The sequence below is a fragment of the Burkholderia sp. WP9 genome (assembly GCF_900104795.1).
Taxonomy (GTDB): Bacteria; Pseudomonadota; Gammaproteobacteria; order Burkholderiales; family Burkholderiaceae; genus Paraburkholderia.
Map to the genome: position 1 here is coordinate 115,344 of NZ_FNTG01000005.1, position 55,230 is coordinate 170,573.

At 59.1% G+C, this 55,230-nt stretch carries 60 protein-coding genes and 5 pseudogenes (2 of these 65 running past the window's edge); 29 read left to right on the top strand and 36 right to left on the bottom strand.

The window, feature by feature from the left end; all coding sequences use genetic code 11:
* Both BLW71_RS40060 and BLW71_RS40065 read right to left on the bottom strand, forming a co-directional pair.
* Positions 1 to 284, bottom strand: partial view of an ATPase, T2SS/T4P/T4SS family gene (locus BLW71_RS40060; RefSeq protein WP_286162293.1) — the 5' portion only. 565 nt of this gene lie to the left of the window's left edge; the window shows 284 of its 849 coding nt (coding positions 1-284); its start codon is at positions 282 to 284; its stop codon lies off the left edge, out of view.
* 54 nt (positions 285 to 338) lie between these two features.
* Positions 339 to 542 (bottom strand): hypothetical protein, encoded by a 204-nt coding sequence (locus BLW71_RS40065; protein WP_091810309.1) that lies wholly within the window; start codon positions 540 to 542, stop codon positions 339 to 341.
* On the opposite strand from BLW71_RS40065, the pseudogene BLW71_RS40070 reads away from it, so the two are divergent.
* Together BLW71_RS40070 and BLW71_RS40075 are read left to right on the top strand one after the other, a co-directional pair.
* Positions 486 to 908: pseudogene (locus tag BLW71_RS40070) on the top strand (methyl-accepting chemotaxis protein); the annotation flags it as partial. The gene BLW71_RS40065 and the pseudogene BLW71_RS40070 sit on opposite strands and share 57 nt — an antisense overlap.
* 324 nt (positions 909 to 1,232) lie before the next feature.
* Positions 1,233 to 1,565 (top strand): response regulator, encoded by a 333-nt coding sequence (locus BLW71_RS40075; protein WP_286162294.1) that lies wholly within the window; start codon positions 1,233 to 1,235, stop codon positions 1,563 to 1,565.
* 138 nt (positions 1,566 to 1,703) lie between these two features.
* Here BLW71_RS40075 and BLW71_RS40080 read toward each other — a convergent pair whose 3' ends face one another.
* From BLW71_RS40080 to BLW71_RS40105, 6 genes are all read right to left on the bottom strand, one after another.
* Entirely contained in the window at positions 1,704 to 2,021 is a 318-nt protein-coding gene (locus BLW71_RS40080; protein WP_091810313.1) for an H-NS histone family protein, read from the bottom strand.
* A gap of 98 nt (positions 2,022 to 2,119) precedes the next feature.
* Positions 2,120 to 2,356, bottom strand: coding sequence for a hypothetical protein (locus BLW71_RS40085; RefSeq protein ID WP_091810315.1), 237 nt, complete (start codon positions 2,354 to 2,356; stop codon positions 2,120 to 2,122).
* A 41-nt stretch (positions 2,357 to 2,397) separates the two neighbouring features.
* Positions 2,398 to 2,973 (bottom strand): hypothetical protein, encoded by a 576-nt coding sequence (locus tag BLW71_RS40090; protein WP_091810317.1) that lies wholly within the window; start codon positions 2,971 to 2,973, stop codon positions 2,398 to 2,400.
* Positions 2,974 to 3,356: 383 nt separating this feature from the next.
* Complete coding sequence (locus tag BLW71_RS40095; protein WP_091810319.1) at positions 3,357 to 3,587, bottom strand: hypothetical protein; 231 nt, start codon at positions 3,585 to 3,587, stop codon at positions 3,357 to 3,359.
* A 198-nt stretch (positions 3,588 to 3,785) separates the two neighbouring features.
* On the bottom strand, positions 3,786 to 3,989 hold the full coding sequence (locus BLW71_RS40100; protein WP_025527573.1) for a cold-shock protein: 204 nt from the start codon (positions 3,987 to 3,989) through the stop codon (positions 3,786 to 3,788).
* A gap of 763 nt (positions 3,990 to 4,752) precedes the next feature.
* The gene (locus BLW71_RS40105) at positions 4,753 to 5,655 is read right to left on the bottom strand and encodes a LysR substrate-binding domain-containing protein (RefSeq protein WP_091810321.1); all 903 of its coding nucleotides are present in this window, start codon (positions 5,653 to 5,655) and stop codon (positions 4,753 to 4,755) included.
* 144 nt (positions 5,656 to 5,799) lie between these two features.
* Here BLW71_RS40105 and BLW71_RS40110 point away from each other — a divergent pair, with 144 nt between their 5' ends.
* From BLW71_RS40110 to BLW71_RS40155, 11 genes are all read left to right on the top strand, one after another.
* Positions 5,800 to 6,837: an ABC transporter substrate-binding protein gene (locus BLW71_RS40110; RefSeq protein ID WP_091810323.1), complete on the top strand. Its 1,038-nt coding sequence runs from the start codon at positions 5,800 to 5,802 to the stop codon at positions 6,835 to 6,837.
* Between the two features lie 8 nt (positions 6,838 to 6,845).
* Complete coding sequence (locus BLW71_RS40115; RefSeq protein ID WP_091810325.1) at positions 6,846 to 7,889, top strand: ABC transporter ATP-binding protein; 1,044 nt, start codon at positions 6,846 to 6,848, stop codon at positions 7,887 to 7,889.
* Positions 7,889 to 8,740, top strand: a complete 852-nt coding sequence (locus BLW71_RS40120) for an ABC transporter permease (protein ID WP_091810327.1) — start codon at positions 7,889 to 7,891, stop codon at positions 8,738 to 8,740. Before BLW71_RS40115 ends, BLW71_RS40120 begins: the two co-directional genes overlap by 1 nt.
* Positions 8,740 to 9,534, top strand: a complete 795-nt coding sequence (locus BLW71_RS40125) for an ABC transporter permease (protein WP_091810329.1) — start codon at positions 8,740 to 8,742, stop codon at positions 9,532 to 9,534. Before BLW71_RS40120 ends, BLW71_RS40125 begins: the two co-directional genes overlap by 1 nt.
* Entirely contained in the window at positions 9,531 to 9,680 is a 150-nt protein-coding gene (locus tag BLW71_RS41955; protein WP_177205250.1) for a hypothetical protein, read from the top strand. The genes BLW71_RS40125 and BLW71_RS41955 overlap by 4 nt, the downstream gene beginning before the upstream one ends.
* Complete coding sequence (locus BLW71_RS40130) at positions 9,677 to 10,825, top strand: NAD(P)/FAD-dependent oxidoreductase (RefSeq protein WP_091810331.1); 1,149 nt, start codon at positions 9,677 to 9,679, stop codon at positions 10,823 to 10,825. The genes BLW71_RS41955 and BLW71_RS40130 overlap by 4 nt, the downstream gene beginning before the upstream one ends.
* Before the next feature lie 7 nt (positions 10,826 to 10,832).
* Positions 10,833 to 11,195 carry a (2Fe-2S)-binding protein gene (locus tag BLW71_RS40135; RefSeq protein WP_091810333.1) on the top strand — a complete coding sequence of 121 codons (363 nt, stop codon included), beginning with the start codon at positions 10,833 to 10,835 and terminating at the stop codon, positions 11,193 to 11,195.
* The gene (locus BLW71_RS40140; RefSeq protein ID WP_091810335.1) at positions 11,185 to 12,591 is read left to right on the top strand and encodes an FAD/NAD(P)-dependent oxidoreductase; all 1,407 of its coding nucleotides are present in this window, start codon (positions 11,185 to 11,187) and stop codon (positions 12,589 to 12,591) included. Before BLW71_RS40135 ends, BLW71_RS40140 begins: the two co-directional genes overlap by 11 nt.
* Positions 12,584 to 13,756, top strand: a complete 1,173-nt coding sequence (locus BLW71_RS40145) for an NAD(P)/FAD-dependent oxidoreductase (RefSeq protein WP_091810337.1) — start codon at positions 12,584 to 12,586, stop codon at positions 13,754 to 13,756. The genes BLW71_RS40140 and BLW71_RS40145 overlap by 8 nt, the downstream gene beginning before the upstream one ends.
* A gap of 66 nt (positions 13,757 to 13,822) precedes the next feature.
* The gene (locus tag BLW71_RS40150) at positions 13,823 to 14,182 is read left to right on the top strand and encodes a RidA family protein (RefSeq protein WP_091810339.1); all 360 of its coding nucleotides are present in this window, start codon (positions 13,823 to 13,825) and stop codon (positions 14,180 to 14,182) included.
* Between the two features lie 222 nt (positions 14,183 to 14,404).
* Positions 14,405 to 14,809, top strand: coding sequence for a GlcG/HbpS family heme-binding protein (locus BLW71_RS40155; protein ID WP_091810341.1), 405 nt, complete (start codon positions 14,405 to 14,407; stop codon positions 14,807 to 14,809).
* 1,083 nt (positions 14,810 to 15,892) lie between these two features.
* Here BLW71_RS40155 and BLW71_RS40160 read toward each other — a convergent pair.
* The 11 genes from BLW71_RS40160 to BLW71_RS40210 form a co-directional block, all read right to left on the bottom strand.
* Positions 15,893 to 16,159: a hypothetical protein gene (locus BLW71_RS40160; RefSeq protein ID WP_091810344.1), complete on the bottom strand. Its 267-nt coding sequence runs from the start codon at positions 16,157 to 16,159 to the stop codon at positions 15,893 to 15,895.
* A gap of 232 nt (positions 16,160 to 16,391) precedes the next feature.
* Complete coding sequence (locus BLW71_RS40165; RefSeq protein WP_091810346.1) at positions 16,392 to 17,462, bottom strand: SDR family oxidoreductase; 1,071 nt, start codon at positions 17,460 to 17,462, stop codon at positions 16,392 to 16,394.
* Between the two features lie 73 nt (positions 17,463 to 17,535).
* Positions 17,536 to 18,615, bottom strand: coding sequence for a maleylacetate reductase (locus BLW71_RS40170; protein ID WP_091810348.1), 1,080 nt, complete (start codon positions 18,613 to 18,615; stop codon positions 17,536 to 17,538).
* Complete coding sequence (locus tag BLW71_RS40175) at positions 18,612 to 19,475, bottom strand: intradiol ring-cleavage dioxygenase (protein ID WP_091810350.1); 864 nt, start codon at positions 19,473 to 19,475, stop codon at positions 18,612 to 18,614. Before BLW71_RS40175 ends, BLW71_RS40170 begins: the two co-directional genes overlap by 4 nt.
* 21 nt (positions 19,476 to 19,496) lie before the next feature.
* On the bottom strand, positions 19,497 to 19,781 hold the full coding sequence (locus tag BLW71_RS40180) for a YciI family protein (RefSeq protein ID WP_091810352.1): 285 nt from the start codon (positions 19,779 to 19,781) through the stop codon (positions 19,497 to 19,499).
* A gap of 30 nt (positions 19,782 to 19,811) precedes the next feature.
* Positions 19,812 to 20,720 (bottom strand): NAD(P)-dependent oxidoreductase, encoded by a 909-nt coding sequence (locus tag BLW71_RS40185; RefSeq protein WP_091810354.1) that lies wholly within the window; start codon positions 20,718 to 20,720, stop codon positions 19,812 to 19,814.
* 4 nt (positions 20,721 to 20,724) lie between these two features.
* Positions 20,725 to 21,795 (bottom strand): 2,3-butanediol dehydrogenase, encoded by a 1,071-nt coding sequence (locus BLW71_RS40190; protein ID WP_091810356.1) that lies wholly within the window; start codon positions 21,793 to 21,795, stop codon positions 20,725 to 20,727.
* A gap of 57 nt (positions 21,796 to 21,852) precedes the next feature.
* Positions 21,853 to 22,824 carry an ABC transporter permease gene (locus tag BLW71_RS40195; RefSeq protein ID WP_091810358.1) on the bottom strand — a complete coding sequence of 324 codons (972 nt, stop codon included), beginning with the start codon at positions 22,822 to 22,824 and terminating at the stop codon, positions 21,853 to 21,855.
* On the bottom strand, positions 22,821 to 23,774 hold the full coding sequence (locus BLW71_RS40200; RefSeq protein WP_091810360.1) for an ABC transporter permease: 954 nt from the start codon (positions 23,772 to 23,774) through the stop codon (positions 22,821 to 22,823). The genes BLW71_RS40195 and BLW71_RS40200 overlap by 4 nt, the downstream gene beginning before the upstream one ends.
* Positions 23,758 to 25,332, bottom strand: coding sequence for a sugar ABC transporter ATP-binding protein (locus BLW71_RS40205; protein WP_091810362.1), 1,575 nt, complete (start codon positions 25,330 to 25,332; stop codon positions 23,758 to 23,760). Before BLW71_RS40205 ends, BLW71_RS40200 begins: the two co-directional genes overlap by 17 nt.
* Positions 25,329 to 26,483, bottom strand: coding sequence for an ABC transporter substrate-binding protein (locus BLW71_RS40210; protein WP_054922732.1), 1,155 nt, complete (start codon positions 26,481 to 26,483; stop codon positions 25,329 to 25,331). The genes BLW71_RS40205 and BLW71_RS40210 overlap by 4 nt, the downstream gene beginning before the upstream one ends.
* 157 nt (positions 26,484 to 26,640) lie before the next feature.
* Between BLW71_RS40210 and BLW71_RS40215 the strand changes: the two genes are divergently transcribed.
* Positions 26,641 to 27,636, top strand: a complete 996-nt coding sequence (locus BLW71_RS40215; protein ID WP_286162295.1) for a helix-turn-helix transcriptional regulator — start codon at positions 26,641 to 26,643, stop codon at positions 27,634 to 27,636.
* A gap of 163 nt (positions 27,637 to 27,799) precedes the next feature.
* Here the strand turns inward: BLW71_RS40215 and BLW71_RS40220 are convergent, their stop codons facing one another.
* Together BLW71_RS40220 and BLW71_RS40225 are read right to left on the bottom strand one after the other, a co-directional pair.
* Entirely contained in the window at positions 27,800 to 28,246 is a 447-nt protein-coding gene (locus BLW71_RS40220; protein ID WP_091810366.1) for a type II 3-dehydroquinate dehydratase, read from the bottom strand.
* Positions 28,247 to 28,250: 4 nt separating this feature from the next.
* Positions 28,251 to 29,594: an MFS transporter gene (locus tag BLW71_RS40225; protein WP_502686879.1), complete on the bottom strand. Its 1,344-nt coding sequence runs from the start codon at positions 29,592 to 29,594 to the stop codon at positions 28,251 to 28,253.
* A gap of 125 nt (positions 29,595 to 29,719) precedes the next feature.
* On the opposite strand from BLW71_RS40225, the pseudogene BLW71_RS42880 reads away from it, so the two are divergent.
* Positions 29,720 to 30,503: pseudogene (locus tag BLW71_RS42880) on the top strand (IclR family transcriptional regulator).
* Positions 30,504 to 31,073: 570 nt separating this feature from the next.
* Here the strand turns inward: BLW71_RS42880 and BLW71_RS40235 are convergent.
* Entirely contained in the window at positions 31,074 to 31,805 is a 732-nt protein-coding gene (locus tag BLW71_RS40235; RefSeq protein WP_091810368.1) for an IS6 family transposase, read from the bottom strand.
* Between the two features lie 107 nt (positions 31,806 to 31,912).
* On the opposite strand from BLW71_RS40235, the gene BLW71_RS40240 reads away from it, so the two are divergent.
* Positions 31,913 to 33,556, top strand: coding sequence for a hypothetical protein (locus BLW71_RS40240; RefSeq protein WP_143048474.1), 1,644 nt, complete (start codon positions 31,913 to 31,915; stop codon positions 33,554 to 33,556).
* A 19-nt stretch (positions 33,557 to 33,575) separates the two neighbouring features.
* Here the strand turns inward: BLW71_RS40240 and BLW71_RS40245 are convergent.
* A pseudogene (locus BLW71_RS40245) lies at positions 33,576 to 33,794 on the bottom strand (transposase domain-containing protein); the annotation flags it as partial.
* Positions 33,795 to 34,100: 306 nt separating this feature from the next.
* Here BLW71_RS40245 and BLW71_RS41960 point away from each other — a divergent pair.
* Both BLW71_RS41960 and BLW71_RS40260 read left to right on the top strand, forming a co-directional pair.
* Positions 34,101 to 34,289: a hypothetical protein gene (locus tag BLW71_RS41960; RefSeq protein WP_091809467.1), complete on the top strand. Its 189-nt coding sequence runs from the start codon at positions 34,101 to 34,103 to the stop codon at positions 34,287 to 34,289.
* Entirely contained in the window at positions 34,270 to 36,369 is a 2,100-nt protein-coding gene (locus BLW71_RS40260) for a recombinase family protein (RefSeq protein WP_286162249.1), read from the top strand. The genes BLW71_RS41960 and BLW71_RS40260 overlap by 20 nt, the downstream gene beginning before the upstream one ends.
* On the opposite strand, the pseudogene tnpC reads toward BLW71_RS40260, so the two are convergent.
* From tnpC to BLW71_RS40275, 3 genes and pseudogenes are all read right to left on the bottom strand, one after another.
* Positions 36,370 to 37,752 (bottom strand): annotated as a pseudogene (gene tnpC, locus BLW71_RS40265) (IS66 family transposase); the annotation flags it as partial.
* Between the two features lie 30 nt (positions 37,753 to 37,782).
* Complete coding sequence (tnpB, locus tag BLW71_RS40270; protein ID WP_007182524.1) at positions 37,783 to 38,139, bottom strand: IS66 family insertion sequence element accessory protein TnpB; 357 nt, start codon at positions 38,137 to 38,139, stop codon at positions 37,783 to 37,785.
* The gene (locus BLW71_RS40275; protein WP_091809472.1) at positions 38,115 to 38,678 is read right to left on the bottom strand and encodes a transposase; all 564 of its coding nucleotides are present in this window, start codon (positions 38,676 to 38,678) and stop codon (positions 38,115 to 38,117) included. Before BLW71_RS40275 ends, tnpB begins: the two co-directional genes overlap by 25 nt.
* Positions 38,679 to 38,699: 21 nt before the next feature.
* Here BLW71_RS40275 and BLW71_RS41445 point away from each other — a divergent pair, with 21 nt between their 5' ends.
* Complete coding sequence (locus BLW71_RS41445) at positions 38,700 to 39,113, top strand: hypothetical protein (protein ID WP_143048475.1); 414 nt, start codon at positions 38,700 to 38,702, stop codon at positions 39,111 to 39,113.
* Positions 39,114 to 39,657: 544 nt separating this feature from the next.
* On the opposite strand, the gene BLW71_RS40285 is transcribed toward BLW71_RS41445, so the two are convergent.
* Both BLW71_RS40285 and BLW71_RS40290 read right to left on the bottom strand, forming a co-directional pair.
* Entirely contained in the window at positions 39,658 to 39,981 is a 324-nt protein-coding gene (locus BLW71_RS40285) for a CcdB family protein (RefSeq protein ID WP_091810374.1), read from the bottom strand.
* A complete protein-coding gene (locus tag BLW71_RS40290; protein WP_091810376.1) occupies positions 39,981 to 40,268 on the bottom strand; it encodes a type II toxin-antitoxin system CcdA family antitoxin in 288 nt (95 codons plus the stop codon). The genes BLW71_RS40285 and BLW71_RS40290 overlap by 1 nt, the downstream gene beginning before the upstream one ends.
* 290 nt (positions 40,269 to 40,558) lie before the next feature.
* Here BLW71_RS40290 and BLW71_RS40295 point away from each other — a divergent pair, with 290 nt between their 5' ends.
* From BLW71_RS40295 to BLW71_RS40325, 7 genes are all read left to right on the top strand, one after another.
* The gene (locus BLW71_RS40295) at positions 40,559 to 40,828 is read left to right on the top strand and encodes a type II toxin-antitoxin system ParD family antitoxin (protein WP_091810378.1); all 270 of its coding nucleotides are present in this window, start codon (positions 40,559 to 40,561) and stop codon (positions 40,826 to 40,828) included.
* A gap of 8 nt (positions 40,829 to 40,836) precedes the next feature.
* Positions 40,837 to 41,163, top strand: a complete 327-nt coding sequence (locus BLW71_RS40300; protein ID WP_091810380.1) for a type II toxin-antitoxin system RelE/ParE family toxin — start codon at positions 40,837 to 40,839, stop codon at positions 41,161 to 41,163.
* A gap of 232 nt (positions 41,164 to 41,395) precedes the next feature.
* Positions 41,396 to 41,599 carry a type II toxin-antitoxin system VapB family antitoxin gene (locus tag BLW71_RS40305; RefSeq protein WP_091810479.1) on the top strand — a complete coding sequence of 68 codons (204 nt, stop codon included), beginning with the start codon at positions 41,396 to 41,398 and terminating at the stop codon, positions 41,597 to 41,599.
* A complete protein-coding gene (locus tag BLW71_RS40310) occupies positions 41,599 to 41,979 on the top strand; it encodes a type II toxin-antitoxin system VapC family toxin (RefSeq protein ID WP_091810382.1) in 381 nt (126 codons plus the stop codon). Before BLW71_RS40305 ends, BLW71_RS40310 begins: the two co-directional genes overlap by 1 nt.
* A 357-nt stretch (positions 41,980 to 42,336) precedes the next feature.
* Positions 42,337 to 42,600 carry a type II toxin-antitoxin system Phd/YefM family antitoxin gene (locus BLW71_RS40315; protein ID WP_143048476.1) on the top strand — a complete coding sequence of 88 codons (264 nt, stop codon included), beginning with the start codon at positions 42,337 to 42,339 and terminating at the stop codon, positions 42,598 to 42,600.
* A 21-nt stretch (positions 42,601 to 42,621) separates the two neighbouring features.
* Positions 42,622 to 42,963, top strand: a complete 342-nt coding sequence (locus BLW71_RS40320; protein ID WP_091810385.1) for a type II toxin-antitoxin system RelE/ParE family toxin — start codon at positions 42,622 to 42,624, stop codon at positions 42,961 to 42,963.
* Positions 42,964 to 43,314: 351 nt separating this feature from the next.
* Positions 43,315 to 43,584: a DUF1488 family protein gene (locus BLW71_RS40325; RefSeq protein WP_091810387.1), complete on the top strand. Its 270-nt coding sequence runs from the start codon at positions 43,315 to 43,317 to the stop codon at positions 43,582 to 43,584.
* A 51-nt stretch (positions 43,585 to 43,635) separates the two neighbouring features.
* Here BLW71_RS40325 and BLW71_RS40330 read toward each other — a convergent pair whose 3' ends face one another.
* From BLW71_RS40330 to BLW71_RS40355, 6 genes are all read right to left on the bottom strand, one after another.
* Positions 43,636 to 44,685, bottom strand: a complete 1,050-nt coding sequence (locus BLW71_RS40330) for a PDDEXK nuclease domain-containing protein (RefSeq protein ID WP_091810390.1) — start codon at positions 44,683 to 44,685, stop codon at positions 43,636 to 43,638.
* Positions 44,686 to 45,016: 331 nt separating this feature from the next.
* Entirely contained in the window at positions 45,017 to 45,538 is a 522-nt protein-coding gene (locus BLW71_RS40335) for a hypothetical protein (protein WP_091810392.1), read from the bottom strand.
* Between the two features lie 97 nt (positions 45,539 to 45,635).
* Positions 45,636 to 46,136 carry a hypothetical protein gene (locus BLW71_RS40340; protein ID WP_091810394.1) on the bottom strand — a complete coding sequence of 167 codons (501 nt, stop codon included), beginning with the start codon at positions 46,134 to 46,136 and terminating at the stop codon, positions 45,636 to 45,638.
* Positions 46,129 to 48,453, bottom strand: a complete 2,325-nt coding sequence (locus BLW71_RS40345) for a hypothetical protein (protein ID WP_091810397.1) — start codon at positions 48,451 to 48,453, stop codon at positions 46,129 to 46,131. The genes BLW71_RS40340 and BLW71_RS40345 overlap by 8 nt, the downstream gene beginning before the upstream one ends.
* Positions 48,450 to 49,982: a site-specific integrase gene (locus BLW71_RS40350; protein ID WP_091810399.1), complete on the bottom strand. Its 1,533-nt coding sequence runs from the start codon at positions 49,980 to 49,982 to the stop codon at positions 48,450 to 48,452. The genes BLW71_RS40345 and BLW71_RS40350 overlap by 4 nt, the downstream gene beginning before the upstream one ends.
* Positions 49,983 to 49,984: 2 nt before the next feature.
* Entirely contained in the window at positions 49,985 to 51,202 is a 1,218-nt protein-coding gene (locus BLW71_RS40355) for a tyrosine-type recombinase/integrase (RefSeq protein ID WP_091810401.1), read from the bottom strand.
* A gap of 529 nt (positions 51,203 to 51,731) precedes the next feature.
* Here BLW71_RS40355 and BLW71_RS40360 point away from each other — a divergent pair.
* Both BLW71_RS40360 and BLW71_RS40365 read left to right on the top strand, forming a co-directional pair.
* On the top strand, positions 51,732 to 52,013 hold the full coding sequence (locus BLW71_RS40360; protein WP_091810404.1) for a type II toxin-antitoxin system CcdA family antitoxin: 282 nt from the start codon (positions 51,732 to 51,734) through the stop codon (positions 52,011 to 52,013).
* Positions 52,013 to 52,336 carry a CcdB family protein gene (locus BLW71_RS40365; RefSeq protein WP_091810406.1) on the top strand — a complete coding sequence of 108 codons (324 nt, stop codon included), beginning with the start codon at positions 52,013 to 52,015 and terminating at the stop codon, positions 52,334 to 52,336. The genes BLW71_RS40360 and BLW71_RS40365 overlap by 1 nt, the downstream gene beginning before the upstream one ends.
* A gap of 425 nt (positions 52,337 to 52,761) precedes the next feature.
* Here BLW71_RS40365 and BLW71_RS40370 read toward each other — a convergent pair whose 3' ends face one another.
* Positions 52,762 to 53,856 carry a helix-turn-helix domain-containing protein gene (locus BLW71_RS40370; RefSeq protein ID WP_091810408.1) on the bottom strand — a complete coding sequence of 365 codons (1,095 nt, stop codon included), beginning with the start codon at positions 53,854 to 53,856 and terminating at the stop codon, positions 52,762 to 52,764.
* Positions 53,857 to 54,124: 268 nt separating this feature from the next.
* Positions 54,125 to 54,706: a hypothetical protein gene (locus tag BLW71_RS40375; protein ID WP_143048477.1), complete on the bottom strand. Its 582-nt coding sequence runs from the start codon at positions 54,704 to 54,706 to the stop codon at positions 54,125 to 54,127.
* 98 nt (positions 54,707 to 54,804) lie between these two features.
* On the opposite strand from BLW71_RS40375, the pseudogene BLW71_RS40380 reads away from it, so the two are divergent.
* A pseudogene (locus BLW71_RS40380) lies at positions 54,805 to 55,230 on the top strand (IS6 family transposase) (it continues 288 nt past the right edge of the window).

A 55,230-nucleotide genomic window follows, 5' to 3' on the forward strand; every position in this document is an offset into this window, starting at 1 on the left:
CGTTGGCCCTCGGGCAGGACCACCGGATGAATCGGCTCCTTTGTCGAGAACTTGCCGCCCTTCATCACCGTCAGCGCGTTGGCGAGCTTGAAGCACGCATCGAGCGAGCAGGCCGGTGCATCGTGCCGTCGCCATCCGGCACTGCCCTGTGTCCAGATCTCACCGGGACGGTTGATCGCAACTTCGGTGAGGCTCCCGTCGAAGAAGTTCGAGATGCCCATCTGTTTGAGAAAGCTGCGGGCGATCGTGCCCTTCTCGATCACATCGATTACGACTGCGCTCATTCGCACTCCTTTCTGGTTTAGGGTCACATCCGTTAATCAAAGTGCCGCGCAGGTTCAGCGAGGCGTGGTGCCCGAATCCTGCGGCTCGATCTGCACTGACACGCGATACGGGCGTCGATCGTCCGGCACGCTGCTGGCGAGTTCCCGAAGGGTTTGCGCCGGCGACGTGGAATCCACGGTCGCGCTCAAAGACGCGGCCGGTCGGCAACCGCACGGCGCGGCGGCGAAGTAGTCGGACGTGTGGTCGAGACGATGCAAGAGATCGCCGGCAGTTCGGCCAAACTCGCCCAACGCAGCGCCACCGCAGCCAAGGAAATCAAGGACCTGATTAGCGAGTCGGTAAATCGGGTGGACGCGGGCTCGAAGCTCGTCGAGGAAGCGGGCAGCACGATCAACGAAATCGTCGAGTCGGTGAAGCGCGTGACCGATATTGTGGGCGAAATGTCGTCGGCGTCAGAGGAGCAGAGCACCGGCATCGAGCAGGTCAATACGGCCGTCAGCCAGATGGATCAGGTGACCCAGCAGAACGCCGCGCTGGTCGAAGAAGCCGCGGCCGCTACCGAGTCGCTGGCCAAGCGGGCCCAGGAACTGCGTCAGGCTATGGCCGTCTTCAGCATTGCGGATGACTGATGGTACCCAGTAAGCTGCCGTTGATGTGACGGGTGTTGAACGGCCGTAGCCGGTCGGGTCATGCCATTTGCATGAGAGCTGTGCCCGAGGAGATCACCGCACTCGGTCGTCGGGCGCTGGTCGGCCATCTACGGTCCTACCACGGCCCGCCCAAGCGAACGCTCAGACGTCGGTTAGCAAGTGCTGCCATGCAAAACATTCCATTTTCTGAACCGCCTGTACTTTTCAGAAAGCGACAGTTTCCGCTGAAGGGAAATTCTGCGCGCGTCCTTGTGGTTGACGATAGCCGGGCGAACGCCGAGGCATTGGCGGCAATCCTTGGAGATTGATGGACTGGAGACGCGGTTTGCGTTGTGCGGAGTTGATGCACTTAAGATGCTGGATTTCTGGCAACCGCACGTGTTCGTTCTCGACATCAGCATACCGGAACATAATGTCTTCGCGGTAGCAAGAGTGCTGCGGAACATGCCCGCCAGCCGCGATGCAGGCATCATTGCGTTTACCGCGCTGGGGAAAGCTGAGTTTGTCGCGACCGGTCCCGTCGTTGACTTCGACGGCTACTGCCGGAAGGGAGGATCGCACGCGCGGCTTTTGAAGATGATCAATGATGCTCATATAGCCGCCTCGCCGAAGCTGAGGCCGCAGGATTAAGCGGTCGCATTCGGAATGCGTAACCGACAGTGCGGTAAGCAAACCAGAGCGTACCGAGTTAGTCTGCGAAGCGGGAGCGATAGCAAGAGCTCCAAGAAAATGCACGGCTCAGGTAACCGACAGGCAGGCAGGGTCTAACTAACGGGGGCTCGGCCGCGTTAGTGGACTGCCTGCGAATGGGTCGTTCGTCCAGTCTGCGCCTGCCTGCGAGGGCGGCCTGATCACCGACCCCGACGATAGCTCGAAGTGCCCGATGGATTGCCCGGCACTAATCGCCTGCTTCAGCCATTGAGGCATAGCCCCTTCGCCGCTCCAGCTATCGCCATTCGCGCTGCGGTAGCGGTCAGCTTCCGGTACGGCCGCGAGTGCGGTGGCGAGATCGTCCGGGCTGATTCCGAAGTCCTCCATGCGGTGCCGGAGATAGGCAATCATGCTGTCTCGCTTGCGTTCGTCCATGAACCTTTTTCCTTTTCAATCGTGTCCGATGCCTGTCTTGACGACAAACGGCAAAGCTCGCCAGGTAAGTACGCTCTTCGCAATTTTTGCGGCGCCAACTAGTCGTCGGGACCGAGGATGACGTCGATTGACGCCTGACCAGCGATCTCCGCGACGAAGTAAGCCCAACGGCGCGAAAACGGTCCGCCGCGAACCTTGATACGCAGGCCTAGCGCCGCTACTCCCGGGGTGGGCGTCGGTCCCTGTATGCGAAACCACGCGTCAAACATGTCTTCGGAAGTCGGCACGAGGTCAACATCAATCTCAAACCCGCGATACTTCACCGTTCTCTGCATACTGCTCCTTCACATTCCACAATACAGCTCAGTCTGCTGCTTCACAGGCTCTGCACCGCACCCACGTAGCTCTTCGTCGCGTCTTTCAGTTGCTGTGCCGCGGCCTGCACAGGCGTTGGCAACTCGCTCAGCGCAAGTTGGGTGACAACACCATCCAGCCTCCTGCGAAGCTCTATCACGAGATCCATGACACTGGCGTCGCCGACACGGCGACGATTGCTCTGCCGGGAACCCACCAGCGAGCAATCGACAAGACGGTCAACCTTGCGAAAGTAGGCTTGGGCTGCCAGACGGTGCCTTGCATGGAGCGATGCGATGTTCGACTTTGAGAGGCAATCTCTCACGACATCGACATTCATGCCGAAATGAATCTGCAAAGCGTCCGATGCATCCGCCCGGTGAAAACATGCCACCTGGTCGAACAGCGTCTCGCCATCTCCGTCGATCAGATCAATCCAGACCTCACCGTCTTCGAGAGCGTGTCCCGAGGGATGGATCACCCGTTCGTCCTCATTGGCGGCAGCGAGCATCCGGTGGCCGTCGACATCATCAACCGGCATTTCGAAAATCTCGACCAGTTCCCCGCTTACCGCGACCTGCATGACCAATAACGCCATATCTGCTCCTAGTGATGCGATTGACGGGAATAGCGTTGTGTCGATCAGGCGACCGGATCCCGTGATCCGATTGAGTGACGTTCTGGCGGGCGCAAGCTTGAGCAGCTTTGAGACGCTTCATTGCGACGTTGTGTGAGCAGTATGATTGGCGCAGATGTGACAGGCATGACGTGCTTTCTCGCATCATGCGGGGGGGGCATACTGCGCGCCCATCTCCACCGGCCTAGTGGCGGGGCGCCAGGCGGTGTCGCCGCAATGAAATCAGTTCATGCAGGCAGGGGTGCTCTTGCTGTGTATCGTTGTGATCTGACGGGGTCTGCACCCGTGGCTCGTCGATTCTGAACGCCGTCCATCTTGCCGCTACTATGAAAGTGTATTGCCGACTATCCGCGACTGTCGACCCAGTCACGCGCCCAGGTCGTAGCGTGTCCCAGGGCCTGCGTTTCATTATCGAAATAGTCGAGCGCGTGGAAATTGTAGGAAACCAGATCAGCCTCAAGGGCATCTCCCCTGACGAGCAGAAGGTTGGCGGCAAACCAGCCGTCCGGCAACCGATGTGCAGAAGGGGAGACTGAATAACCGTTGTAGTGGTGAAGATGTTTATTATTTTGCATAAGCAATAACCGAGCGACGCCCGTACGACATCTATATCGTACAAGGGGCTTAAATTGAAAATGAAGCGAGACGGATCGTGTCGAAAGACAAATGACGCGCACGGACGAACGCGGCGATCAGATCGGGAGCGCACGGCTCCGCGAGGATACTAGTCAGGCAGACATGCAAAGGGCCGGTAGACCGGCCCTTGAAATACGTTACTGCGGCGAGATGTTCGCGGCCTGCATACCCTTCGGGCCGCGCTTTGTCTCGTAGCTCACCTTCTGGTTTTCTGCGAGCGTCTTGAAACCGTCGCCTCGAACTTCCGAGAAGTGAGCGAAGAGATCGTCGCCGCCTGCGTCAGGAGTGATGAAGCCAAAGCCTTTGCTATCGTTGAACCACTTAACAGTACCGGTATCCATGAGAATTCCCTGAGATAAAAACAACAGCTCCATTGCGGAGCGACATAAACTTCAAGGAAGAGGAGAGGATAGCGAGTACCGCGCAGAAGAGGCGGAAAATGATGATCAGCAATCGAGCTTCTTGAATATTTCGAGGTTCACAATACCTCGGCGAGCAGAGGCTGTCAACGCATATCGTGAAGCGGGCTCGCTATCGAGCATCGCGTCGGTGACTTGATCACTACCGGAAATTTTATTTCGGCCCAAGGAATGCTCCGTGGCCGCTCGTTTGTTAGGCAGAAACGACTGCCAGCTAGGACCTCTGGCTGCGGACAAGTATAGCTGCGCAGATTGTGCGTCCGTGCAAGCCTACGAACACTTGTCGCAAGGTCGGTTCGGTAAGGTTGTGATTATGATCGCTAACGTGTGCGTGCTGCGTCCAGCGTTGGCGTAAATCCATCGGCCGGACCTTACCAGTTAGCGGCCATCCATAGTGAAATGCAATGAAGGACCGTGACGGGTCGACCTGAGCCAGACGCAGACCGCGCAGCGCCGGCCCATTTATCCATTAAGCATCGGACCGTGTCCGGCCATGAGCAGTCGTTCATCGGCTACATTACCCAGCCGTTAGAGCGGCTGCTTCTGCACCATTATGAACCATTGCACCGCGTGGGCATGCAGATCCTACGGACAGCCCTGTCGGCCACGGTTGTGAGGTGTAGTGCAAGCGATGTACGCTTCCAGGCTCCACACCGTATCCCAGTCGCTTAGCGCAGAAGCCGCCTTAGTCGCGGGGATCCGACACGGTCTTCCGAAGTTCGTCGGCGAACGCCCTCGCAAGTGAGGAGATGGGGCCTCGCTCTGGAAATATGACGGCGACGCGCATAGGGATCGCGTCCTCAAGCGGTCGTGTGATGACACTGCTCGAAGCAAAGGATCGGGCGGTCCATGCAGACACGATCGATACTCCTAGCCCGGCGACGACCATTGCGCTGGCCACAAGCGAGCTTGCCGTCTCGACCACCACGTTCGGCGTCGCGTTTGCCTTCGTTAATGCATCATCAATCTGGTACCGGAAGGCCGTATGTTGCGAAAGTAGCACCATGCGCTCTCCATGCAGATCGGAGAACTTGACGGTGTCCTTCGCCGCCAGACGATGGTCTCGCGGCATGATTACAACCGAACTGACCAGTTCAAACGGCTCTACCACGATCGCGGCGCGCGAAACAGGTAGTTCGACGATGCCAACATCGATCTGGCCCGTCGAAACCAGTTCGGCGATTTGGCGCGATGGCAGACTCTGCACGGTCGCTGTGACACCAGGCCGGGCGTCCAACAAAGACCTGAGCGCCAGCGGTATGAGAGACAAGGTAAGTGCCGGCAACACCGCCACACGGATAGCGCCTGCGCGCTGGTAGCGGATGTCTTGTGCGATTTGTCCGATTCGCTCGGCTCCGATATACAGCTTCTCCACTTCGCGATACAACGTCTGCGCTTCTGACGTTGCATGCAGTCGCCGTCCACGCCGCTCAAACAATTTGAAGCCTAGCTGCATCTCAAGCAGCGCGATGGTGCGGCTGACCGCCGGCTGCGTTACGTTCATCAACTCCGCTGCACCAACCACAGTACCTGCCAGCATCACGGCTCGGAACGCCTCGATATGGCGGAGATTCGGTGAATTTCTCATATAACATCCAAGCATATACAGCAGATTGATTGTACCTTTTCACGCTTTTTTTTGTTCAATAGGATTCTCACAAATGGCAACCGAGGCGACGTATTGCCATTTTCAACGCACAAATATTCATCGCGCCATAACGGAGATACCCACATGGATACATGCCTTCGAATCATATGCACAGCGGCTTTTGCGGTTGTCGCGAGCGTTGCGCACGCCGACACAACGCTTTACGTCGGGGGCTACGGCGGCTCAACCGAGAAGCTGTTTGACGAAAAGCTGATACCCCAGTTTGAGAGGAATGAAAAAGGGGTCAAAGTTGTCTATGTTGCCGGTAATTCGACTGACACTCTTGCCAAAGTGGCGGCGCAAAAGGGGCGGCAAGAGCTGTCCGTGGTGATCATCGACGACGGCCCGATGTATCAGGCTGTTGAACAGGGACTGTGCGCGCCGCTGGAGCAAACGGGACCGATCAAGGATTTGTATCCCCTCGCGCACATGGCGGGCGACCGTGCGGTTGGCATCGGCATGCTTGCGACAGGCCTCGTTTACAACAAGGCAGCCTTCGCCAAGCATGGATGGGTGCCGCCGACGTCCTGGAATGACCTGACTGATCCCAAGTATCGCGAGAAAGTGGTGGTCCCGCCCATCAGCAACGGCTATGGGTTGCTCACTCTGCTGATGATGGCGCGGTTGAATGGTGGCGGGGAAAACAACATTGATCCCGGCTTCCAGATCATGACCAATAAAGTGGCTCCCAACGTTCTGACGTGGGAACCCTCGCCCGGCAAGATGGCGCAGATGCTGCAGACTGGTGAGGCAACGTTAGCAGTCTGGGGCAACGGGCGCGTACAAGATGTCATCAATCAAGGGGCACCTCTCGCATTCGTCTATCCCAAGGAAGGGGCAGTGGCGCTGATGGCAGCCGCCTGCCCGATAGCTGGCGCACCTCAACCCGCATTAGCTCAGCGCTTCGTGCAATTTGTGGTTTCACCTGAAGCGCAAACGCTTCTGGCGACCGATGCTGGCTTCGGTCCCGTCAACAAGACAGTCACACTCCCTCCTGCGATTGCGGCAAAGGTCGTCTCAGGCCCTGAGAAAGTAAAGGCGCTAATCTCGCCGAACTACCAGGTTATCAACGCCAAGCGGGCCGAATGGACGGCGCGCTGGGATCGATCTGTCGAACGCTGAGACCTGAAATGAGCTATCTAAACCTTAACGGACTGGTCAAGAAATACGATGACTTCATCGCGGTCAAGGAATGCACGCTGTCTATCGAACGCGGTGAGTTCGTCTGCCTGCTTGGACCGTCCGGATGTGGCAAAACTACTACGCTGCAGATGCTTGCTGGCCTGGTAGCGCCAAGCTCGGGAAGAATCGTCCTTGATGGTGAGGACATCACCAACGTGAAACCCAGTGCTCGCGGCCTGGGTATCGTATTCCAGAGCTACGCGCTATTCCCGCACATGACGGTGAATGAAAACGTCAGCTTTGGGCTCGAAATGCGGCGCGTGTCTTCGTCGGAGCGTAAGCGACGCGTCAACGAAGCACTCGAACTGGTACACCTTTCAGATTTCGCGGAACGTTACCCAAAGGAGCTGTCTGGCGGGCAGCGTCAGCGCGTTGCAATGGCGCGTGCGTTGGTCATCGAGCCGCGCGTTCTTCTTCTCGACGAACCGATGGGCGCGTTGGATGCAAAACTGCGCGAGGACATGCAGGTGGAGTTGCGCGCGCTGCAACAGCGGCTAGGAATTACCACGTTGATGGTGACGCACGACCAGGCCGAGGCGATGACCTTAGCCGACCGTGTTGTTTTGATGAACAAGGGGCTGGTTCAACAGATCGCAAGTCCGTTCGAGATGTACGAGACGCCCAATGGTAGCTTCGTATCGAAATTCCTCGGCAAAGCCAACGTTTTCAAAGGGTTAAGCCGTAGAGGGGTGGTCGAACTCAATGGTCGTATGTTGCCGTGTCCGGTCGACTCTCCTGAGGGCGAAGTCGACTACATCGTCCGTCCTGAAAAAATACGTGAGACGGGTTCAGGAGATGGAGCGTTTACTACTGGCATGGTGATTGGCCGTCTTTTCCTTGGCAATCACTGGCTGTTGACTGCGGAGACGCCTTTCGGGCCGATCCAGTACGCCCAAATTAACAGTGGGACGTTACCGTCGGCCGAAGGAGCAACCGTCGCACTTTCATGGGACTGCGAGCACGTACGCGTCGTGGCAAGGAGTGCAGCCTGATGGGAACCGCGCGCAATTCACTTCCTTACACCTTGTCCAGTCCGGCTGCGCTCGTGATGCTGGCGTTCGTGGCGGTCCCGCTGGTTCTCACGTTGTCGCAGAGCCTATACGGCACCCTTGGCAACGGTGTCGCACATCTGTCGTTCATGCAGTATCGGGAAGTGTTCGGAGACACGTATTACCGGAACATCTACCTCCGCACGTTTGAGCTTTCGGTAGTGGTCACGTTCATCTGCATTCTGATTGGCGTTCCGGAAGCATATGTCCTTAGCCGCCTCTCACAAAGATGGCGCGCGTTGTCCATGTTCGTGGTGCTTGGCCCGCTCCTTATGTCCGTGGTCGTTCGAACTTTGGGCTGGGCTGTGCTGTTGGGTAGTGACGGTATCATTAATTCGACGCTTCTTCGGCTCGGCCTCATAGACGAGCCGATCAGGATGATGTTCACGTTCACCGGAATCGTCATAGCTCTCGTGCATGTACTGGTGCCTTTTATGGTGTTGGCCGTATGGACATCACTTCAAAAGGCCGACTTGTCTACGGAACAGGCGGCGGAGACGCTCGGCGCCTCACCTTTGACTATTCTGCGGAGAATCGTCTTCCCGCAGGTAATCCCCGGTGTTCTTTCCGGCGGTCTCATCGTGTTTGCGCTAACTGCAAGCGCGTTTGCGACCCCAGCCATTATTGGCGGACGCCGCCTTAAGGTCGTCCCGACCACCATCTACGACGAGATTCTGAGCAACCTTAACTGGCCACTCGGCACTGCGCTCGCCGTGGTGCTGATGGTGGCCGTGCTTTTGGTCTCCATCGGAGTCGGACGTTACGTCGAAAATCGATACAAACAGGTGTTCTGATGCGTCGAACTCCCGCGTTCCTTCTTGTGTTTCACGTGCTTTTCGCGATTTTTATGGTCGCGCCTATCGCCACAGTGATTCTTGTTGCATTTACCGACAAGGGCTACGTATCCATGCCTTTCGATGGAGCGTCGCTACGTTGGTTTCGGGCCATCTTGGACGCACAGGACTTTATCGACGCGTTCGAACGCAGCTTGGGCTTGGCAGCAAGCGCTGCAACATTTGCGACGTTATTGGCCATCCCGGCTGGTCTGGCAATAGCGTGGTTTCGCTTCTGGGGACGGGAACTCGTGATGAGCTTGCTACTTTCCCCACTAATGATTCCAAACGTGGTTCTAGGCATCGCTTTGCTGCGATTCTTCACGCAGATGAACGTGTCCGGGTCTATGTCGACGCTGGTGTTAGCTCACACCCTCATCGTCTTACCGTACGCATTGCGCCTGGTGGTCGCGTCGGCGGCAGGGTTTGATCGCTCGGTGACTTACGCTGCGCAAACACTTGGTGCTTCAGGCTGGACAGCCTTTCGCCGAATCGAACTTCCGCTCATTGTGTCGGGCGTCGCGGGTGGTTGGTTGATCGCTTTCATCAGCAGTTTCGATGAGCTAACAATGTCCATCTTCGTGTCATCGGCCTCAACAGTTACCCTTCCAGTGCGAATGTATAACTACATCTCGAACACAATTGACCCGCTGCTGGCATCTGTGTCGACGGTACTTATCGTGATCACCCTTTTGTTGATGCTCTTGCTCGACAGATTCTTCGGTCTAGACCGCGTACTTTCTGGAAAAGTATGAAAACGGACAACTTCACTGACTTTCTTGTAACAAGCAGCGGAGTCGCTTCCGTCTCGGCATCGCCGACGATCGGCACGGCTCTGCGGATCGTCCTGCGTGAGCGCATGGCCGGACTGAACCACATTATGATCGGAGAAGCCCCATGACAGTCTCACGCATCGCCAGCCCCGGCGTACTCGCGGATGTGATCGTTGTAGGCGGCGGCATCGTCGGATCTGCAGTCGCCTACGGGCTTGCCCGCGAAGGCGCGCGGGTGACCGTGCTTGACGACGATGACGGCAGCTTTCGCGCCTCACGCGGTAACTTCGGCCTGGTATGGATTCAGGGCAAGGGATACGGCCTGTCGCCTTACGCGCGTTGGTCGCGCAATTCGGCGATGTGCTGGCCGGAATTGGCCCAGGCGCTGCTAAGCGAAGCAAATGTTGACGTTGCCCTGAAGCAGCCAGGCGGCTTTCACTTCTGCTTCAATGACGATGAACTCGCTGAACGCGAGAAGCGCATGTCGACGCTCAGGGTCGAACTCGGCGATTACGCCTATGAGATGCTCGACGCTGCCGAAGTGCGTCAGCGCATTCCGCAAATAGGGCCCGCCGTGATCGGCGCGAGCTACACGCCGATGGATGGCCATGTCAATCCGTTGAAGCTGCTGCGCGGCCTACACACCGCGATGGAGAAGCGCGGTGTCCGGCTTGTACCGGGGGAGCGTGCGGAGCGCATTGTGCCGGAGGCGGGCAGCTTCACGGTGCACGGGAGGCGCGATGTGCATCGCGCAGCGCGCGTTGTGCTTGCCGCTGGGCTCGGCAATCGGGAGCTCGCGCCTTTCGTCGGACTGCATGCGCCCGTCACGCCGAATCGCGGGCAGGTGCTGGTAAGCGAGCGGGTCGCTCCGTTTCTCCACTACCCTACGCTTAACGTGCGCCAGACCGATGAAGGCACCGTGCAGTTCGGCGATTCAATGGAAGAAGTCGGCTTTGACGATTTCACGACGACACACGTCCTCGCCGACATCGCCCGGCGAGGCGTCCGCGCCTTTCCGATGCTGAGCCAGGTGCGGCTCGTGCGCATGTGGGCGGCGCTGCGCGTTCTGAGCCCCGACGGCTTCCCGATATACGACGAATCCGAGGCGCATCCCGGCGCGTTCGTCGTTACGTGTCATAGCGGCATAACGCTGGCCGCCGCGCATGCGACGCGAATAGCTCCGTGGATTCTCGGCTCACCGATGCCGGAGGAATTGAAGACCTTCTCCGTCCGTCGCTTTGAGCATGCCAAAGATCTGACTCCCGCACACTGAGTTCGACATGACATCGCAATTGACCCATACGCTTTTCCAGCCGTTGCTGGACTCCGAAAGCGCCAATATCGACATCTGGTTCAATGACAAGCGGCTTGTCGTGCCCAGCAATCGCTCGGTCGCAGCCGCGTTGCTAGCCGCGGGCGTGTCGCGCTTTCGCGCGACACCGGTCTCGGGTGCCTCGCGCGCGCCGTTCTGCATGATGGGTGCGTGCTTCGAATGCCTCGTTGAAATCGACGGCGTTCCGAGCCGCCAGAGTTGTTTGGTCGAAGTAAAGGCAGGTATGCACATCCGATCGCAGGAAGGCGCTCGCGACGTGCCACCTATGAATGTGTCCGATGCCTCTGGGGAGAACGTCCATGGCCGCTGATTTTGCAACCGAAGCGGTAGACGTGGTTGTGGTCGGCGCCGGGCCGGCGGGTATGAGCGCGGCAACGCGTACCGCCCGCGCAGGCCTTAAGACGGTCCTTATTGATGAACAAGACGCCGCGGGTGGTCAGATCTATCGAGCGATTGGCCGTGCCAACGCACGTCGCAAGGAAATTCTAGGCCCAGATTACGCAGCGGGCGCCGCGATCTTCGATGCATTCGCTGCATCGGGCGCACGGCACGTGACGAACGCGAGCGTGTGGCAAGTCACGCGCGAACGTAGCATCCACTATCTGAAAGATGGCAAGGTCGGCAGCTTTGACGCGAAGCGCATAATTCTCGCCAGCGGCGCGTTGGAGCGTCCTTTTCCGATTCCGGGCTGGACGTTGCCCGGTGTACTGACGGCAGGCGCGGCGCAAATTCTCCTCAAGAGCGCGGGCGAAGTGCCCGCCGCACCTCCCGTGCTAGTCGGTTGCGGGCCGCTGCTATATCTGCTCGGCTGGCAATATGTGCGCGCCGGCGTGCCGATCAGGGCACTCGTCGATACGACCCGTCACGAAGACCGCTGGCGCGCAAAGCGTCATATGCTGTCGGCGCTGCGCGCGTGGTCATTCATCAGCAAGGGCCTCCAACTGATTCGCACGCTGCGTGACGCGGGCGTACCCATGTTCGAAGCCGCCGACGATCTTCGCATTGAATCGAGCACGGATGCAGACGGCCTCGAGCGCGCGGTGGCCCTACACTTTACGATGAAGGGCAACGCGCATCGCATCGGAGCAGACGTGATCCTTCTGCATCAGGGCGTGGTGCCGAATACGCAGTTCACGCAGGCGCTGCGCGCGTCGCATCGCTGGGACGATGCGCAACTTTGCTTTACGCCGAAAGTCGACGCTTGGGGCGAATTGGATGTACCAGGAATCTTCGTCGCGGGCGATGGGGCAGGCATTGGTGGCGCGCAGGCGGCAGCCTTGCAGGGGACTCTCGCGGGCCTTGCGGTCGCGGGTCAATTGGGTGCGATCGACACTGCAAAGCGCGATGCCGAAGCCGCCGTACATCGACGCGAGCTTACCAGTGTTATGCGCATCCGGCCGTTTCTTGACAGCCTCTATCGCCCACGCGACGTCAACCGCGTTCCTCACGACGAAACTATTGTGTGCCGTTGCGAAGAGGTCACTGCGGGCCAAGTTCGCAAGTTCGTCGAATTGGGCTGTGTCGGACCCAATCAGGCGAAGTCGTTCGGGCGGTGCGGCATGGGTCCGTGCCAAGGACGCATGTGCGGCCTGACGGTGACGGAAGTGATTGCCGATGCGCGCCACGTGTCGCCCGCTGAAGTCGGCTATTACCGCATTCGTCCACCAATCAAGCCCCTCACACTTGGAGAACTCGCTGGTGAGTGAAGCGAGCTACATTCAGGAAGCCGACGCACTAGTGGTCGGCGGTGGGCTGCACGGTATGAGCAGCGCGTTCCATATGGCGCGCCGCCGCGCGAAGGTAATTCTGCTCGAGGCCGATTACGTCGCGCGTCACGCGTCGGGCGTGAATGCGGGGGGCGTGCGCACGCTGGGCCGCCCTCTTCCTGAGATTCCTATCGCGCTAATGTCGCGCGAAATCTGGCACAGCATGCCCGCTCTTTTGGGCGATGACGGCGGCTTTGTGCCCTCGGGGCAACTCAGGATCGCTGAAACCGACGACGAACTTGAACAGTGCCGCGCGCGCGTCGCACTGCTCGAATCGGATGGTTTTACGCACGAGAAGGTGATCGACCGCACGACCTTGCTCGAATTGGAACCGGCGCTCGCAAGCCATGTCACGGGTGGCATCTGGGTCGAACGCGACGGCTATGCGCTGCCATATCGGACGACCACTGCGTTCAGGCTTGCCGCGCAGCGTCTCGGTGCGCGTATTCTCGAAGACACGCCAGTGCGCCGCATTGAGCAGCGCGGCACTCGCTGGTTCGCCATGACGCCCCACGGCGCGTTTAGCGCGGAAAAGCTGCTCGTCACTGCGGGCGCGTGGTCTGGTGAGCTGGCAAAGCAGGTCGGGGAGCCTGTGCCCATGCATCCCGACGGACTGGTGCTTATGGTCACGCATCGCGTTGCGCCATTCTGCCGCGCGACGCTCGGTGCCACCGGACGGCCGCTCTCGCTCAAGCAGTTCGACAACGGCACAGTGGTAATCGGTGGCAAGCTGATCGCAATCGCAGATCTTGCGAATCGTCACGCCGAAGTGGATTTCATTCGCTTGGGGAAAAGCGCGCAGACCGTCACCGACCTGTTTCCGCATCTGCGCAATGTCGGCGTCAACCGTGCATGGGCCGGCATCGAAGCCTTCACCGACGACGAATTGCCGGTGATTTCCGCGAGCCGCAAAGCCTCGAACCTCTGTTACTCGTTCGGCTATTCCGCAAGCGGCTTTCAGCTTGGCCCGGGCTGCGGCAAGCTCGTGTCCGAACTGATGCTCGACGGCACTCCATCAATTTCGCTTGATCCATTCGCCATCGATCGCTTCGAGCGCAATGCGGCGTGTTCAGTCACGAACGCTTCCCATCCCATGACTCACTAACCGCTCGTATTTTCGCCATGCGCCTAATGGCCACGGCCTTGTTTGTTATCAACCGGAGAAAACTCAATGAGCAATATCGTTCGCATCGACACAAATCAACGCATGAGCCGCGTCGTCAAAGCCGGCGGTCTTGTATTCGTCGGCGGTCAGATCTCTGACGATCACACGTCCGATGTGAAAGCGCAGACAACGAAGGTGCTGGAGAAGATCGACGGCTTTCTGGAGAGGGCCGGCATTGACAAGACACGCCTCGTCTCTGCGCAGGTATGGCTCGACGATATCGCTCGCGATTTTGCAGGTATGAACGAGGTGTGGGATGCATGGGTTCCACAAGGCTGTGCGCCCGCGCGGGCAACAGTCCAGGCCAAGCTTGGGGCACCTGGAGTGCTTGTTGAGATCGCAGTGGTGGCAGCGCAAGACAGCTAACGCCAATGCATCAGGCCAATAGCTCATGCGGCCCGGTGGCCGACTCGTTCAGTGACTCCGTTTTTGAGTGACGAGGTGCGCTCGAGGTCGATCGGCCGGGCGCGATCGTGACGACGAACGTTGGCTGCCTGAAGCACCCGGACAGCACCGGCCGCACGCCCGTGACACACTGGATCCAAATTGTCGATACCTTACTGCCCCCCGATCAGGAGAAACTCTGAGATGCAGATGAAACCCGCACTCGGCCTCGCCGACGCGAGCCGAATCCTCGAAGCCGCACGCGCCGAAGCCGAGCGTAACGGCTGGGCCGTCGCGATTGCAGTCGTCGACGACGGCGGCCACCCGCTCGCGCTCGCACGCCTGGACGGCACTGCGCCGGTGAGCTCATGCATTGCGATGGAAAAGGCGCGCACGTCGGCGCTTGGCCGCCGCGAGTCGCGGCTTTATGAGGAGATGATCAACGGTGGGCGCACCGCGTTCCTGAGCGCGCCGCTCGTGGCCGCGCTCGAAGGCGGGGTGCCGGTCATGGTTGATGGCCAGGTCGCCGGTGCCGTTGGCGTGTCGGGCGTCAAGTCCGATCAGGATGCACAGATCGCCAAAGCGGGCATCCAGAGCATCGCCGCCTGAGCCGCAGTAGGTCCAGTTGAGACAGTAACTCGATGTGCGCGTTTCTGCGTAGCGTTTCGCTCTGACGCCTCTCGGGTCGCTTCCTTGAGAAGACAGCAGGCCCTTGGCAAGTTCGACCGGGCGACTGGCTGAGGTCGCTTCGAAAGCGGTCTTCGCGAGTCGCCAGCCCAATTGGCCGCTCCGGGTCGGTCCATGCCTTTCGCATATCTGCTGCGATCAGCGATCTGCGGGGCTCGCGTTGGCCCGGGTTCGGCCATCTGCGGCCGTTCGACATCGTGTTCACTTGGTCATTTAGGCGACCGCTCCGCTCACACAGCGGACCTTCATGGTCGGGTCGGGTAGGACGTCATGTGCCGGGTGACCAAGATCGCTTCAGATGCCCTGTGGCCGGTGCTTCGGCTCTCCGCAAAACCTGAAAAGCGACAAAGCGCACAGGTTTCATCTTCGCGCAGCAGCACGCCGAGGGCGCACAGCGTATGTCTGAAGGAACGTAGATCGAGCAAGGCCTCCAGGCCAATGTGATCAATGAAGTAGTTGACGAGGAGTAACGGTCCCCGGCACTCGCTGTGCAGGGAGAAGCGAGCCTTGGGCGAAGAAGGTTCTTACGGGCAGAACATTCTTCCACTATGTCAGCATAGGACTACTAGTTTTCAATGCTAGATTCGATGCCATTACACCCCATAAGCGTATTTTCAGCGTTAGTTGCTCATGCTACGCGGCGGCCCGGAGGCGCATTTCGCCCGCCGAACTGAGAACAAAAGTCACGCCAAATTGTGTTCGCGACCTGCGGAACGTGAGTCTTGCTACTTCATAGGTATCCGTGCGCGTCGGCCATCGGCCGCATATTCGGTCCCTCCTATGAGCGCGGCCGCGTGACACCTCGGAATCCTCGACCGCCTTGTCATCATGCTTTGCTTAACACGCTTTTGCGTCCTCCAGGAACCCATTGCGAGCTTTCGCTTGGTATCGCATTGCCGCGCCAGCACCTACTTGATCGGCGACGGCAATGGTACGACTCGTCCGAATTCGACATAGTAGTACGCCAATTCCCGACCTCGGGAGTCGCCACGCTCGCGTCTTTCTTTACAACATCGCCAAAAGCTCCGAACCACCGACTGTCAGGCTGCGCGAGTCGAACAAGGAGATAATCGCCGAATCGCGTTGGCGCGAGATCAGGCGATTGAGCACGTGCAGCGTCGAGACAGCCATCATTTTCGCAGCTATCGCCGCGACAGATGGGCTGGCCGGCTTGCGAAAAGTCGCTGTCTTCGTAAGGTCGGCGTTGATGAGGCTCACTGGCGCAAACGGCGTGAGATGCTGCGTGAAATAGGTGCGGTCCGACAGCGGCAAATCCTTGATGATTGTTACGCTCTGATCGGCGGGCTTTAGTGTCTCGGGACCGAAAGCGGCGAAGTACTTGCTAAGATAATCATTCTCCGTCGCGGACGCGATGGCCGCGCCGGGGTCGAGCCGCTTAGCCGTCGATTGTGCTACAAGTCCTTCAGAAATCGCTCAGCGCGATACAACTTTCCTTGACGTGCCAGCCAACGAAGCGAATGCCGCCGCTCTCCGGAACAGACGTCTAAGAAGGAATGATCCGCTCCTGCTTCAATTTATCGAAGAGCGCGAAAAACGCATCCGGTGTGCTCTGGTAATCGAGGAACCCGGCTTTGCGACTTTTGCTCATGTCGGTCAGAACCTCCATCGGACGTCCGAGGTCGGCATCCGTATGCCACCAGGACACGAGCCTGTCGATGCTGCTTTCCTTCAACCGATAACGGCCCGCGATTTCCGACCATTGTCTGCTCGCTTCCTGCATGCGATGCTCGAGCGGACGTGTCTCACCGTCGAAAGGCGCAGGCTCGATGCCGAAATACTGCGCCAGCTGCGACCACATCCATTTCCACCGGAACACGTCGCCATTGACGACGTTGAAGTCCTCGTTGCGCGCGTTGGGCGACGTGGATGCCCATTCGAGATGCCGCGCGAGCAGGCGCGCGTCGGTCATATCCGTGAGGCTGTTCCATTGCGCGGCCGAACCGGGAAACACGAACGGCTGCCCCGTCTCCTTGCACAGCGTCGCATACACGGCGAGCGTGACGCCCATGTTCATCGCATTGCCGAGCGCGAAGCCGATGATCGTATGCGGCCGATGCACGCTCCAGCTGAAGTCATATCGACGCGCTGCTTCGAACAGCCGGTCTTCCTGCTCGTAGTAGAAATTGTCGACAGGCTGGCGGCCCTGTTCCTCGCGAAACGGTGTGAGCGGGACACTGCCTTGTGCATACGCTTCGAAAGGCCCGAGGTAGTGCTTGAGCCCTGTGACCAGCGCTGCGTGTTCGAGCGTGCCGGAAGGGCCGAGCGCGTCCAGCACGTGACGGACCATTGCGCCGTTCACTTCGATATTCTCGCGTTCGGTTGCCTGTCGCGACCATGCGGTAAAGAACACGTGGCTGAAATGGTGCCCTTGCAGTGCGTCGGCAACCGATTTCGCGGAAGTCAGATCGGCGGTGACGGCTTCGATTCCATCGGGCGCTGCCGTGCGGCCGCGCGAGAGACCCGTGACGTTCCAGCCTCCGGATGCGAGTAAATGTTGCACGAGATTGCCGCCGACGATGCCCGTCGCGCCAATGATGAGTGTCCGTTTGTCCATGTAAGGTAAATATCGAAAGTAGCAGTGTTGGCAGGAAGAATCTGCGGATGCGCGCTTGGCCGCGGGAAGCGGACTATACGCTCTCGAAAGTCCGGCCGTCGGGCCGTATGCCGTCGAAAGCACACGTCAGCAAGCGATGTACCGCTTCATACGAGAGCGGCCTCGGGTTGTAATAGGGAGCCTGCATCGCTGCCGTGGCGGCAGCGTGAATGTCGGTTGCGCGAAAGCCTAGCGCTTCGAGCGAGCCTGGCGCGTGCAACGCGTGGACGAGGTCGTGAAGCGCGGCAGCGGGCTCCCGCGTATCGAGTGCCTTGCACAGCCGTTCATGCGCCGCCGGGGCGGACGGCAGATTGAACGCCATCGAGTAAGGCAGGATCACCGCATGCGTTTCCGCGTGCGGCAGATTGAACATGCCGCCAAGCGTATGGCATAGCTTGTGATGCAATGCCATACCGACGGTGCCGAGCACCGTTCCGCACAGCCAGGCACCGTACTGAGCGGCTTCGCGTGCGGCGATATCGTCCGGCTGCTCGACGATGCGGGGCAACGCGTTCGCGAGACTGCGAATGCCTTCTTCCGCAAATAGCGACATCACGGGATTGGCGTCTTGCGCATAAAGTCCTTCGGCGGCATGCGCGATGGCGTTGAGTCCGCTCGTTGCCGACAGCGCTGCCGGCAAGGTCAGCGTGAGGCACGCGTCGTAGATCACGGTGCGCGGCAGCACGCGATAGCTCTTGCCTGTCTTTTTCTCACTGGCTGACGTCATGCCATAGATAGGTGTGACTTCGGAGCCGGCGTACGTAGTCGGAATCGCGAGGATCGGCAACGAGGTTTCGAGCGCGATGGCTTTCGCGAGCCCGAGTGTCGATCCACCGCCCGCTGCGATCAGTCCATCTGCGCCCGCTGCGAGTGCCGCCGCGACCCCTTTCTGCACGGTTTCGACGGGCACGTGCATCACGGCCCGATCGAACACGTCCGCGCAGTGCGGGCCCGCGAGCTTGCGCACACGGTCGGCGAGAAAGCGCTGCTCCGGCGTGCAGAGCACGAGCGCGCGGCGGATGCACAGTTCGTCCAGTTCATCCGCGAGGCGCTCGATCGCTCCCGTGCCAAAGACGATGCGGCCGGGCCGGCTGGTGTAGGTGAAGGCAATCATGAGGATGGGCTCAGGACGAAGTCGAATGAGAGCGTGCTGAATGGCGTCGCCATCACCGTACCGTCGGGCGCCGTGCCACGCTCGTAGCGAGTCCAGGGCGCAATCAGTGACGAACGTACGCCGAATACGGCGTCCGAGTCGAGGTAACGATCGCCCTCGCGGAAAACGTGCGTGACGAGCCGTTCATAGCCGGGCGCCGTAATCATGAAATGCAGATGCGCCGGGCGCCACGGATGACGCCCCAGCGCTTCGAGCATGCGTCCCACGGGACCATCGTGCGGAATCGGATAGGACTCCGCCACGATCGAGCGAAAGTGATAGCGTCCATCGGCAAGGCTGTGCAGCACGCCTCTTGCGCGATGCGTGTCGGCGTCGCTGGTCTGGACATCGTAGAAGCCGTCGGCGTCCGCCTGCCAGACTTCGATGCGCGCGCCGCTCACCGGCTCGCCGTCCTGGCCGCGCACGACACCCGACACGAAGCAGGGTTCGCCGCGCGCGCCGTTGGCGACGTCGTCGCCGTTGCGGTATTCGGGCGCATTGTCGACGAAGAACGGGCCGAAGACGGTCGCTTCCGTGCAGCCGTTGGGCTTGCGATGCGCCATTGTCGTCACGAGCATCGACAGGCCCAGCGTATCCGACAGCAGAATGAATTCCTGGCGGCGGTCGTCGGTGATATGACCGACATCGGTCAGAAAGCGGATGCCGGCTTCCCATTCGCGCTCGGTCAGGCCCAATTCGCGGGCGAAGGCGTGCAAATGGCGCACGAGGCTCGTGACGATCGTCTTGAGCCGCTCATCGCGCGCGTGTTCGTGGCGTGCAAGAACGGCATCCGTGATGGTGGTCTCGTCGAGGTTTCGCATTGATCGAATCCGTTGATATGACTAGCGGTTGTCGACGCGCTTGAGGAACGGTCGGATATCGACGGTGCGCCAGATTCCCGCCTTGTTGAACGGGTCGTTGCTGTTGAAGCGCATCACGTCGCCGAGCTCATCCGCTTCGTAGAGAAAGAAACTGCCGATCATCGTTTGCTGATCGCCTGCCAGCAGCGGGCCCGACATGACCATCCTGACGGGCGAGGTGGCCAGATAAGCCTTGTGCTCTTCGTAATGGGCAAGACGGCGTTCGACCATGTTGTCATGGTCGAGGCAGTAGACGGTGTAGTGCATCGCAACTCCTGAATGAAGTGAGAAAAGAATTCAGCGGCAAATCCCGGCTTGCGCTTCGACAGCGCGCACGATGGAGAAGAAGTCCAGATCCGCGCCGTCGCCCTCTGCGTAGCGCGCGAACTGCTCGCGCACGAGCGCCGCGGCTGTCATCGGTACGCCGGCCTGCGCGCCCGCGTCGACCACGAGCGACATGTCCTTGAGCATTTGCCGCGATGAAAAGGCCGGGGAAAAGTCGCGCTTCTTCAGCGGATCGAGTTTGTATTTGACGAGCGGGGAGGCCGCGACGCTATCGCCGATCACTTCCAGCATCTCGGCCCAGTCGAGGCCGCCCTTTGTGCCGAGCGTCAGCGCTTCAGCCAGCAGCACAGCCGTCGAGCCGACCAGATGGTTGATGGCGAGCTTCAGATAACGTGCCTGCTGATCCTCGCCGACGTAGTACTGGCGCGCGGATATCGCCTGGAAGACGGGCAACGCGCGGCCGTACGCGCCTTGCGGGCCGGATGCGAACACAGTGAGCTGCGCCTTGTCGGCAAGGACGGTGCTGCCCGACACGGGCGCGCAGATATAGCCCATTCCGCGCTTGCGCGCCGCGTCGCGAACTTCGCCCGACGCCCTGGGCGAGACCGTGCTCATGTCGACATAGACGGCGCCGTCGTGTGCGTTTTCGATTACGCCGTGTGCGCCGAGCGCGATCTTACGCAAGACGGCATCGTCGGGGATGATCGAGAACACGAGCGGGGCCGAACGCGCGATGCTGGCGAGATCCTCGGCGCGGCGCGCGCCGAGTCGAACGGCTTCTTCGACGCGCGCTGCGTCGACGTCATACACGGTCACGTCGAATCCTGCGGCGAGCAGATTGCGCACGATCGGCGTGCCCATCTTGCCGAGGCCGATCCAGCCGATCGGTTGTGCGTAGTGTTTCTCTTGCGTTTGCGGCATGTCGTCACCGTACTTGGGGATTGATGAGAATCTTCATCTTGTCGCTGCCTTTGTCGCTCAGCACGTCGAAGCCTTTTTCGACGACATCGTCGGCATCGATCAGATCGTGGATGAGCTTTTCAACCGGAAACTTGCCGTTCGCGATCATGCCGATGATGCGCGGCCAGATCGTAACGGGGTAACACCACGTTCCTTCGATTCGAATGTCCTTCAGCGACCATTTCATCGGATCGACGCTTGCAGTGCCGACGTGCAGACCTGCCTGGACCACGGCGCCCGCCGAACGCACGGCATCGACGCAGGCGTTCAGCGCATGCTGGTTGCCCGCGCATTCGATCGCGACATCGACGCCCACGCCTTCCGTCAAATCGCGAATCTTTTGCGGCAGGTCGCCGTCGGATGGATCGAAGATTTCAGTCGTGACGCCGAAGCCGGCCATCTTCGCGGCGCGCGCCGCATTGGGTTCGCTGACGAAGATCTTCGTGGCGCCCGCTGCGTGACAGGCAAGGGCAGCAAGCACGCCAATCGGGCCCGCCCCTGTAATCAGCACCGTCGAGCCCACCGTGACGCCGCCACGGTCCACGGCATACAGTGCGACGGCAGCTGGCTCGATCAGCGCACCCTGCTTGTCGCTGACGGTGTCGGGCAGGCGGTTCGCGTGATAGTCGTTGAGCACTGTGTATTCGGCCATACCGCCGCCGTCCCAACTGAGCCCGACGCAACCCATCTTCGTGCAGAGATGGCGCATGCCGCGCGCGCAGTAATAGCACTGGCCACACGACGCGAGCGGCATCACCGAGATACGGTCGCCGCGCTGCACGTTCTTCACGTCCTTGCCGACTTCGATGACCTCCGCACTGAACTCATGACCCAGAACCTGAGGCGCTTTTGCTCCCGTCAATGCATGCGGCTCGGTCGGCACGACGATGGGACCCGCCTGATACTCGTGCAGATCGGTGCCGCAGATGCCGCACCACAGCGGTTTGACGATCATTTGGCTCGCGCCCATGCTCGTCGGGTCGGGTACGTTCTCGACCCGGATATCGTGCGCACAGTGAAAACGCACTGCTCTCATATTCGACTCCTTGGTTGGACGGGCCATTTCGAATGGCCTCGTATGGATCTGGAAGATTCAGCGTTGCCGGCGGCTCACGTAGCACGCGGATGCGCCGATGATGATGACGCCCTTGACAATGATCTGCGCCTGTACGGGCATGCCGATCAGCAGCACGATGTTGAAGACGATGACGAGAATGGCTGCACCCGCGAGGCCGCCCAGCAGCGAGCCGCGGCCGCCGGAAAGCGCGAGCCCGCCCATCACGGCGGCGACGATCGAATCGAGTTCGAAGCCGCGCCCCACCCAGTTGTCGACGATGCCGACATAGCCCGACAGGATCAGTCCTGCCAGCCCCGCAAGCAGCGCACTGATCACGTAACACGCGATACGCACCGTGTCGGGACTCACGCCGACCAGCCTCGCGGCCACGGCGTTACCGCCCACCATATACACGCGCCGTCCGAACGTGGACAGATGCAGCAGCGTGCCGAATACGATCGTGCACACGAGCAGCAACAGCACGTTGACGGGCACCGCCGCGATCGAGCCTGTTCCCATCACGTGAAAGAGCGGTGGTACGTTGCCGGAAGGCGCGCCCTGCGTGTAGGCGAAGCGCAGCCCGTCGAGCACGACGGCGGTGGCGAACGTCGCGAGAAACGGCGACACCTGACGCTTCGTGACAAGCAGGCCGTTGAGCAACCCGGCACCGATGCACAGCACGAGCGTGACGCCAAAGACGGCTGGGGCTGAATGGTTCGTGTCGTCGAACGCAGTGGCGATCACGGCCGCCGTCGCCATCACGGAGGCAACGGACAGATCGAGTCCGCCCACGAGAATCACGAAAACCTGGCCAATCACGACGATGCCGAGCGGCGCGAACTGCACCAGCATGTTGACGACGTTATCGGCGCGAAGGAAAGTGGGCGACCACGCGCCCGAAAGCGCAATCAGCGCCACGAGAAACAGATAGATGCCGTAGCGCTGTACGACACGCAGCGACAGCGTGCGCACCGGTGCGGCGTCGCTGCGCGGAGCAACCGAGTTCATGCGAGCCTCCGTTTTTGCTGGACGTTGACACAGACGGCCGCGATGATCGCGATGCCCTGCACGATGAGCTGATACTGGGACGGCACGCCGGCAAAGTTGATCAGATTGTTGAGCATGCTGAGCAGATACACGCCGAGCAACGTGCCGACGACACCGCCGCGCCCCCCGCTCAGAATCGTGCCGCCGACGACCACGGGCGTTATCGATGCAAGCGTGTAGTTGGCGCCAAGATACGGTTGACCTGAGCCGAACTGGGCGGCGAGATAAACGCCCGTGAGGCCGGCGCAGAGCGACGAGAACGTGTAGACGGGTAGGATCACCCGTTCGCGTGGAATGCCCGAGAGCGTTGCCGCGTTTTCGTCGTCGCCGACGAGATAGACGTACCGGCCGAGGCGCGTATTGCGCATGAAGTACGACACGCCGGCATAAAGAAGCAGCACGACGGTGGCGGTGACGGGCACGTTGGCGTAGCGGCCGTAAGCCAACGCGTCGAAGCCGTCCGGCACACTGCCTGCGGGGCCGTTCGCGTAGTACAGGATGCCGCCCTGCAGTATGGCGCCCATACCCAGCGTGATGATCAGCGGATGCACGCGCAGCCAGAGCACGAGCAGGCCGTTGGCCAGTCCCACCGCCACGGACAACGCAATCGCGACCGAAATCGCCATGCCCCATCCGCCTTGTGTCGCATCGGAGATGCCGGATGTGAGCGTGGCTGTCACGCTGATCAGCGAACCCACGGACAGATCGATGCCGCCTGTCAGAACGGCGAGCGTCTGTCCGAGCGCGACGAGCGCAAGGCCCGTCGCCTGCTGGTGGACGTTCAGCAGATTGGACAGCGTCGAAAAACGGTCGTTGACGTGTGTGCCCGTGACAAACAGCACCGCGATCAGCACTGCGACGATGAATGGCGCTGCGTTCGGCGACACATGGCGTCTAATGAGCGTACGCATGAGCGCCTCCCGTCTGCGTGAGCTGCGTGCCACCCGTTGCGAGCACCATGATGTCGTGCTCGGTCATCTGCTGGCCGCTGACTTCGCCCGCGATACGCCCTTCGCGCATCACCAGCACGCGGTCGGACATACCGATTACTTCCTGCAACTCGGAACTGATCATCAGGATGCCGAGGCCGCGATTCGTCAGCTCGCGCATCAGGCGATAGATTTCTGCCTTCGCGCCGATGTCGACACCGCGGGTCGGTTCGTCGAGAATCAGAACGCTGGTGCACACGCGTACCCATCGGCTGATGAGTACCTTCTGCTGGTTGCCCCCCGACAGCGTCGCGACGCTGCCCGCAGGCCGCGCGCCTGCGATGCCGTATTCGCGGATTGCATCCGCACCTGCCGCGTGCTCTTCTTTTGCTCTCAGCAATCCAAAACGGGACACGCGCCGCAGGGTAGTCGCCGTGACGTTCTGCGCGACGTTCAGGTACATCAGCAAGCCTTCGGATTTACGGTCTTCCGTGACAAAGCCGAGACCGAGGCGGATCGCCGTTGCCGGCGTCATACGCGTATGGCGCGCGCCACGCACTTCGACCGTGCCGCGCGCGGGCAGCGCGCCGAACACGCCGGACGCGAGTTCGGTGCGGCCCGAGCCGACCATACCGGCGAGCCCAACGATTTCGCCCGCGCGCACGCAGAGCGAAGCATCGACTACCCGATTGCCGACCTGCAGACCTTCGACGTTCATCAGCACCGTGCCGCCCGGGGCCAGCGTGGACTTTGGCGGATAGATGTCTTTCATTTCGCGGCCGACCATCATGCGCACGAGCTCGGCGCGTGTCGTTTCCGACACGGCTTGAGTGCCGATCTTGCGGCCGTCCTTCATGACGGTCACGCGGTCGCACAGTTCGAAGATTTCATCCAGCCGGTGCGAGATGTAGATAATCGCGACGCCGCGCGCGCGCAGCACGCGCAGCCTTTCGAACAGCAGCTGCACCTCCTTGCCGGCGATAACCGCCGTCGGTTCGTCGAGGATGAGGACGCGTATTTCGCTCGCCATCGCCTTTGCGATCTCGACCATCTGCTGGCTCGCGACAGAGAGCGCGCCGACCCGCTCGCGCGGATCGAGTTGTACGCCGAGTTCTTGTAGCAACGTGGCGGCGCGTTCGTTCATCGTGCGGTGGTCGATCGTGCCGAGCCGTGTGCGAGGCTCGATCCCCGCGAAGATGTTCTGCGCGACGCTCGACTGCGGAAACAGCACGAGTTCCTGATAGATGATGTGAACGCCGTGCGCCTTTGCGTCTGCGGGGGACTTCCACGCGACGGGCTGACCGTCGAAGCACAATGTGCCCTCGTCCGGCAGATACGCGCCAGCGAGCACTTTCATCAGTGTCGATTTGCCGGCGCCATTTTCGCCGACCAGTGCGTGAATTTCGCCGCCGCGCACGCCGAAGCTCACGTCATCGAGGCTCTTGACGCCAGGGAACTGCTTGACGATGCCGCTGACCTGGATGACGTCGGGCGGTGGCGCGACGCCATCACCTGAAATACCGGATATGTGCGCGTTCATTTCTCACCCGGCAGCTTAATCTTGAACGTCGACGGGTTGTAATCCGCTCCCATGCCGCCGTCGATGATCTTGTCAGGCGGGCCCTTCGCATCGACCACCTGATCGATGTACTGGTCGGGATGCGGCACCGATGCCGTCTCGTCGCCGCGCGTCAGCGCGATCTGCGGGCTGATCTCATAGATCTTCGGCAACGGTTGACCCTGCAGCACCTTGAGCGCGACATCGAGCGACGTGCCGCCCATCGAAGGCGGATAGCCGATTTCGAGCATCGGAATCTTGTACTTCAACGCCAATTGCAGCGGACCGTTGAGGTCGGCTGTCGTGTGCGGCGGAATTTCACCGGGCTTGAAGCCTGCCGCAAGGAACGCCTCGATCGAGCCCGCGACGGGCAAGCCATGCGCGCACCATACGGCGTTGATGGTGTGCCCGTACTTTGCGATCATCGCCTGCATCTGCTGCTTGGCCTTCACGGGGCTCCAGTCGGAGTAGACCGTGTCGAGCACCTTGATGCCGGGGTATTGCGAGAACACTTCGTGCGCGGCAGCTTCACGGTCGGCGCTGACGCTGGAGCCCGCCTGGCCCGCCAGCATGATGACGTTGCCCTTGCCGTGCAGCTTCTCGACGATCCATTGCGCCCACACGCGGCCCATCATCGCATCGGAACCCGTCACGAACGATACGAAGTTATCCGATGAAATGCGCCGGTCGACCATCACGACGGGAATGCCCTGTTTCATCGCACGCGTGACGACGGGGTCGAGCGCCTTTTGCGTGTTCGCACTGACGATCAGCAGGTCCACGCCTCGCGAGATCAGGTCCTGAATGTCGGCGGCCTGTTTGGCGTCGTCCATGTTCCCGTTGGTGATCAGCAATTGCTTGATCTGGTCGGGATGCTCGGCCGCGGCTTTCATCAGCGAGTGCTGCATCACGACGCGCCAGCTGTCGCCGAGTCCCGCATTCGAAAAGCCGATCACGTAAGGCGGTTTCTTCTTGAACTTCGCGGTATCGGAGAACGGAATCTGCACCGCGGGATTGAACAGGAAGGTGCGCGCCGCGCCGGTGTAGTCTGCGCGCGCGGCACACGAAGCCGTCAGGATGAATGCCGCAGCGGCGAATACGCTTGCACGGTGAAAGCGAGTCGAACGACGCATGAATGTCTCCGTAAATGTTTTGATATCCGTCGGAAGACGCGCGCGTCGCCGTCCCTGCTTTTCAACGCGCCTAGCCGTCACATGCACCGGTAGTGGTTCTATAATCTGGCGTTACCGATGCTGGACACAGCGTGCTTCCCGACGGCGCCAATGTGGCATGGTTGACGGAGCGCATCAAGCAATTGCTATTACTAGTAATGGCAGTAACAGGGAAAGCAGAAGGAGGCTGGACATGGAGAAACAGCAGCGCCTGAACGAACTGGCCGATTTTCTGAGGACGCGCCGCGCACGTCTTCGACCTGAGGACATCGACTTTCCGAGTGGCACCCGCCGCAAGACACCGGGCCTGCGCCGTGAAGAAGTGGCCGAACGCGCCGGTATCAGCGTGACCTGGTATGCGTGGCTCGAGCAGGGCAGGGAAGTGAATGTGTCGTTCAAGACGATCGAAAGCCTCGCCAATGCGCTGAAGCTTTCGCCGCACGAGCGCACGCATCTGTTTGAGCTGGCCAATCACTACACGCCGGCTGGCCCCTATCCGATTGCACAGAACGTGACGGATACGGTTCGGCGCATGCTCGATCAGCTTGGCAACATGCCGGCGTATGTCGTCGACGGCAACTGGAACTATGTGACCTGGAACGAAGCAGCTGTACGCGTGTTCACCGACTTTCGCAAGATGCCTGCGGGCCGCTGCAATCTGCTGTGGTTCACGTTTCAGCAAGACGGCGCGCGTGCGCTCTTTCAGGGCTGGGACGCCTACGCGAAATGCGTGTTGGCGCAGTTTCGCGGCGACTACATTCTTCGGCCTTCCGGTGAGGTTTTTTTGCGCGATCTCGTCGAAGAACTGAGCGATACGGATGCTGACTTCTGCCGCTGGTGGGCGGAACACGAAGTGCTCAAGCGCAGCGACTGGCGCAAGGTGATCGAGCATCCGGTAGCAGGGCTGCTCGAGTTGGATGCGCTATCGCTGGAAGTGCCCGATGCGCCGGGGATGCGCATCATGGTCTACACGCCCGCGCCGTCGACGGATACTGCCCAGCGTATCGAGGCGCTGATGAAAGCCAGCAATGCGGCTGCAATTCCCGTTCAAGCCGCTACGGTACTCGATACATTTCGAAAGTCGCGGGTTTCGAAAACAGGGCGCGGCGGATGATCTTCGAAACCAATCTTTATTGCCCTTTTTTTCGCATTCGCTAGCGCCACGCAGCGATCGCTCGAACGGCTTTAAAACGCCCGCACCCGTCGATGCCCGACGCGCGGATGTCGCTCCCAGAGGGCTCCATCGACGAGCCCCCGTCCTTTACGAAGTGGCCGGCTCAGGGCTGCTTGCTCCACAGATCGTCAATCGCGCGGATCGCCAGCAGATATCCGTTTGCTCCTGCCCCGCAGATTACCGCCGTGGCCGCGACCGAGATGGTGGAGTGACGATATTCTTCCGAGCGCGCGTGGATGTTGGTGATATGCAATTCCACGACCGGCCGCCTGACGAGCTTGACTGCATCGAGCACGGGAATTCGACCGAACGAAAAGCCGGCCGGATTGATGATCAGTGCGGCATCCTGAAGAAACGCTTCCTGAATCCAGTCAATCAGGTCGCTTTCGCTGTTGGTCTGACGGAATACGCAGTCGAACCTGAGCGCATCGGCGAGTGTCAGGCAGCTCTGTTCGATGTCCGCAAGCGTGGTGGTGCCATAGATGTGTGGCTCCCTGACGCCGAGCATGTTCAGGTTCGAACCATTGAGGATATAAAGTTTGCGAGTCATGGCTTCAATGTGTGGGGGAGCGTTCGAGGGCAGTGCCTTTGGTTTCCCGCGATACCGCAATCATGAGAAACGAGAGCAGATTCAATGAGCCACACACGGCGACGATGGCCCAGGGAGAACCGTGAAAGGCATTCAGCAGCGCGACGGCGACGATGGGCATGGGGCCGCCAGTGAGCAGGTTCGCTCCTGAGTAGGACAGCGCGGAGCCCGTGTAGCGTGCCTCGGTCGGAAAGGAATCGGCGAACCAGACCGGCTGGATGCCGCTCTGGAACTGCGTAAAGCCGAGGAACGCGCCCATCACGGCCATGGTCATGGCGATCGAGTTCTGGTTGAGAATCGGAAAGTAGACCAGGCAGCAGACCAGCGTGCAAAACGAACCGAGCATCAGCGCGCGCTTGCGTCCAATCCTGTCACTCAGATAGCCGCCCGCCAGTGCGCCCACGATGGCGCAGACATTGGCGATCATCAACAGCATGAAGCCCGTCTGCTTTGGCACGCCGAGGTGTTTCGTCAGATAACTGAGCGAAAACACCACGATCAGATAAAACAGTGCAGCGGGCCCGCAAAAGAACAGCGTCAGGCGAAGTGCAGTGCGCCAGTGGTACTTCAGCACGATGCCGAGCGGATTCGCGGCGCGTGCCCGTACGCCGCTTTTGTTGAGCGCCTCGAAGGCCGGTGTCTCGGATACACGACTGCGGATGTAGATGCCCAGCAGCACAAGAACAAAGCTTGCGAGAAACGGGATTCGCCATCCCCAGGAATCAAAATCGTCGGATGAAAGCACGGCCGCCAGCGTGAACAGCGTGAAATTGGCGAGAATCTGGCTAAGTGGCGAACAGATGCCGAGCAAGCCTGAATACCAGCCGCGTCGTGCTGCCGATGCGTGCTCTACTGCCATCAGTTGAGCGCCCGTCGATTCACCCCCGAGCGCGAAACCCTGGATGATCCGCAGTGAAACCAGCAACGTCGGCGCGAGGATGCCGACCTGCTGATAGGTGGGCAGCAAGCCCATCAGGAACGACGACACGCCCATCACGGAGACGGTGACCAGCATCAGTTTGCGGCGACCCCAGCGGTCGCCGAGCATTCCGCACACGATTGCACCTAGAGGTCGCGCGGCGAGCCCGGCCCAGAAACTGGCGAGCGACGCGAGCAGCGAGGCGGTCGGGTCGAGGGACGGGAAAAAGAGCTTCGGAAAGACCGTGGCCGCGACCACGCCGTACAACGCGAAATCGAACCATTCGAGCGCGGTGCCTACGGTTGCCCCGGCCACCGCTCGGCGCGCCATCTGGTGGGCCTGCGCGGACTGGCTCGCTTCGGCGAGATCCGGGTCAGCAAAAGATGACATGTTGTCTCCTCATTTCTGTGTGGTGAAACGTTCGTTGTTGGTGCCGAACAAGTGCTATTGTTCGCGCTGCACAGAGGAACCGTTCCGCGGCGGAACTCCATTTCGTGTTGTGAAAACCACAAGAGATGTCGCTCAAACAAGGCCTACGCATTCTCGATTTTCTGGCGTCGCAAGGCGAAGGCGCGGGCCTCGTGGCTATTGCCGACGCCTTGTCCCTGCCGCGCAGTTCGTGCCATCGCCTGCTCACCGAACTCGTTGCGGGCGGGTACGTCAGGCAACTGGTCGATCACAGTCGCTACATTCTGACGATGCGGATGACGTCGAACCGGCTCGAATTCCTGAGTCTCACGGGCATCGCCGATATTGCGCAGCCGATCATCGAACGTTGCCGCGCGAACCGGCGAGTTGGCGCGGCTGTCTCTGGTCGACGGGGAAGCGATTATCTGGGTGGGCAAGGCGGATGGGCAGCGCGTCGGCTTTCGCTACGATCCCGACATGGGCCAGGCAGCACGACTTTCGTGCACATCGACCGGACATGCGTGGCTCATGACGATGACCGACGAACAGGCGCTCGCGCTCGTTCTAAAGCAGGGCTTCGGACAGCCGAACGAGTTCGGACCCAATGCACCGACGACGGTCAAAGCGCTGCTGGGGTTCCTGCACGCCGCGCGTGTGCGTGGTTACGCGATGATCGACGAGGTGTTTGCGCCGCGAATGTCAGCGGTGGCAGCGCCCGTCATCAGTGGCTCGCGCTGCGTCGGAGTGACCAGTCTGGCCGGGCCACGGGTGCGGTTGACCGTCGAGAAGATCCACGAGTACTCGGTCCTGCTGCGCGAGGCTGCGAATGAACTGGCCCAGTTGAGCAACATGGCGGGGTTCCCCAGCCGACCGCCGCTGGGCAAAGGATGATAGAAACTGAACCAACGCCGTGCGGCCGGCGAGGTAGGCGCACTTCGATCGTACCGCGGTTTCCGATACTTCGGCGTGGATGACCGAACGTCTCTGTTAGCGGCCCCTTGTTTGCCGGCCCGACGAACGGCCGGTTCGGGTCGCGTGCTGTCGATTGCCGTCAGGCAGTGACCGGCCACCAAGAGACGTTCAACCGGACCTTCACGCGGACGTTTGAAAGTCCGCTCCACCCCGAACAACCGACTTACGCTCGCGATCATGTCGATCGACGCCCCCCTTTCCCGGGCCGCCATGATCATATGGTGACGTCGGTGGCCGCCAACATCACCGGCACCGGCGCCCTCCGAATCGCGATAGGTCGGGAAGTGACCAATCGTCAGCCGGAGGGCGCGGAAATTAAAGGACCGAAAACCTGCGCCCAAGGTCAGGCTCAGCGTCACTCATGACAAGCGCCTTAGCAAGCGTGAGTCCATCCAGGACTCGACTAACGGAAGCCGTAGACCACGACCTTTTTCGGCTCTGTCAAGTTGGGGTAGATGGTTTGAGCTAGCACGATAAGATATGGTGTCCTTATGAATTTGCCTGAGAAGCTTTCACTCCCGTCCATTCCTGCCATGTAAGCAGACGCGCCTTCAGTTCGGCGCGATGGCATGCGGCATTCATCCGGTGCCGTGGCAAGGCGAAGTGCTGGCGGATCGGGCCGAAGCTGGCGAGAAAACGCTGTGTGCGTCGCGGGTCACGAAAGCCTTGCATCTGGCGCTCGCGCCGACGTGTGGGCTGATGACTATTCTCAGCGCGGTTGTTCAGACGGGCGGCCGCCCTGAAAAACACATGCTTCACGCTGGCTAGCTCGGGAATATCGGCCTTGGCCGCCGCGTAGCTGCGCAATTGATCAGTGACGATCTTGCGTGGCACGGGATGCAGGCGGAGCACACGCTTGAAGAAACGTTCGGCCGCGGCTTTGTCACGGCGCTTTTGCAGCAGAATATCGAGTTCTACACCGTGTTCGTCCACTGCACGCCACAACAGGTAGGGATCGCCGCGCAGTATCACGAACATTTCATCGAGGTGCCATGTCGAGCCCGGCCTGGCACGCGCAGCCTTCGCGCGACGCGCAAACTGCGCGCCGAACCGATCGCACCAGTTGCGTACTGACTCGTAGCTCACGCTCACGCCACGCTCGAGCAACAACTCTTCGATGTCACGCAGGCTCAGGTTGAAACGATAGTACCAGCGGACCGCGCAACCAATGACGGCCGCGGGAAATCGGAAACCATAGTAAGGTGACTTGCTCTTTTTCATGCCCCATCTTACCAGGCACCCAGCTCAACTTGACATTGCCGAGCTCAGTTGTACTTGAGTTCGAGTACGTCGACAAAGACTATCTTGAGGATTACTCCAGATTTTACGTGAAGCGATTCAGCAGTATTGGCCCGAAATGCGCGCGGCTACACTTTTTCTCGTGCGAGCTCGACCATCGGCGGATCGATGAACTACTCACTAACGGAACCAGTGAATCCGTCAAAGGAATTCAAGATTGTTACCTTGGGTTCATGGTAGTCAAACCCTTACCGAAGACGTTCATCGGCAAGACATGCCTCAAACACTATGAGGAAATCAACCAAACACCGTTCAAGAGGGCGCTAACGCGCCGCTACGAAGTCAGCCTCTTCGGTGTTCAACTTTACGTTGATTCCATCGCGTTCCAAGAACAAGATAAGGTGGTTTCGGCATGTGCGACGACATCGATCTGGTCGGCACTCAATGCGATTAAGTGGCGACCAGTCAGAACGATCCCTTCATGCAGTGAGATCACGACAAGTGCAATCAATTTCATTGAGGGTTCAAGCAACAGTTTTCCCAATAAGGAGCTGTCTAATAAGCAGATTCTCCGTGCATTCGATGTTGAAGGTTTGCGCCATCACACGGAGTCGCTTGAAAAGGTCAGTCGGGATGAGCTTGTTGAGACAGTGAAATGCTACATCGACAGTGGACTGCCATTGATCCTCGGATCCGATGTCTACGACCTTGACGGGGCGGGGAGCCTGGCTATCAAAGCCGGGCATGCCGTTTCGATCGTAGGCTACAAGTTCTCGGTATCGGCCGACGCTCGGTCCACGTCAAACACGATCCTCTCGGTTTCCGACGACCCTCTTTACATTCACGATGATCGCCTTGGACCTTTTGCGCGTGCACGTTTTGCGCAGTTTTGCGATTCGGCGCCCTTGGAACTAGCGGGAAGGTGGTGTCTCGTCGTTCAAGAGAAGGACGACACAGGTGGATGGAGTCACCCGCACGAAGTGTTCGTTCCAAACGTCCTGATCGCCGCAACGCATAAGAAGGTCCGCTTAGGTCCATCGTTCGCCATCAATACATGTAAAACAATAGTGAAGGCTTACGAAAACGAGGTGACGTGGCTCGGACAACAGAATGGAGCATCCGATATCTCGACCCTTCTGAATCAATTGACATACGAGGTGCGGCTAGAAGAAATATCGGATCTGAAAAGGTCTCTGGTCGAATCGAAACCTGAGAGCGTGTTCGTCGACACTGATGGCGCGGAAGTGCTGTGCTCTGATGAAGATCTCGCCGAACAGCAGCGGAACAAAGTGCGCTTCCTTACGGGGAGCTATGCTCGATTCCAATGGGTGGCCGACTTTAAGTATCAAAATCGCCCGGCCTTTACCATGCTAATTGACGCGACCGATATTCCACAGGGACATGCGGTCTCTGCGGTCCTCGTGAAGAACAGGACGGGTGCCGACGCGACGCTCGAGGTACTGAAATACGGGTCTTCGCCAAAGGCATTGCTAGCAATTGAAGAGGAGGATACTCAAACGTTCTTCACGTCATTCCTGCGACGCCTTCGACCTGCGGAAGACGGAATTGCTGATCATCTCAACAAAACCTACGGCGAACCGCGAGCTCCACGCAAACTCAAAGAGTCAGAATTCCGCGATGGGGAGATTCTTGTGAACGATACGTTGCAGCGCTTTTACGAACGTATGCGGTCCATCAGCGACGCCCCTCAATTCAGGTGGCGGAGCGCGTGACGTGTGGTAGGAACGCGGATCAGCGTAGGTTGGCCGGCAGCTTCCAGGGAAGCAGCGCGTCGTAGTCGTCGACCGTCTTTGCCAGAGGCAACCGCTGGAACAGCCAGGTGAGGTAGCGATACGGATCGATGCCGTTGGCTTTTGCTGACTCGACCAGCGAATAAAGATTCGCACTCGCATGTGCGCCAGCAACTGTATCGGCAAACAGGAAGCTTTTGCGTGCGACGACACATGCCCGTTCATTCTGCCCATATCGGGCAGGACGTGGAAGTCCATTATCGTTGGCACCCGCTGTATGGCCGCCGAGTCAAGGTTCGAGACATTGAACAACGCGGTGGCGACCGCGTTGTCCATGTTGAAGCGAGTGCTGGCGTAGTCAGGATAGTAGCGGGCTGGATGCTCGATTCTGTCATGTGTGCAGGGATGGAACTCGGTGACCCGAGAGTGACCGTAGCAGCGTTGGGCGAACTGCATCAGCTACTCGTTGAGCGAGGTTTGCGTGGAAACTCACCGGACGATTCCAACACCGTCCGGGAGAAACGCAATGGATACAAAGGTCGTTCCATCAAATCTGTCGCCAGAGACTCCTCACCAGATGAACCTGGCGTTCGACACCGCCGAGCTTCGGGGGATGAGCGCTCCCCAGCGTACAAAGGCGACGAACTGCCTTGCCAGCCTGTTGTTGCAGGCCGCCGGCATCGTAGCAAGGGGGCATGACGATGACGAACACTGATCGTTTGCCCGCCGCGCTACTCAAACGCAAAGCGGTTGTCTATGTCCGCCAGTCGACCCAGGCGCAGGTCCAGATGAACCTTGAGAGCAAGCGTCGTCAATACGAGCTTGTTGAGGAAGCGAAGCGCCGGGGATTTCGCAACGTCGAGGTCATCGACGACGACTTGGGCCGTTCGGCGAGCGGAACGGTGGCCAGGCCGGGTTTCGAGCGACTCGTCGGGTGGCTTTGTGCCGGAGAGGTCGGAGCGGTGCTGTGTCTGGATGCTTCGCGTTTGGCGCGCAACGGTCGAGACTGGCATCATCTGCTTGAACTATGCGGTCTCGTCGAGGCGAGGGTCATCGATCTGGACGGCGTATACGACCCGGGCCACCCGAATGACCGCCTCCTGCTTGGAATGAAAGGCAGCATCAGCGAATTCGAACTCAACGTGCTGCGTACACGTATGCACGACGCGCGCCACGCCAAGGCCCGCCGTGGTGAACTGCGCATCAGCGTACCCATTGGTTACGTGTGGCATCGTGAGGCGGGTCTGGGATTCGATCCAGATCTTCGGCTACAGGAAGTGATACGGACGATCTTTGCACGGTTTCGCGAACTGGGCAGCGCGCGGCAGGTTCTGTTGGCCATGCGGGCCGAACAGATCCACTTCCCGCGGCCCTCTGACGGTCGATCACTGATTACTTTCGACTGGACGCTGATTCGTTACCGCAACGTGATCGCGGTTCTCAAGAATCCGTTCTATGCCGGGGTCTACGCCTATGGTAAAAATGAGGTGCGGACGTCTGTCGTGGAAGGCCGCGCGCGCAAGAGCTATAAACACCCGAAGCCGTGTGGGGAGTGGAAAGTTATGCTCCAGGAACACCACGACGGCTACATCGGCTGGGACGAGTTCGAGCGAAACCAGAAGCAGCTCGCTGCCAACGCTTATGGCAAGGCTGGTGACGTCAAGACTGGGCGCGGTGGACGAGCTTTGCTGGCCGGCCTGCTCGCATGCGGGCGGTGCGGCAAACGTATGTCGACAGGCTATTCGGGGCGCGCGCCAGGTCATCCAGTCTATCGGTGCATGCGCCTTGAGTTACCCGCCGGAACGCCTCAATGCATTATCTTCGGCGGTTCGCGTGTAGATGCTGCACTCGCCAGAGAACTCGTCCGCGTTGTCGAGCCGTTGGCGATTGAGGCCGCTCAGCAAGCTGAACGGATGCATATGGAAACCCTCGAAGAACAGCGCCGGATCGTAGAACTGGAATTGCAGCAGGCACAATACGAAGCCACGCTCGCGGAACGGCGCTATGCTGCCTGCGACCCCGAGAACCGTCTGATTGCAGCGCAACTGGAGAAAGTCTGGGAAACTGCCCTGCGTCGCGTGCAAACCTGCCAGATGCGTCTGGACACAATCGGCACGACGACACCGGATCCCACTGTCGTCCCTGACTTTACCGGACTTGCCGGAGATCTGAATACCGCATGGAATGCGCCTGACGTCACGATGCGCGTACGTCAACAACTCGTTCGTGCATTGATCGCCGACATCATCGCCGATGTGGATGAGGTGACGCACGAAATCATCCTGACGATTCATTGGCAAGGTGGCCAGCACTCACAGTTGCGGATCCGCAAGCCCCGGCCGGGGGAACACGAGTGCCGCACGCCTGATGAAGCGCTCGCGGTCATGCGAAGCATGGCAGCCCGGTGGTCCGATCAGGACATCGCCGCGTCGCTAAACCGGATGGGAATACGCACCGGACAGGGTAAGACATGGACAGCACACCGTGTCAGCTCCATGCGGCGCGTGCGCGACATTCATGCCTACCGGTCGGCGGAGAAAGACGGCGAATGGTTGACGATGTCGGAGGCTGCCAGCCTGCTCGGCGTGAGCAGCCACGTGATTCGACGCCTGATCAGGGATAAGGTTCTGCCTGCCGGCCAGGTGGTACCCGACGCCCCTTGGCAGATCCGTGCAAGTGACCTGCACACCGAAGCGGTCACAGCTGCGTTGGCCCGCAAACATCGCCCGTGTCGCGACAATACCGAAGGTCAAATCCCAATGTTTATCGAGGTTTCGGAAGGAGGTGCACAATGAACGCCCCATTACAAACGGGCGAATGGAATTTTCGCAAGGGTTGTTCGATATGGGCCAGTTGCCGTTCTCGATGTATCGGATCAGCTTGGGCCACTGCCCATGCAGATAGGTCAGGGCCTTGCCGAGTAAACTTTGCGGCACGACGCCGGGCAACTGTTCAAGCATCAGCGTTTCGATGGCATCGAGCACGCGTGCACTGTATCGTCGTCGCAATCGCTGTCGTCGTTCAGCCGGCCACGTTTCACTGCGCGCCTCCGCCGCAAACAGCTTGCCGATCAGTTTGATGAAGCGTGTGGCGAGCAGATCGGGGGAGCGTGCCGCCTTGGGCACGTTATCTTCGGCCTTGACCAGATACCGTCTCGCATGAGCCCAGCATCCGAGGTGCACGAGTTGATACTGTTGCGCAATGCCGTTGTAGGGCTCGTATCCGTCGGTCATCAGAACCGCGCCCCTGCGGATGCCGGCGAACAGTTTGTCGGCCAGCTTCGCGCCGCGACCAGCCGTATAGGCGAAACAGCGGATGGGCGTTCCCGATCCGGTCATTTGCGACCAGAGATAGCTTTTCGTTTGCGGCTTGCGCCCTTCTTCTTTCAGGACCTGGAACGTCGTCTCGTCGCAGTAGATCACGTCAGCATCGAGCAACGCGTCGCGCATCAGGTTGATAACGGGCTGCGTCGCGAGACCGACGCGGACCATGCTCGCGGCGAGCGTGTTCGACGAGATGTCGCCACCGAAGCGTCGCAGCAGGCCCGCCTGGCGATAGATCGGCATGCCAAACTGATACTTGCCGGAGGCGACCCACGCGAGTGCCGATTCCGTCAGCAGTCCACGCGGGATGATGCGCAGCGGCGCTGGCGTGACCTTGATGCCAAGATCGCAGCACGGGCAGGCATACTTGACGCGCTGGTGCTGGATGACGCGAAGCTGTTCGGGGATCACGTCGAGCTGCTCGCTCGTTTCGACGCCGATCTCGACGAGTGCATGTCCGTCGTGGTTGCAGAAACGTTCGGCTTCGGGAAGTTCGTGCCGAACGACTTCGCGCGGCAGATTGGGATCGAGCGGTTTGCGATGACCGCGTTTCTTGCGCGTATGCGCGGCGATCGTGGTTTCGGGAGTATCTTCCTGCGCGGGTGTCGCGTTCGCGCCGAGCACTTCGGCTTCGTTGAACAGACCGGGTTGCTCAGCGGATCGCGCTTCGCTCTTCGCGCCGAATAGCTCGCGACGGTAAGCACGCAGTCGTTCCTCGGCGAGATCGCGCTCCGCCGTCATGAGGCGCAGTGCACTGCGTAACTCGTCGCGCTCTTTCTGAACGGCACCATGTTCCTCACGCATCGCGAGGAGCATCCTGAGTTCGTCGGCGTCAATGGTCACGTTGATCGGCATGTCACTTAGACCGGCACGCCGATAACGTGTTCAACTCACGCGAGCATAATGGCGTTTCGGATGCCGCTGAAGAGCAGCAATGTCAGCACCTTCGAGAAGCCAGTGCAGCAGATTGACGGTCAACGTCACGACTTCGGTTTTGCTGTCAGGCCAGACGAAGCGATCATTGGCCTCGAGTCTCTTGAGCATGAGCCAGAAACCGTTGTCCTGCCAGCCCAGGATCTTGACGCGATCGCATCGCCGGTTGGTAAAAACGTAGAGCGAGGAATCCATCGGATTCAGGCGCATCGCCTGTTCGACGAGAATCGACAGACTGTTCATTCCGTACCGGAAATCAACGGGATCGCGGTGCAGGTACACCTTCAGATTTTCGTCGAACCGGAACACGGCATCCTCCCGAACATCTGGACCACGGTGCTCAGTTCCTCGATGCTCGCTGCACTGAGATCAAGCTCCACGCCATTCGACAGTCGCACATGCAGCGAAAGCGTGATCGGCGCAGTTGCAGTCAACACGAGTGGCAACGGCGGCACCGATGGTGTTGAGACGACCGGCACAAATGCAGAGGTAGACGGTGCGGACAGGAGGTGCTTACTTGAGCCCGCAACGTCGATCGATGCGTCATCCACGCCACGACGGAAGTCCTCGTGGGCAATTACGTCGACGGCAGATGACGGTAGATCGCGCTCGTCGGCGCGCGTTTCCTGCGATGCCAATGCGATGCCTTTCTCGCGCTCCATCAGATACTTCGTGATCCATTTGCGCAGCAGGTTAGCGTTGATCCCGTGCTCCTGTGCCAAACGGGCGACTGACGCGCCTGGTCGCAAGGCGGCCTCAATCAGTACGCGCTTGCCTCCCTCGTCATAGCGACGGCGCCCGTCGCGGCTTTGACGAACTACTTTCAACTCTGAGTCTTTGCCAGTCATAGGTGTCCACCTCCAAAATAGGTGGACACCTATGCTCCTCGCTCAGAGCGTCGTTGTGTAGGCGCCGAATATGGATCGCTTACTTACGAACCGGTGGGCGATACTCTCGACGTCAGGTTTTCTGAACTTAACGCTAACGATACAGGGTCCTATTTGATTTGGGCCATCGCTCAAGATGGCGCTTTGCTCGTTGGGAAAGAAATCAACAGAATGGGCCATCCGTGTCTTACGGGCTTCAAGCCGGCGCGTATCGCCGGCGAATTGAAGCGCACGCCGGAAGGTTGGGTCATTAATTCAAAGTCCGGCCGTTATAGCGGCGATTACACGAACGCGCCGGAGCTGCTCGGAAATGCTTTGCGCCGGTTCCAGTCCATTTTTCACGCGTCCAGAGATCGGTTGTCGATCGAGCCGTGGGCGCCATTGGACGCTAGCTGAGTCAAGCAGTGCGGGCGTGAGACCGCTGCCTTCGTCGCCCGGCGCGCTGCCGCGAGCCTATCAAACGCTAACCGCAGGTATTGAAGTCGAGCCGTCGGTTTGCATAATTCAGATCATTTCTCGGTTTGCCCCCGAGTTTTGGTCGAGGATCGGGAGCAAATTGCTTCGCGCGGCGATTCCGTACGAATGAGTCGTTGCAATTGTATGCAAACAATCAGCGAACTGCCGTGATAAACCATTAGGATTGGTAAATTTGACATAAATTAAATGATCAATATTTTATTAAGATTCCTAAAAATTACGAATTCACGAGACGCGCTTTCAGGAGAAGCGAACGCGTAAGATCGTGCGGAGGCGGTTGGACAATGATGCTGAGGATACCGTCCGCCAGCAGTGCTGTCGCATCACAGGTAGCAAGGGCATTGCGCTGAGGGCCCCCCCCCCAGCTGCCCGGAGGTGTATCGCGGAATGTACTGGTGCGGAGACGCGGGAGGCGGGGGATGATAATGTCGCTCAGCCGTCACTTTTTCGATGCGCAACGCGTTCAGTAAGCGCCGAATAGCCGATCAAGCGCGGCACTGATTCGGTCCTGTTCACCTTTGAGCGTACCGATCGCCGGGCCGAGTTCACTGGTCCGGACCGCGCCGAGAAATGGAGTTTCCAGCAAGAACGGCTCTCCGTCGATCTCGATGATGGGTGAGATATCCTGGGCAACCTTGCTCGTCGTGTAATTTCCTGCTACGCGCGTCAAGGGAACGACTACGCGTGATATGAGATCGCCGAGATGATCGCTTTGCACGTCCAACAAGAAGGGTGACTTGATTCTGGATCTTGCCGAAGGGTTGTTGTAAAGGTCAAACCGCGCCATCAAAACGTCCGATATTCTTCCAAGGGCAAGCCGTCACGCTCGATACGTGCGTTCATTTCGGCGATGAAGTCCGCGTTCATTTCCGCCCAAGCACGAGCCTCGGCCGCCTGGACCTCCTCGCGCAAGCCACGCTCGCTTGCTCGCGACACGTTGACATCTAGGGCCTTTGCGCGCTCGAGCAGATCCGTGGGTAGCGAGACGTTGGTGGGTTTGCGCGTAACCTTCAATGGCGCCGGCGCTTTTGCGACCCGCGCCCGGTCAGATTGCGCGATACGTGCATTTGTCATGTGCAACTCCGGTGTGCATGAAACATGCGCATATTCTGCCACAACTTTCGACGCGAGGTAGGCCGGTTCGGACCGGCTTTTCATCCATTAAGCCTACCGAAACTTCGGCTGCTAGGCCATCGGTATGCCATGGGGCGCGTGGCTCCCAGTAGAGGCCGTCGAAAGCCGCGTCATGCACCATAGCATTTGACATAACATAATTTGCCCCTAATTTTTATTTATCCGCCACTCAAACAGTTGTCCGCCATCGTCGATGGGAGTAGGATTAAATCCTACTGAAGGAGATCGTCGTGCGAACCACACAGCAGTTAAGTATCACGTTGCCCAATGAAATGGCGGAGTTCGTCCGGGAGAAAGTTGCTCGTGGCGACTATGCATCCGACAGCGAAGTGCTGCGCGATGCGCTTCGCGCGCTGCGCGAGCGCGACCGTGCAATTGAAGCGTGGCTGCAAGATGAAGTTGTCCCCGCCGCGAAGGCACTTCGCGAAAATCCCGACCGGGCGCTGTCTGCTGAAGACGTCCGGACAGAACTTGCCAAAGCACGTGCGGGCCGCGGATAACTTAGAGCATCCAGTTTGCTCCCGAAGCACTGACGCAACTGCAGGTCCTGGAACAACGCATAGCTGACGCCGGCGCGCCGGTTGCCGGAGCACGATATGTTGATGCAATCGTCGACTACTGTCTGAAGCTGCAGATATTTCCAGAACGCGGAGTCTCCCGCGAAGATCTGATTCCGGGTTTGCGAATCACGCATTTTCGCAAACGAGCAATCATTGCGTACATCGTGGACAGCGCCCACGTATCCATCGTCGGCGTGTTTTACGGTGGGCAAGACTACGAGTCCGCGCTCAATCCGGACGACGATAGACGGTTGCCACCTCAAACGGCTGACTGAAGGCGAAGCTGGGTTGCCGCGATCCAGATCCAGATTCGTCAAACGAGACTCCAATATTTGACATAATGTTAATTGCCCCTATTTTAGGGTCGAATCGCGTTGACGCTCCCGGACGGATTCTGGCTTGCGCGCCAAGCTTGCAATCCCAAGGCGGGATCTCGGAACCGTGGATTTCCACCCAAGGTCTGCAGATGCTATATTTGATGCAGTTTAGCATCAAATGGGAGTCACCATGCGGACCACTGTTACGATCGACGATACTCTTTACGAGCGCGCGCTTGAGCTTGCTGATCCCGAGATGGATAAATCTGATCTGTTTCGGGTGGCGATGCAAACCTTTATTCGGGTTCAGGCGGGAAAACGTCTCGCAGCCCTTGGGGGTACCGTGCCCGATATGCCTGACATCCCGCGGCGCCGCTCGGAGCTATCGTCTTAATGAGCGTCCTCATCGATACATCGGTATGGGTTGATCACTTCCGTCAGGTTAATCGGAGACTTGTTCAACTGGTCACCAGTGATGAGGCACTTACACATCCAGTCGTGATTCTTGAACTCGCTTGCGGCACACCGCCTGCACCCCGGGCACGAACGCTTCACGACATCGGACTGCTGCAGCATACGAAGCACGCAACATGGACCGAGGTGATGGAGCTTATCGAGGCGAAGCAGTTCTACGGTCGAGGCTGCGGTAGCAGCGACTTGACGTTGCTCGCGTCGACTTTAATGACTCCTGGCGCGTTGCTGTGGACGCTGGACAAAAGACTGAGCCAGCTCGCTCGCCAACTCGACGTCGCGTATATGTACGACGTTCACTAAGCATCCGGTTGGCGAGAGAAACACATGTCCATCTTCGCCGGATCAGCCTATCGCTGCGCAAAGCCATGAGGCCCTGGCGGGTCAAGCCGGCGCCGCATCCACTTTCGCTCGGGGCGGAAGGCGCGCCAGTCGCGAATTCTGCTCCGGAAGGGAGTGGAAGATGCCTCGCATGAAGCAAGCTAAACGGCACTGCCAACATGGCGACCGACGAAGATTGCCAAACTGCAGCGTATGTTGTGAATGGGCAGCTCGAGCCCCGATGGCCGATCACATTCGGCCGCTGCCTGATCCAGAACTTTCCATAAAACTGATTAGTCTATTTTCGGTCTGAATCATGCGCCCAACGGAGAATCAGAAATGCGCCTGGCGGATCACGTAAAGCCAATCAGCTACCTGAAAAGCGATGCAGGGCAGATCGTCAAGGATTTGACGGCTTCTGGTGAGCCGCTGCTCATTACGCAGAATGGCGAGGCGAAGCACGTTGTGCAGGACGTGCAGAGCTACGAAGACACCCAGCAAACGCTGGCGCTGCTCACGATACTGGCCTTAGGCCAGAAGGACATCGAGCAGGGAAAATTCAAGGATGCTGATGATTTTCTTGCAGAGCTCTGCCGACCTTGATCAGCAGGAGAAAATCCGCTGATGGAGCAGGCGAAGCTGATGCTCCTGATTCTCGACGAGGCGGAGGAGGATACGAAGGACTTGCGCCGCTATATCCTCAAAAGCTTCGGTGTCGAGACGTGGAAGCACGCGTACGCGGAATTGACCATAACATTTGGCAATATCCGGCAGTTCCTTCAGAACGGTTATGTCCCGACGGAGCTTGCAGATTTCGGCGGTCTGAATTTCCGGGAAGCCTTGAGCAGACAGAACCGGACTATCTATGAGGTGTGCGACGACACGATTTACATCCACGTCGTCGCCGATACCCGCCGCGATCTGCGAACACTTCTTCAGAAACGACTATTGCGTTCTCGCTGGTAAATTCGGCTTTATAGATAGGTGTCTGGACGCTGCCATGCCGGGTCAGTCGCCAGACGGTGGTACACACGTATTCCCGAAAAGGCTCACCACAACGGGGAATGGTGATTTCAAATACGCAACTAACTGTCTGTGCCGATTGTTTACACACCAAAACAAAAAACCGCCTGCAACAGGTTAGCCGTCTGAAAAATAACGGGCACGTACGTCGCCGGCGGTTATCGATAACCGATACTTGGTGAAGCTGGACCGTTTCGTCATTGACGATTGCGCTGATTCCAACTTCTGGTAGATTTATTGCTGAGCGGCGCAGTACAACTACCAAGACCGCGAGTGATATCGTCGAGGTATGTCATGGAAGTTCTTGATGGCGCGGCCGCCGTCTCGCCGGACGGAAGCGCTGTGGTTTTCATGTTGTCGATCCGCGGCCGCGAGGTTGAAGGCGCAATTGCGCGCGGCGCACTCGAAGATCATTTCTGGTTAGCGCGAAGCGCTGACCCGGCGCGTACGCTCAAAGCATTTGAAAACGGTCGCAACCGCATCGTCGCGGTCGCACAAAGAAAATTGCTAGCGCGACCTGATGAGCCGCTGAGGCTGACTGCGAACGACTTTGTGGTCAGGTAACCGACGGTTGCCTGACGTTTGGTTGAGAGGAGAGTGGGGCGCTGACAAATCCTACGTGCCTGGGTCAGGAAGATCGGGCCGCAATTCCGCCTCAATCTGGTCAATGGTGGGCAAATCCGTCTCCAGTGATTCCGGTACCTCGCGCATGAACTGGTATTCGGCGACACCCATTGGCTTGACTACGCCGCGCAACGCATATTCCGCCACGAGCCGGTTCTTTTCCTTGCACAGCAGCAGACCGATGGTCGGCTGGTCTTGCTCTGCCTTGACCTGCGCGTCAATAGCCGAAAGGTAGAAGTTCAACTGGCCTGCGTACTCGGGTTTGAACGGCGTCGTTTTCAGCTCGACAACGACATAGCAACGCAGTTTGAGATGGTAGAAAAGTAGATCGATGAGAAACTCATCGCCGCCTACCTCCAGCCGGTACTGACGCCCTACGAAAGCGAACCCGGCGCCCAGCTCGAGCAGGAAACGCGTGATGTGCTGGGTGAGCGCGCGCTCGATGTCGCGCTCCTGCGCGCTTTCTGTGAGGCCAAGGAAGTCGAAGATATAAGGATCCTTGAGCACGTCGCGTGCGAGATCCGACTGCGCTGGAGGCAGCCGCTCGGCAAAATTGGTCACGGCCTTGCCGGTACGGTTGTGGGCGGCGGTCTCGATCTGCATGGTCAGTACACTGCGTGACCAGCCGTGCTCAAGCGATTTTCCAGCGTACCAGAGCCGTTGGGCGGAGTCGTCCAGCTTGTCGAGCAGCGTCACCACGTGCGACCACGGTAATTGTGCAACGGGTTGTTGCACAAATTCCGGCTGTGGAAAGGCTTGCGCGAGCGCGCGCATGTACTTGAGGTTGCGTGGCGAGAAGCCGCGCATGTCGGGAAACGCCGCCTTGAGATCCCGCGCGAGCCGGTCGACAACACCCGCGCCCCAGCCCTGTTTCTGCTGCCTGTCGAGAATGTCGCGGCCGATCTGCCAATACAGTGCGACCAGTTCGCGATTGACGCTGGCTACCGCGCGCTGCCGTGCGCGCTCGACGCGCTGCTTGAGTTCGGCGAGCCAGTGGCGATAGTCCTCTCCCCACACGGGAGTATCTGGATCTTTGGTCATTCGTTTGGTCGGTGGGCGCCGTGATTGCGCTCTAAAAAGAAATTATCTTGGGAGGATTGGCAATCGGCAAGGCGGAACGGGCGAAGTAAATTCGGATTATAGCGTCGAACCCTGTTAAAATTGTTGAATCTTGGCACCTATGGTGTGGTGTTGCGTTGGTTTGGTTTTTCAGGTTTTGTTATATTTCAACGGGTAAGGCGGCCGACTTATCCACAGGATATCCACATTTTCAGGCATTTCCTGTTGCGTGCCGGTAGCACGAACATTTGTTGCGTCGATACTTCTCTGAAGGCGCAACGGGATAGATCCCGGCATCAGGATATTCCCAGCCTCAGTGTTGCGCTCCTGTCGGCGCCGAGTACATCTTTGATTTCACACCCAATTCCCACAGCATGTCGATGGTCCTGAGATACGTCGCAACGTTCTCGGCCGAACTGTGGATGATCGAATGATCATGGCCGTCAGCGCTGTCGACTTTCGCCGACCATGGGTCTTCCAGGCACTGGCAGATGTCGTTGATGTCGTCGCTATACTGCGTCAGGGTTTCGGGAGCCCAATTGCGCACAACATCGGGGGCCAGGAGCACCGAGAGCGTGCCTTTCCGCTCGCCGATATACCGTACCGGCGCGAGCAGGCCACTGATGTAGAGCACCATAATCGCGTCGATCACGCGATCGTCATGATCCTCATCCCAGATGATGGCGAAGTCGAGGAACGCGCAACGATCGAGCCGGTTCATAAACTCGTCGTGCCAGACCGGTGCCCGCAGAACAGAGTAGTGAGTTCCCTTGCCTAGATTGCCCACGGGGCGTGTTTCATCGTGCAGGGTCTGGAAGAAGGGGCAATAGGACACGTGATATTCCTTTCGGGAGAGAGGCGGTTTCCACCGCAGAACGCAGCCATTTCGTGGCGGCAGGGATCATGCAAACATTGTCACGCCAACCAGACAGTCATCCACGCTTTGTTTCTCCCCGGCGCTTGGGACTCTCCGCCGGCATTGGAGATACTGTCGCTTCAGGTATCGCGCCAAGCTCCACAAGTTTGTCCCGTGCGTCGCGATACTGTTCATAGAACCTGGCCCACTTGCTGAAGCCGCCGAGTTCGCCGACGGCGCGCAACATTGCAAGGTGGGAAGCGGTCAGTAGTTGCACCGTTGCTTCGAGTTCTGCAATCCTGATGTCCTTGTCGGCGAGCGATGCCGCGGTGTCGGCGCTGGACCGCTTCGCGACGCGGCCACGCCAGCGCCGGTACTCGGACTGCCGCTGCTGATATTCGGCGAGGAGCTTGCTTCGGGACTCGCTACGGGTGATCGACGACGCCGCGTTGATGGACGGGTGCAGCCGCGCGACAGCGCGAGCCGTGATGTCTTCATTCTCGGCCAGCAGCGTTTCGAGAATCTCGCGCATCTGGTTGTCGTCGCTGGACGGCGTGGTCTCGTTAGGTTCAGTCATCAAGTACTCCACGTTCCGGGGGCAGTGACAGGTCAACGCCGTCAGGGAAGGGGCGTTCACCCGCTGGTGTTGCAAGAAGCTTCTGTACGCCGGCCAGCCGCTTCTCTGCGTGATCAAGCTGGTTCTTCCAGCCGACGCTGGTCGATGGTCTGGCCTTGATCGACTCGAGGGCGAACTTGAATTTGCCCTCAAGCCGGATCAGGTTCTGCCGGTTCTCCGGCAGATCGGTGGCTGACAGATGGCGGCAGTCCGCGAAGCACTCGAGATGTTTGGGGCAGGGATCGACCGTAAATGAATTCAGGCAATGCCCATACGGTGTGGCATGGAAACCGTCCGCTTCGGCACGAAGGTACTCGTACGCGGCGGTGTCGCCCTCTGTTGCCTGGATGCGCCGGAATGCGTCCACGATCGGGCCATTGGCCTTGCCGCCCTTGATGAGCCTCGCAACCGTGCTGGCTTTTTCACCGAGCATGATCTCGATGTCCTGCGGGATTTCGATCTGGTCGAGGTCCTCAGCCAGGCTGCGATGGTCATACTCGTAGCTTTGTGCCACGCTGCGCCTGTTGAAACGCTTCGAGATGATCGTATCGGCGACGCCTAGCCGGAACAGTTCGGTGTTTTGCAGGTGACGCAGCATGTGTGATTCCATCTTCATGGCCCGATCTTCGTCGGTCTGCCCATATTTTTCGAACAATGAGGGTATTCGCTTATCGTCACCCAACGCGAGACCTATAAAGCGAGGTGTAGGGCGACTGATCGACATGAAACGAGCGATGTCACACAAGCCATCGTTGCGCTCCTCCGCAAGCGATCGCTTCGGTTGGACGAACAGGAATTCCCACGGCTGCACGACGCCATTCGCAAGTGCCAGCGGCGTTGTATCAGAGACCTTGGTCGGTGTCGTTGCGCGGATATGGTCTTCAAGTTCACCCACGTGCAGGTAGGTATTGTGCCAGCCCATACGCTCCCGAACCCCCAGCACCTTTCCGTTCGCTCGTCGGAAGCGCAACGCAATCTCCTCGCTGCGCATCTTGTCGAGCAGGCGTTTTCCGAACTGATATACCGCCATATCCAGCGTGATCGGACCATTTCCGGGCCTTCCCGCCTGATACTGATGCAGTTCAATCAGCACCTCAGGATCGAAACTTTTTCGATAGCGTTCGATGAACGGCTCTCTCTCAATGTTCAGCCAGAACGGATTGCCCATAAGCCGCACATACGCTTCCGTGAACGGAACGATATCATTGACCCCGTACCACGGCAGCAAGCGCCCCGTTTCGCATTGCCGCTTCAGTGTCGTACGCAATGGCTCCGTAAGACGTGCAACATGATCAAGCGTGTCCGTCAACAGCGTACGGAACATGTCCGGTACGGGTTGGGTGTTTTCACGCAAGATACGACTGTCCGACTCGTCGTCCTGCTGCTTTTCTGCAAAGTGCCGGACCATCAGCGACGTTGAGATTCCACCGGCTTCTCCGGCAAGCCTGCCTTTCGAGTCCCGATACGTTCGTTCGCGCTTCCAGTCGACCGGCAACAGGGCCGCTTCGCCTGCCCGCATGCCAGTCACGGTCATTGTGCGCACTGCGGCGAAACGCAGATCGTCCATGAAGGTGCGCGGCCGCTCGGTCATCGCAATCCGTATCAGTTCCCAGAATGCCTTGCGTTCGGGTAGTCGTTCGTCGCGCTTGCGTGCCTCCAGGTCTGCGCGTAACTCGTCCTGCGACCATGTGTGTTTCGCCTTGATCGCGGTTTTCATTTTCATGCGGGGAACCGCGAGGGAAGAGTACAGCTGACCGGCTTCGCAGATGTGCTGAGCATCCAACACCGTCTTTATGATTCCGACTACCAGGTCGCCGAGCTTTCCTGTGGTCTGGATCGCTTTTCCGACACGAATCGCCAGACGCAGATCGTCGACGGTCAGTTCCCAAGGGTCCTTTTCCACGCACGTTGCGACCACCCGTAGCGGCCGCGCGATGTGTTGCAGTACGTGTCCGGTGGAGTTCCGCTTGAACAGTAACTGTTCGGCAACTGCCGCCTTGATCAGATCCTGCCATGTTGGCGATAGCGGCTGCCTGGGCAGTGGCGCCAGGCCGAACTCGGCACGTTCCGCATTGATGATCGCCAAAGCCTTCACATCAGGCCCGAGGTCTCGCAGGTAATAGTTCGGCGGCGGTACGTCGCCGGCAATGACAGTAAGATTCCAGCCAACACCGTCGCAAGCGGCGCCTGTTTCGTCGAGAGGCATGTCCCATGGCAAGCCTTTCTCATGGGCCAGCGTTTTGCCCAGATCGATGAACGCGGAGTAGTGTGGATTCATCGACTCTCGCCTTCCAGTTCCTCGATGACCGCCTGTATCTCAGCGATCGTGCGCTGCAATTGCAGATAGGCCGGCGACCTGGTGTCGCCGCGGGAACTCTGGTCGAAGAAGATCACCACTTCGCGCATCTCGGCCAGCACGCGCTCATGCATCGTCTTGTCGTGCAGGGGCATGAACTTCCTGCATCCGTAGCACGACGTGACCGGGTTGTAGGGGCAAGCGGGCTGACCAGATTTGCAGCCGCCAATACCGGCGATCGGAATGCCGTGAGGCACGCCGGCAATCTGTTGCTCACCTTTGAGTTGGGTGAGCTCTTCCGGGGAGATGAACCGGTCGTGCGCAATCTTCGCCACACGCCGGTATATGTCCGACGCACCGAGCGCCCGGTTCACCCGCTCCGCGTGGGTCGCCGATGTCGCGTAGTAAACCAGTCCGGTCTGAACATGCGAATGGCCCATGAATTCAGCGAGCTCCTCATGACTGGCACCGGCGTCAACGAGTCGCTGCGCCGCGGTATGACGAAGGTCCATAGCGCAGGCATCGTCGCCGATCAGGCTTTCCACGCGGCGGGCGATGCGAGATCCGGCTTCATGATTGGATCTGACGCCGAAGACGCGATCATTGCCATCGCGCCCCTGAGAGTCTGCATATGCAACCAGCGCGATGAACAAGATCCCCCATTCCTGTTTCACACGACGGATCATCGGTCTCTTTCGAAGCTTCCCCTGTTGCTTGACCATGAGAAACTTGAGATGTACGGTCGGCTCGCCACTGTGTTCCGGATCCCATATCCGCACGTCACGCATCGTCAGCATCGCGACCTGGATCGGGCGCATGGCAAACTGGTAGGAACAGAGCACCATCGCGGCATCGCAAAGTGCCTCGTATGGAAGACCTGACCAGCCGCTTGTCCTGATGAGGTCCGACGTTTCATCCAGGTAGCGCACAATCGCGGCTTCCTCGTCAACGGACAGAAACACATCACCTGATCGCACACGGGCATACTTGTCTGTTGCGGGGCCGGGCAGGGAAGTGCTGACATAGGCCAGATATGACTCGGACCAGCCATACAGGCGATGCCGGCATAGTAAACGCAGCACGGCCTTGACGAAACGATAGGCGTGAACGGCTAACTGACGGCCGCGCAGCGTCATCCATATCGTTGATATGCGGGTTGGCCCGGCTTCGACGATGCGTTCGACATCGTGAACATCAAGATGCATTGCTGCGTTCAGAACATTGAAGCAGGTCGAGATATGCAGGTCTTCACCCAGCAGGAAGACCAGCAGATGCTTCTGCAGGGTGCCGTACGAAGAAGGGTACCGACTAAGGTCAAGCCGGAACAGTCGACCATTGATGTGAAGCCCGAGGATATCGGCCTGGCGGACTTCGGGCACGGAGCGCAGCTTGTCGTCGAAATCGTCGTAGTAGCGCACGACCGGCGGCAGTTCTGGCAACGACGCCACCATGCTTTCAAGCGTCGATGGCTCGACTCCGAGGCGGGTCTCGGACGATGGAGCTTCCTGCATGTTCAACGGCCCTGTGGAAGCGCGCGCAACACAGCCACACGACCATCGAATTCGTCGTTCCATACGCTCGCGAGCCGATTTTCAAAGACGGCCCTGGCATAGCGCGAGGGCATGTCTGATTCTTTTGACCAGCCGAAGAACGTGCGCATCTTCTGTAGTGCTTCGTCCATCGCGTCGCCTCGCTCCAGTAACTGGTGAAGTCGCAGCACAGCGCAGGTGTGCCGGAGGTCGTGGCAGGTCACCGACTTTTTCCCGGTGCGATCGTGCAGTTCCTGCAGCACCTCGGCTGGCAATGCCTTCGATATCAACGTAAAGATCTTGGTCAATGACTCTGTGGACAGAGGACCGCCAGTCTGGGCATTAAGCATGAACGAATGGGAAGGTCGGCCCCGGTAATTTTCGCAATAGATCTGCACGAGGCGCGCCGTCGCATCGCTTACCGGTATCTGCCTGATCGAATGGAGCGTCTTGATGCTCGGTCTCGAGTAGCGGCTATCTCCGTCTGCTTCTTCATACCCATTTTGTCGGACGTTCAGCCAGTACCGCGTCCGATCGACCTTGCGGTCGTGGCTGCTCTTGATGGCATCCGCCGTTAGCAGCAACAGTTCGCCCCGGCGCAGTCCTTGATGGAGCATCAGTACGAATGCAATGAAGACCCGCCAGCGCGTCTGGGAACGCCGGAACGGATTGGCGTCCGACTCTGGATCCAGTATCTGATAGAGACTTTCGACCACGCAGGCAGGCAGCGATCGGACTGTCTCGCTTCGGCCGCCTTGCCGTATGTGCAGCTGGCTGTAAAGCGTCGACAGCCGATGGATCCGCGCTTCGATCTGCCGCATTTTCGCGTCGGTGGATTTCGAAAGCCATGTGACCACCGATGTTACGAAGGTCAGTCCGGTCTGCCACCGATCCTCGTTGCTGCTGGTCGCCGCAGACTGGTTGCGCAGGCTGACAAACCACGATTCGAGAATGTCCGCGAGTTGGGCGTCGTCGAGACTGGACAGCGCGTCATCGAGCGCATTCGCCCGGAACGACCGATCAGCGTGTTCATACAGGTTCTCGATGTACCGTAGCCGCATCGTCTGCGTAGACGTCGCCCATTGTGACGCAGCGACGACCAGCCAGACTGAGGCCCAGTATCGAGGAACGTGATTGCTGTCGGCCAGCAGGACGCCTCGAAGCGAACGCGGCACGGCCTCGGCGCTGATCTGAACGAACATAAAAATCCCGCAACAGAACGCAACGCCCAAACTTACCATAACTACATGTAGCTGTTGCGGTATCTAGGGTCACAAAGCAGTCCAGCATGCAACACCCTAAAACATACCAACAGGGGTGATAAATTATGTTATGTCAAATTAAACCCGCCAAAGATGCCTCCGGCGACCTCCCGTCGAACTGCATAAACTATTCCCGCTTCTTGCGAAAATTTGTTTCTGGCTCTAGACATGAAACAAACTGCCCCGTGATACCGCGAGCGCTGCCTCCCCGTCACTGCCTGGGGACACCCTGAGTCGGCATCAGGTCCACCACGTGCGGAAGCGATCGGGAAACTTAAACAATTGTTTCAAGCGTCCGCCGGAGGAGCAATTTTCTGAAACGCTTCTTGAGCGAACCTGTTCCCGATGCCGCTGCGAACCCCGATTCGCCCGGTCGCGCGCCGGAACAAACAAACTAACCTCAACCGATGCTTTGCTTGCTGACGAATGTGCGTTACTATGCGCATGTTTATGCGCATAGGAGTTGCACATGATTTCCGCACAAATTCTTCAAGCTGGCGAGCCGCCCCTGTCTCAACCCGCTCGGAAAACTACGCGTAAGCCTACCAACGTGTCGTTGCCAACCGACCTGCTCGATCGCGCGAAACACTTGGATGTCAACATCTCCCGTGCAAGCGAACGCGGCCTGCGTGAGGAAGTTCACGAGGCCGAGGCGCGCGCGTGGGCGACCCAGCACGCGGACTTCATTTCCGAGTTGAACGCTCGCATCGAACACGACGCCCTGCCCCTCGAAGAACACCGGATGTTCTGATGGCCCGTTTTGATCTGTACAACAACCCTTCATCCAGGTCCAGAGCCCAATCGCCTTATCTCCTCGATGTGCAGAGCGATCATCTAGGCAGTCTGATGTCGCGAGTCGTTATTCCGCTCACACGCGTGGCCGGCAATTACACATCGCGTAAGGTCGCACAGGATCTGGCGCCGATCATCAAAATCGGTGGTGAAAAATTCATACTGGAAACGCCATTCCTCGGAGCGATCAGAACCAGTGAGCTGGGGCCTGCGACCGGAACGCTCAAACCCGAACAGAGTCGAATTTTGGCGGCGCTCGATCGTCTGTTCGGCGCTTACTGATCAACTCCGGCCGGGAAATTACGCCGGTCATGTCGACCGCGTATATCAACCGCCGGAATCGAATTGACGATCACGTGTCGCGTTCGGCCGTAGTCGAGCCTGAACTACCCGTTCGGACGTTTGCGACGACGCAACGACTGCTTCCGCGAAATACAACCGCCGTTCCTTCTTCCGTTTCGTGTGGCGGGTCATCGGCCGGAGCCGCCGTTCAGGCGACGATGTCTGTGAGGCAGCTGTAAGTCGGTCTCCTGCCGTTCGCACATCAATGACCGCCAATGTCAGGTGTGAATGTCAGCGAACCCGTGCTGTCGTTTAGGGTTGTTCGACGCTTGCCGGCACGCGCGGTGGCGCACTCACATTCCTGCGGACGATGGCAGGCATCGAACAACCCTAAACGACGGCCGTCTGCGACCAGGATTAACTGATCAGCTTCGGCGTCGTGTAAGCAGGTCTGCCACCCCGGCGCGGATTGCGATTTTCAGGATGTATCCGCGCGTGTAATCGACACCGACCTGTTGATAAATGACGGTGCGCAAGTGCGCGTTTGTCCAATAATCAGCGGCTATACCGTGCACCCGCGGCGATTCCTTAAGCGTAGCGGCGACCCACGCCAGTACTTCGTCGTTGATGGTTAGCCGCTTCTTCTCCGTGCGCCCCTTCGGCGGCCGGATTCTATGCGCAAGACCCAGTTTTCCGACGACCGTTCTGACGTAGCCATGTGAGTGGTAAATGCCGAACCTTTCCCTGATCAGCTTCTGTACGTCCCCCGTCCTCCACAGCTCCGTCTCGTAACCGTGCGCCGTTGGTTTGTCCTCCAGTCGGGCGCGTAACCAGTCAAGCTCCCGGGTCGAAAGAGCTGGCTTATGTCCGGATGGTTTCAGCTGTTCGATGGCATCGGGTTGACCGGCCTTCACCAGGGATCTGTATTTTCGAATTGTTGGCACGCCGATGTTGAGCGTTTTCGCCACAAGTTCAACACTATCTCCGTTCATCAACATCTTCACAGCGAGCGTTCGGCGAGAAGCCCAGACGCCGATCTGCGGCTTCTGCGAAGTGTTGCGGGGCGATTTGCTTGTTGGCGAGTAGCCGAGCCGGTACGCGAGCCCATAACTTCGAACAAGATGACCAACATGAACCACCGAAAACCGGACGCCGAGGCGCTGAAGGATCACTTCGCGTAGCTGGCTTATGGTCCAGCTCGGGCCCGGATAGCCGTGAAGACCGGGTGAGTGTTTTATAGCGCTGACGAGCCAGCTCTGCGCAGCCTCATCCAGTCGCGGCACGCCGCCGTTGACGTGAAGGCGAGTCAGGGCCTCGGGACCGCCTGTCTCGATCAGATTTTTGTATTTCCTCACGGTTGGAAGGCTCAACCGAGCCTTCCTTGATACTTCACTAATCCCTTCGCCGCTCAGCAGGAGTTCGCGTGCAAGAGCCCTTCGTTCCGGAAGAGAAAGATTGTCTGACTGTTCGCCCATCGTCATGCGCAAATCAAAGATTGTTATGACATCGCGGTCTTTCAACGCCCCGCCTTCGACTCGTTTTTACAAGCTCTATAGATCGTAAGAACGCGCGGCAACCGGTAATCCATCCGCCAACCATCCGTGGATAGTTGCGCAAGTGATCGGAATCCGCAAACCCCGGCAACCCGGCAAAACCCGTTGCTACCTTTTCCGATTGCGCGCCAATATGCAACCGGTCCAGCCAGTCGACCCGCGCCCCATTGCTGTTTGCCCAGATGTTCATTAACTCAACGGCATGATCGGCTCGGCCCTAACTGCCCCTAACGGATTATGGCAGCACCGAGTTGACCGCCAGCAAGTCGGCTGTGGTACGAAAGTCGCGTGAAGCCCGAGCCCACCACTTCGAGAAGGAAGGATGCAGCTTATCGATCGCAGGAAACAGTAGTGGCGCGGGAGCGCATTCCGACCACTGCTCCAGGTAGGGCGCCAGATGGGGATTGGCCACGCTGCGGATCCGACGGGCGCTCGCTAAAACCTCGCCGATGGAAACCGAATCACCGTACCAACAAATGTCCGTGATCTCGCGCAAGCGCGAGCCTACGAAGCGCCAGCGCCTTTCGCTCCAGGGCCATACCCGATGGAAGTCTGACAGCAACAAGCCAATCACCACGGTATCAGCCGGCAGATCGGCCGGCAACTCGCCCAGGCTCCAGGGATGGACCAGCCAGACGTCGCGTCCGGCGACGGTTATCGGCTCCGGCGCCGTCGCTCCCCACTCATCGGGAGGCGGGCTCAGCAGCACCGGTTCTTCGACAATCTGAAGTCGATCAACGACATCTCGCTCGTTCAATGCCGGAGCGTCGACCGCACGAGCCATACGGTCCAGGGATTCGTACGAGGTGTCGATCACACTGCCTGAACTGTGCCACGCGGGCGGCGCATAGCGGGCAACATGGTTATGTCGCAGTAAGAGATGGACGGTAGAATTCCGGCGATACAAAGTCGCTGATGAGAGAATCGGTGAAGACGCTAAACCCGGCGCTGGCCACGGTATTGAAACGCTTGCACTATCCGTTGGAGGTGATTCTGACGTGCGTGCGCTGGTACGTCGCCTATCCGCTGAGTCTGCGTTATCTTGAAGAAATGATGGCCGAACGTGGGACGTCGGTCGATCATTCGACCGTCCATCGCTAGGCGCTCAAGCTATTGCCGGTACTGGAGAAAGCGTTTCGCCGTCGCAAGCTGCCAGTTGGAAAGAGCTGGCGAATGGATGAGACATACATCCGCGTCAAGGGCGACTGGAAATATCTCTACCGGGCCGTCGACAAGGACGGCAACACCATCGACTTCCTGCTGCGCGCCCATCGGGACCAGACTGCAGCCCGGCGTTACTTTGAGAAATCGATCGCTCAGAACGGCGTCCCCGAGACGGTG

Bases quoted from the DNA above. Each gene is read 5' to 3' on its own strand.
- BLW71_RS40110 (WP_091810323.1), top strand. From the start codon at position 5,800: ATGGATACATGCCTTCGAATCATATGCACAGCGGCTTTTGCGGTTGTC.
- BLW71_RS40315 (WP_143048476.1), top strand. From the start codon at position 42,337: ATGCGCCTGGCGGATCACGTAAAGCCAATCAGCTACCTGAAAAGCGAT.
- BLW71_RS40100 (WP_025527573.1), bottom strand. From the start codon at position 3,989: ATGGATACCGGTACTGTTAAGTGGTTCAACGATAGCAAAGGCTTTGGC.
- BLW71_RS40320 (WP_091810385.1), top strand. From the start codon at position 42,622: ATGGAGCAGGCGAAGCTGATGCTCCTGATTCTCGACGAGGCGGAGGAG.
- BLW71_RS40325 (WP_091810387.1), top strand. From the start codon at position 43,315: ATGGAAGTTCTTGATGGCGCGGCCGCCGTCTCGCCGGACGGAAGCGCT.
- BLW71_RS40125 (WP_091810329.1), top strand. From the start codon at position 8,740: ATGCGTCGAACTCCCGCGTTCCTTCTTGTGTTTCACGTGCTTTTCGCG.
- BLW71_RS40305 (WP_091810479.1), top strand. From the start codon at position 41,396: ATGCGGACCACTGTTACGATCGACGATACTCTTTACGAGCGCGCGCTT.
- BLW71_RS40140 (WP_091810335.1), top strand. From the start codon at position 11,185: ATGGCCGCTGATTTTGCAACCGAAGCGGTAGACGTGGTTGTGGTCGGC.
- BLW71_RS40310 (WP_091810382.1), top strand. From the start codon at position 41,599: ATGAGCGTCCTCATCGATACATCGGTATGGGTTGATCACTTCCGTCAG.
- BLW71_RS40205 (WP_091810362.1), bottom strand. From the start codon at position 25,332: ATGAACGCGCACATATCCGGTATTTCAGGTGATGGCGTCGCGCCACCG.
- BLW71_RS40330 (WP_091810390.1), bottom strand. From the start codon at position 44,685: ATGACCAAAGATCCAGATACTCCCGTGTGGGGAGAGGACTATCGCCAC.
- BLW71_RS40190 (WP_091810356.1), bottom strand. From the start codon at position 21,795: ATGAGAGCAGTGCGTTTTCACTGTGCGCACGATATCCGGGTCGAGAAC.
- BLW71_RS40210 (WP_054922732.1), bottom strand. From the start codon at position 26,483: ATGCGTCGTTCGACTCGCTTTCACCGTGCAAGCGTATTCGCCGCTGCG.
- BLW71_RS40180 (WP_091810352.1), bottom strand. From the start codon at position 19,781: ATGCACTACACCGTCTACTGCCTCGACCATGACAACATGGTCGAACGC.
- BLW71_RS40185 (WP_091810354.1), bottom strand. From the start codon at position 20,720: ATGCCGCAAACGCAAGAGAAACACTACGCACAACCGATCGGCTGGATC.
- BLW71_RS40115 (WP_091810325.1), top strand. From the start codon at position 6,846: ATGAGCTATCTAAACCTTAACGGACTGGTCAAGAAATACGATGACTTC.
- BLW71_RS40090 (WP_091810317.1), bottom strand. From the start codon at position 2,973: ATGGCGTTATTGGTCATGCAGGTCGCGGTAAGCGGGGAACTGGTCGAG.
- BLW71_RS40130 (WP_091810331.1), top strand. From the start codon at position 9,677: ATGACAGTCTCACGCATCGCCAGCCCCGGCGTACTCGCGGATGTGATC.
- BLW71_RS40175 (WP_091810350.1), bottom strand. From the start codon at position 19,475: ATGCGAAACCTCGACGAGACCACCATCACGGATGCCGTTCTTGCACGC.
- BLW71_RS40215 (WP_286162295.1), top strand. From the start codon at position 26,641: ATGGTTGACGGAGCGCATCAAGCAATTGCTATTACTAGTAATGGCAGT.
- BLW71_RS40275 (WP_091809472.1), bottom strand. From the start codon at position 38,678: ATGACTGGCAAAGACTCAGAGTTGAAAGTAGTTCGTCAAAGCCGCGAC.
- BLW71_RS40195 (WP_091810358.1), bottom strand. From the start codon at position 22,824: ATGAACTCGGTTGCTCCGCGCAGCGACGCCGCACCGGTGCGCACGCTG.
- BLW71_RS40200 (WP_091810360.1), bottom strand. From the start codon at position 23,774: ATGCGTACGCTCATTAGACGCCATGTGTCGCCGAACGCAGCGCCATTC.
- BLW71_RS40225 (WP_502686879.1), bottom strand. From the start codon at position 29,594: ATGTCATCTTTTGCTGACCCGGATCTCGCCGAAGCGAGCCAGTCCGCG.
- BLW71_RS40355 (WP_091810401.1), bottom strand. From the start codon at position 51,202: ATGTTCGTTCAGATCAGCGCCGAGGCCGTGCCGCGTTCGCTTCGAGGC.
- BLW71_RS40120 (WP_091810327.1), top strand. From the start codon at position 7,889: ATGGGAACCGCGCGCAATTCACTTCCTTACACCTTGTCCAGTCCGGCT.
- BLW71_RS40345 (WP_091810397.1), bottom strand. From the start codon at position 48,453: ATGAATCCACACTACTCCGCGTTCATCGATCTGGGCAAAACGCTGGCC.
- BLW71_RS40260 (WP_286162249.1), top strand. From the start codon at position 34,270: ATGACGATGACGAACACTGATCGTTTGCCCGCCGCGCTACTCAAACGC.
- BLW71_RS40105 (WP_091810321.1), bottom strand. From the start codon at position 5,655: ATGAGAAATTCACCGAATCTCCGCCATATCGAGGCGTTCCGAGCCGTG.
- BLW71_RS40220 (WP_091810366.1), bottom strand. From the start codon at position 28,246: ATGACTCGCAAACTTTATATCCTCAATGGTTCGAACCTGAACATGCTC.
- BLW71_RS40360 (WP_091810404.1), top strand. From the start codon at position 51,732: ATGATTTCCGCACAAATTCTTCAAGCTGGCGAGCCGCCCCTGTCTCAA.
- BLW71_RS40085 (WP_091810315.1), bottom strand. From the start codon at position 2,356: ATGCAGAGAACGGTGAAGTATCGCGGGTTTGAGATTGATGTTGACCTC.
- BLW71_RS40285 (WP_091810374.1), bottom strand. From the start codon at position 39,981: ATGGCGCGGTTTGACCTTTACAACAACCCTTCGGCAAGATCCAGAATC.
- BLW71_RS41955 (WP_177205250.1), top strand. From the start codon at position 9,531: ATGAAAACGGACAACTTCACTGACTTTCTTGTAACAAGCAGCGGAGTC.
- BLW71_RS40150 (WP_091810339.1), top strand. From the start codon at position 13,823: ATGAGCAATATCGTTCGCATCGACACAAATCAACGCATGAGCCGCGTC.
- BLW71_RS40235 (WP_091810368.1), bottom strand. From the start codon at position 31,805: ATGAAAAAGAGCAAGTCACCTTACTATGGTTTCCGATTTCCCGCGGCC.
- BLW71_RS40290 (WP_091810376.1), bottom strand. From the start codon at position 40,268: ATGACAAATGCACGTATCGCGCAATCTGACCGGGCGCGGGTCGCAAAA.
- BLW71_RS40365 (WP_091810406.1), top strand. From the start codon at position 52,013: ATGGCCCGTTTTGATCTGTACAACAACCCTTCATCCAGGTCCAGAGCC.
- BLW71_RS40165 (WP_091810346.1), bottom strand. From the start codon at position 17,462: ATGGACAAACGGACACTCATCATTGGCGCGACGGGCATCGTCGGCGGC.
- BLW71_RS40080 (WP_091810313.1), bottom strand. From the start codon at position 2,021: ATGGACGAACGCAAGCGAGACAGCATGATTGCCTATCTCCGGCACCGC.
- BLW71_RS41960 (WP_091809467.1), top strand. From the start codon at position 34,101: ATGGATACAAAGGTCGTTCCATCAAATCTGTCGCCAGAGACTCCTCAC.
- BLW71_RS40135 (WP_091810333.1), top strand. From the start codon at position 10,833: ATGACATCGCAATTGACCCATACGCTTTTCCAGCCGTTGCTGGACTCC.
- BLW71_RS40350 (WP_091810399.1), bottom strand. From the start codon at position 49,982: ATGCAGGAAGCTCCATCGTCCGAGACCCGCCTCGGAGTCGAGCCATCG.
- BLW71_RS40340 (WP_091810394.1), bottom strand. From the start codon at position 46,136: ATGACTGAACCTAACGAGACCACGCCGTCCAGCGACGACAACCAGATG.
- BLW71_RS40095 (WP_091810319.1), bottom strand. From the start codon at position 3,587: ATGCAAAATAATAAACATCTTCACCACTACAACGGTTATTCAGTCTCC.
- BLW71_RS40155 (WP_091810341.1), top strand. From the start codon at position 14,405: ATGCAGATGAAACCCGCACTCGGCCTCGCCGACGCGAGCCGAATCCTC.
- BLW71_RS40170 (WP_091810348.1), bottom strand. From the start codon at position 18,615: ATGATTGCCTTCACCTACACCAGCCGGCCCGGCCGCATCGTCTTTGGC.